Source organism: Rahnella sp. P4_A8 (genome assembly GCF_056402435.1).
In genome coordinates this window covers 1-57,671 of record NZ_JBFUHK010000024.1, presented here as the reverse complement: position 1 = coordinate 57,671, position 57,671 = coordinate 1, and the positions used below count along the sequence as shown (strand labels likewise).

General features: G+C 53.6%; 45 protein-coding genes and 1 pseudogene (1 of these 46 running past the window's edge). 20 read left to right on the top strand and 26 right to left on the bottom strand.

Translation table 11 applies throughout. From position 1 onward, the window contains the following. The 3 genes from AC1DUO_RS13930 to AC1DUO_RS13920 form a co-directional block, all read left to right on the top strand. On the top strand, positions 1-2,831 hold the 3' portion of the coding sequence (locus tag AC1DUO_RS13930) for an RHS repeat-associated core domain-containing protein (protein ID WP_477987664.1). Its footprint begins 175 nt before the window's first position; only the last 2,831 of its 3,006 coding nucleotides appear in the window; the start codon falls outside the window, past its left edge; its stop codon occupies positions 2,829-2,831. Between the two features lie 183 nt (positions 2,832-3,014). Further along, a complete protein-coding gene (gene aqpZ / locus AC1DUO_RS13925) occupies positions 3,015-3,710 on the top strand; it encodes an aquaporin Z (RefSeq protein ID WP_015689848.1) in 696 nt (231 codons plus the stop codon). 92 nt (positions 3,711-3,802) lie between these two features. Continuing rightward, entirely contained in the window at positions 3,803-4,816 is a 1,014-nt protein-coding gene (locus AC1DUO_RS13920; RefSeq protein ID WP_119261559.1) for an alpha/beta fold hydrolase, read from the top strand. An 84-nt stretch (positions 4,817-4,900) separates the two neighbouring features. Here the strand turns inward: AC1DUO_RS13920 and AC1DUO_RS13915 are convergent, their stop codons facing one another. Continuing rightward, positions 4,901-5,407, bottom strand: a complete 507-nt coding sequence (locus tag AC1DUO_RS13915; protein WP_013575234.1) for a phenolic acid decarboxylase — start codon at positions 5,405-5,407, stop codon at positions 4,901-4,903. Positions 5,408-5,553: 146 nt separating this feature from the next. Between AC1DUO_RS13915 and AC1DUO_RS13910 the strand changes: the two genes are divergently transcribed. Then, positions 5,554-6,450 carry a LysR family transcriptional regulator gene (locus AC1DUO_RS13910; protein ID WP_112197703.1) on the top strand — a complete coding sequence of 299 codons (897 nt, stop codon included), beginning with the start codon at positions 5,554-5,556 and terminating at the stop codon, positions 6,448-6,450. A gap of 35 nt (positions 6,451-6,485) precedes the next feature. Here the strand turns inward: AC1DUO_RS13910 and AC1DUO_RS13905 are convergent, their stop codons facing one another. Beyond that, on the bottom strand, positions 6,486-8,120 hold the full coding sequence (locus AC1DUO_RS13905) for a phosphoethanolamine transferase (protein WP_477987662.1): 1,635 nt from the start codon (positions 8,118-8,120) through the stop codon (positions 6,486-6,488). Positions 8,121-8,481: 361 nt separating this feature from the next. Here AC1DUO_RS13905 and lpxA point away from each other — a divergent pair, with 361 nt between their 5' ends. Next, complete coding sequence (lpxA, locus tag AC1DUO_RS13900; protein WP_041673215.1) at positions 8,482-9,270, top strand: acyl-ACP--UDP-N-acetylglucosamine O-acyltransferase; 789 nt, start codon at positions 8,482-8,484, stop codon at positions 9,268-9,270. Positions 9,271-9,313: 43 nt separating this feature from the next. On the opposite strand, the gene AC1DUO_RS13895 is transcribed toward lpxA, so the two are convergent. The 4 genes from AC1DUO_RS13895 to AC1DUO_RS13880 form a co-directional block, all read right to left on the bottom strand. Continuing rightward, positions 9,314-10,336 carry a DUF2891 domain-containing protein gene (locus tag AC1DUO_RS13895; protein WP_015689850.1) on the bottom strand — a complete coding sequence of 341 codons (1,023 nt, stop codon included), beginning with the start codon at positions 10,334-10,336 and terminating at the stop codon, positions 9,314-9,316. A gap of 12 nt (positions 10,337-10,348) precedes the next feature. Then, complete coding sequence (locus AC1DUO_RS13890) at positions 10,349-11,296, bottom strand: DUF979 domain-containing protein (RefSeq protein WP_373689693.1); 948 nt, start codon at positions 11,294-11,296, stop codon at positions 10,349-10,351. Further along, positions 11,296-11,985, bottom strand: a complete 690-nt coding sequence (locus tag AC1DUO_RS13885; protein WP_015689851.1) for a DUF969 domain-containing protein — start codon at positions 11,983-11,985, stop codon at positions 11,296-11,298. The genes AC1DUO_RS13890 and AC1DUO_RS13885 overlap by 1 nt, the downstream gene beginning before the upstream one ends. A 334-nt stretch (positions 11,986-12,319) precedes the next feature. Continuing rightward, the gene (locus AC1DUO_RS13880; RefSeq protein ID WP_013575241.1) at positions 12,320-12,979 is read right to left on the bottom strand and encodes an epoxyqueuosine reductase QueH; all 660 of its coding nucleotides are present in this window, start codon (positions 12,977-12,979) and stop codon (positions 12,320-12,322) included. 184 nt (positions 12,980-13,163) lie between these two features. Between AC1DUO_RS13880 and AC1DUO_RS13875 the strand changes: the two genes are divergently transcribed. The 6 genes from AC1DUO_RS13875 to dsrB all read left to right on the top strand — a co-directional run bounded on the left by AC1DUO_RS13875 (position 13,164) and on the right by dsrB (position 18,132). Then, entirely contained in the window at positions 13,164-14,174 is a 1,011-nt protein-coding gene (locus AC1DUO_RS13875) for an AI-2E family transporter (RefSeq protein WP_013575242.1), read from the top strand. 206 nt (positions 14,175-14,380) lie between these two features. After that, entirely contained in the window at positions 14,381-15,439 is a 1,059-nt protein-coding gene (locus AC1DUO_RS13870; protein WP_015689853.1) for an NAD(P)-dependent alcohol dehydrogenase, read from the top strand. Between the two features lie 200 nt (positions 15,440-15,639). Next, positions 15,640-15,978, top strand: a complete 339-nt coding sequence (locus tag AC1DUO_RS13865) for a hypothetical protein (protein WP_013575244.1) — start codon at positions 15,640-15,642, stop codon at positions 15,976-15,978. A gap of 99 nt (positions 15,979-16,077) precedes the next feature. After that, on the top strand, positions 16,078-17,001 hold the full coding sequence (locus AC1DUO_RS13860; RefSeq protein ID WP_013575245.1) for a potassium channel family protein: 924 nt from the start codon (positions 16,078-16,080) through the stop codon (positions 16,999-17,001). Positions 17,002-17,299: 298 nt separating this feature from the next. Then, on the top strand, positions 17,300-17,509 hold the full coding sequence (gene cspE, locus AC1DUO_RS13855; protein ID WP_013575246.1) for a transcription antiterminator/RNA stability regulator CspE: 210 nt from the start codon (positions 17,300-17,302) through the stop codon (positions 17,507-17,509). A 425-nt stretch (positions 17,510-17,934) separates the two neighbouring features. Then, the gene (dsrB, locus tag AC1DUO_RS13850; protein WP_013575248.1) at positions 17,935-18,132 is read left to right on the top strand and encodes a protein DsrB; all 198 of its coding nucleotides are present in this window, start codon (positions 17,935-17,937) and stop codon (positions 18,130-18,132) included. A 103-nt stretch (positions 18,133-18,235) separates the two neighbouring features. Here dsrB and AC1DUO_RS13845 read toward each other — a convergent pair whose 3' ends face one another. The 5 genes from AC1DUO_RS13845 to AC1DUO_RS13825 form a co-directional block, all read right to left on the bottom strand. Beyond that, the gene (locus tag AC1DUO_RS13845) at positions 18,236-19,936 is read right to left on the bottom strand and encodes a methyl-accepting chemotaxis protein (protein ID WP_112151872.1); all 1,701 of its coding nucleotides are present in this window, start codon (positions 19,934-19,936) and stop codon (positions 18,236-18,238) included. 249 nt (positions 19,937-20,185) lie between these two features. After that, entirely contained in the window at positions 20,186-20,800 is a 615-nt protein-coding gene (gene rcsA / locus AC1DUO_RS13840) for a transcriptional regulator RcsA (RefSeq protein WP_015689856.1), read from the bottom strand. A 389-nt stretch (positions 20,801-21,189) separates the two neighbouring features. Then, a complete protein-coding gene (locus tag AC1DUO_RS13835) occupies positions 21,190-22,380 on the bottom strand; it encodes a glycoside hydrolase family 88 protein (RefSeq protein WP_013575251.1) in 1,191 nt (396 codons plus the stop codon). Further along, positions 22,377-23,666, bottom strand: a complete 1,290-nt coding sequence (locus AC1DUO_RS13830) for an oligosaccharide MFS transporter (protein ID WP_013575252.1) — start codon at positions 23,664-23,666, stop codon at positions 22,377-22,379. The genes AC1DUO_RS13835 and AC1DUO_RS13830 overlap by 4 nt, the downstream gene beginning before the upstream one ends. Before the next feature lie 27 nt (positions 23,667-23,693). After that, positions 23,694-25,532 (bottom strand): DUF2264 domain-containing protein, encoded by a 1,839-nt coding sequence (locus tag AC1DUO_RS13825; protein ID WP_477987653.1) that lies wholly within the window; start codon positions 25,530-25,532, stop codon positions 23,694-23,696. A 259-nt stretch (positions 25,533-25,791) separates the two neighbouring features. Here AC1DUO_RS13825 and AC1DUO_RS13820 point away from each other — a divergent pair, with 259 nt between their 5' ends. After that, complete coding sequence (locus AC1DUO_RS13820; RefSeq protein ID WP_112151875.1) at positions 25,792-26,643, top strand: AraC family transcriptional regulator; 852 nt, start codon at positions 25,792-25,794, stop codon at positions 26,641-26,643. Here AC1DUO_RS13820 and AC1DUO_RS13815 read toward each other — a convergent pair. After that, the gene (locus AC1DUO_RS13815) at positions 26,640-28,022 is read right to left on the bottom strand and encodes a CoA transferase (RefSeq protein WP_121019625.1); all 1,383 of its coding nucleotides are present in this window, start codon (positions 28,020-28,022) and stop codon (positions 26,640-26,642) included. The genes AC1DUO_RS13820 and AC1DUO_RS13815 overlap by 4 nt on opposite strands. 418 nt (positions 28,023-28,440) lie before the next feature. Here AC1DUO_RS13815 and AC1DUO_RS13810 point away from each other — a divergent pair, with 418 nt between their 5' ends. Next, positions 28,441-30,099 carry a glucan biosynthesis protein D gene (locus AC1DUO_RS13810; RefSeq protein WP_013575256.1) on the top strand — a complete coding sequence of 553 codons (1,659 nt, stop codon included), beginning with the start codon at positions 28,441-28,443 and terminating at the stop codon, positions 30,097-30,099. A 283-nt stretch (positions 30,100-30,382) separates the two neighbouring features. Here the strand turns inward: AC1DUO_RS13810 and AC1DUO_RS13805 are convergent, their stop codons facing one another. Further along, complete coding sequence (locus tag AC1DUO_RS13805; protein WP_013575257.1) at positions 30,383-30,565, bottom strand: hypothetical protein; 183 nt, start codon at positions 30,563-30,565, stop codon at positions 30,383-30,385. 390 nt (positions 30,566-30,955) lie between these two features. On the opposite strand from AC1DUO_RS13805, the pseudogene AC1DUO_RS13800 reads away from it, so the two are divergent. Then, a pseudogene (locus tag AC1DUO_RS13800) lies at positions 30,956-32,052 on the top strand (glycerol dehydrogenase). A gap of 226 nt (positions 32,053-32,278) precedes the next feature. Here AC1DUO_RS13800 and AC1DUO_RS13795 read toward each other — a convergent pair. Together AC1DUO_RS13795 and AC1DUO_RS13790 are read right to left on the bottom strand one after the other, a co-directional pair. Further along, positions 32,279-33,565 carry a DUF445 domain-containing protein gene (locus tag AC1DUO_RS13795; protein WP_477987650.1) on the bottom strand — a complete coding sequence of 429 codons (1,287 nt, stop codon included), beginning with the start codon at positions 33,563-33,565 and terminating at the stop codon, positions 32,279-32,281. Beyond that, positions 33,565-34,107 (bottom strand): LysR substrate-binding domain-containing protein, encoded by a 543-nt coding sequence (locus tag AC1DUO_RS13790; RefSeq protein ID WP_250981308.1) that lies wholly within the window; start codon positions 34,105-34,107, stop codon positions 33,565-33,567. Before AC1DUO_RS13790 ends, AC1DUO_RS13795 begins: the two co-directional genes overlap by 1 nt. 2 nt (positions 34,108-34,109) lie before the next feature. Between AC1DUO_RS13790 and AC1DUO_RS13785 the strand changes: the two genes are divergently transcribed. From AC1DUO_RS13785 to AC1DUO_RS13770, 4 genes are all read left to right on the top strand, one after another. Further along, entirely contained in the window at positions 34,110-34,400 is a 291-nt protein-coding gene (locus AC1DUO_RS13785) for a glucarate transporter (protein WP_314523164.1), read from the top strand. Between the two features lie 79 nt (positions 34,401-34,479). Further along, the gene (locus tag AC1DUO_RS13780) at positions 34,480-36,141 is read left to right on the top strand and encodes a multidrug ABC transporter permease/ATP-binding protein (protein ID WP_477987647.1); all 1,662 of its coding nucleotides are present in this window, start codon (positions 34,480-34,482) and stop codon (positions 36,139-36,141) included. Between the two features lie 24 nt (positions 36,142-36,165). Next, a complete protein-coding gene (locus AC1DUO_RS13775) occupies positions 36,166-36,981 on the top strand; it encodes a hypothetical protein (RefSeq protein ID WP_477987645.1) in 816 nt (271 codons plus the stop codon). 232 nt (positions 36,982-37,213) lie between these two features. Continuing rightward, the gene (locus AC1DUO_RS13770; RefSeq protein ID WP_013575264.1) at positions 37,214-39,640 is read left to right on the top strand and encodes a DUF3772 domain-containing protein; all 2,427 of its coding nucleotides are present in this window, start codon (positions 37,214-37,216) and stop codon (positions 39,638-39,640) included. A gap of 212 nt (positions 39,641-39,852) precedes the next feature. Here AC1DUO_RS13770 and AC1DUO_RS13765 read toward each other — a convergent pair whose 3' ends face one another. From AC1DUO_RS13765 to AC1DUO_RS13735, 7 genes are all read right to left on the bottom strand, one after another. Continuing rightward, positions 39,853-42,984: an efflux RND transporter permease subunit gene (locus tag AC1DUO_RS13765; RefSeq protein WP_112151880.1), complete on the bottom strand. Its 3,132-nt coding sequence runs from the start codon at positions 42,982-42,984 to the stop codon at positions 39,853-39,855. Further along, the gene (locus tag AC1DUO_RS13760) at positions 42,981-44,225 is read right to left on the bottom strand and encodes an efflux RND transporter periplasmic adaptor subunit (protein WP_013575266.1); all 1,245 of its coding nucleotides are present in this window, start codon (positions 44,223-44,225) and stop codon (positions 42,981-42,983) included. The genes AC1DUO_RS13765 and AC1DUO_RS13760 overlap by 4 nt, the downstream gene beginning before the upstream one ends. Beyond that, entirely contained in the window at positions 44,225-45,478 is a 1,254-nt protein-coding gene (locus AC1DUO_RS13755; RefSeq protein WP_200226070.1) for a TolC family protein, read from the bottom strand. The genes AC1DUO_RS13760 and AC1DUO_RS13755 overlap by 1 nt, the downstream gene beginning before the upstream one ends. Before the next feature lie 14 nt (positions 45,479-45,492). Further along, complete coding sequence (locus AC1DUO_RS13750; protein WP_112151882.1) at positions 45,493-45,828, bottom strand: copper-binding protein; 336 nt, start codon at positions 45,826-45,828, stop codon at positions 45,493-45,495. A 102-nt stretch (positions 45,829-45,930) separates the two neighbouring features. Continuing rightward, positions 45,931-46,350: a hypothetical protein gene (locus AC1DUO_RS13745; protein WP_015689866.1), complete on the bottom strand. Its 420-nt coding sequence runs from the start codon at positions 46,348-46,350 to the stop codon at positions 45,931-45,933. A gap of 177 nt (positions 46,351-46,527) precedes the next feature. Then, on the bottom strand, positions 46,528-47,535 hold the full coding sequence (gene corA / locus AC1DUO_RS13740; protein ID WP_013575270.1) for a magnesium/cobalt transporter CorA: 1,008 nt from the start codon (positions 47,533-47,535) through the stop codon (positions 46,528-46,530). A gap of 118 nt (positions 47,536-47,653) precedes the next feature. Then, positions 47,654-48,487, bottom strand: a complete 834-nt coding sequence (locus AC1DUO_RS13735; RefSeq protein ID WP_013575271.1) for an oxidoreductase — start codon at positions 48,485-48,487, stop codon at positions 47,654-47,656. A gap of 163 nt (positions 48,488-48,650) precedes the next feature. Between AC1DUO_RS13735 and AC1DUO_RS13730 the strand changes: the two genes are divergently transcribed. Then, a complete protein-coding gene (locus tag AC1DUO_RS13730; protein WP_477987640.1) occupies positions 48,651-49,592 on the top strand; it encodes an AraC family transcriptional regulator in 942 nt (313 codons plus the stop codon). A gap of 7 nt (positions 49,593-49,599) precedes the next feature. On the opposite strand, the gene AC1DUO_RS13725 is transcribed toward AC1DUO_RS13730, so the two are convergent. The 3 genes from AC1DUO_RS13725 to AC1DUO_RS13715 are packed head-to-tail and all read right to left on the bottom strand — an operon-like array spanning position 49,600 to position 54,021. Continuing rightward, on the bottom strand, positions 49,600-51,282 hold the full coding sequence (locus AC1DUO_RS13725) for an efflux transporter outer membrane subunit (RefSeq protein WP_477987637.1): 1,683 nt from the start codon (positions 51,280-51,282) through the stop codon (positions 49,600-49,602). After that, positions 51,266-52,834, bottom strand: coding sequence for a DHA2 family efflux MFS transporter permease subunit (locus AC1DUO_RS13720; protein ID WP_013575274.1), 1,569 nt, complete (start codon positions 52,832-52,834; stop codon positions 51,266-51,268). Before AC1DUO_RS13720 ends, AC1DUO_RS13725 begins: the two co-directional genes overlap by 17 nt. Further along, positions 52,831-54,021: an HlyD family secretion protein gene (locus AC1DUO_RS13715; RefSeq protein ID WP_015689869.1), complete on the bottom strand. Its 1,191-nt coding sequence runs from the start codon at positions 54,019-54,021 to the stop codon at positions 52,831-52,833. Before AC1DUO_RS13715 ends, AC1DUO_RS13720 begins: the two co-directional genes overlap by 4 nt. Positions 54,022-54,300: 279 nt before the next feature. Between AC1DUO_RS13715 and AC1DUO_RS13710 the strand changes: the two genes are divergently transcribed. Next, positions 54,301-55,212, top strand: coding sequence for a cation diffusion facilitator family transporter (locus AC1DUO_RS13710; RefSeq protein WP_015689870.1), 912 nt, complete (start codon positions 54,301-54,303; stop codon positions 55,210-55,212). Between the two features lie 170 nt (positions 55,213-55,382). Here the strand turns inward: AC1DUO_RS13710 and phoA are convergent, their stop codons facing one another. Continuing rightward, positions 55,383-56,813, bottom strand: a complete 1,431-nt coding sequence (gene phoA, locus AC1DUO_RS13705; protein ID WP_449632695.1) for an alkaline phosphatase — start codon at positions 56,811-56,813, stop codon at positions 55,383-55,385. Positions 56,814-57,671: the final 858 nt, after the last annotated feature.

Genomic DNA, 57,671 nt, shown 5'->3' with positions numbered 1-57,671 from the left:
TGTTTATTGCCTGGCAGGCTGAGTCTGCTGCTGCGCCGAATCTTACCACCTTCATTTCGCTAAATGGCCAGCCTTTGCGACGCGACAGTGCTGACAGTGGCCAGAATGCCATGATGTTTGATGCTGAAGGTCGCCCGGTTTGGTCCCGTGATGCAGCAGGTAACACCCTGCAGTGGGCATATGATGAATCGGGTCGGACGCAGTCGGTTAAACAGCAACGCGGTGGTTCCACGGCGATCACCACCTCCGCCGTAATGGTGTATGGCGACAGTGATCCGCAAACGCCGGATCCGCAGAGCAGAAACCTGCGCGGTGTGTGTGTCAGGCGGTACGATGCAGGCGGTCTGCTCACCCTCAGCAGCATCGCACTCAGCGGCGCGACCCTTTCATCTTCTCAGACTTTACTCAGGGAGGCTGACGTTTTGCCGGACTGGCCGGACGATAATGCCGGACGGCTGGCTCTGCTGGAAGAAACGGTCTATACCACCACGCTGCAAGCGGATGCGCTGGGAGTGTCTGTCAAACAGACCGACGCCTGCGGACATGCCGTCAGTGTCACCTGTGATGTCAGTGGTGCAATACTGACACAGACTTTGCAACTGAAAGGACAGTCCCCCGTACCGCTGCTGACAGGGATGACAATAAGCGCTGCAGGACAGGTGTTGACCAGCCATACCGGTAACGGGGTGACGACCACCTGCAGTTATGATGCGGCGACCTTGCGCCTGAGTGAAATCACCACCATACGGGACAGTGATGCCTCTCGCTTACAGTCGCTGAAGTACATTTACGACCCGGCAGGAAACATTACTCAAGTGAATGATTCCACCGTCAGTACAGCCTGGTTCAGTAACCAGAGCACAGACGGAGTCCGGGAATTTGCCTATGACGCCTTGTATCAGCTTGTCAGTGCAACCGGGCGTGAAAACGCTTCGCACGGTGCGCAGGACAGTCATCTGCCTGCGGTTGATGACCAGCATGTGTCTTACACGCGCAACTACACGTATGACGACAGCGGAAACCTGAACACCCTGAAACACGCCGGGGCGGTGAACAGCACGATGAATATGGTCACCGGTCTGACATCAAACCGCAGCATCCGCCAGGACAGTAGCAATACCCTGACGCCAGCGACAATAAACTGGGATAACTGGTTTATGCCAGGCGGGCAACTGAAAACATTGCAAACGGAGGGGGGGAAGCCCGCCAGCGGTTACACCAACGCTATCGACCCGCTGATGTGGGACGCGAATAATCAGTTGCAGACGGTGACGCTGTTAAGCCGCAGCAGCACGGATATCGAACAGAATGACCGCGAGATATACCAGTACCGCGACGGGATAAGGGTACGTAAACAGACCCGCACTCTGACGAATGCGGGCAGCGGGTTATGGACAGTCAGTGAGGTGCGCTACCTGCCGGGGTTGGAGTTGCGCAACATCTGGCAGGAGACGCTGATTAACGGTGTCAGCAGTCAGCCAGCATACCGTGAGCAACTCGAGGTGGTGATCACTCAGGCAGGGCGCAGCCAGATACAAGCGCTGCATTGGGTGAAGGGGCTGCCGACGAGGCTCGGAAACAACCGGGTTCGCTACAGCGTGGATGACAACATCGGTTCCTTACAGCTGGAATTAGATGAAACCGGCCAGATCATCAGCCGGGAGGAATATTATCCGTTCGGTGGCACGGCGGTATGGGCGACCCGCAATGAGACTGAAGCGGCTTATAAAACGGTGCGTTATTCCGGTAAAGAGCGTGACAGCACGGGGTTGTATTACTACGGACACCGTTATTATGCGCCGTGGCTATGCCGCTGGACGGCATCGGATCCGGCCAGGGAAATCGACGGACTCAACCTTTTCAGAATGGTGCAAAACAATCCCATTACTCAATGCGATACCGGTGGTCTGATAACCACCGGCGCAGAGGCACGGCAACGTGTTATGCGTGAGTTTGTCACCGAGGCGCATATGGCACCGATAGAATCAGCCGCCCGGGAGAACAATGCGATATTGAGTTTCAGGGAATCCGGTACCTATACCATAGATGCCCTGAATAACGGTGCGGCGGCTAAGGGGCATAATATCCTCGAGAAAACGATAAAAGATAAGTCTGTAAATGCAGTTTACGGAGAGGATTCGGCCCAGATGCTGGAAAATGCAAAAAATGCAGGGCTGATAGGTCTGGTCGGGCATTGGGGAGGCGCAGCAGGTACGGTCTCGGGGATTTGGGTTCATAATCTTGAAAAAGCAAGAGATGAGGTATTTACGTTGGACTTATCCCGCCAGGAAGATCTGACTCGGTTCAGGGATAATATTAAAGCAAAACGTATTGTTCCTTATACCGGGGATTATGACATGCACGATATTGTATTAAAAAACAGCGGCGTGGCTCCGGCAGTAGGAAGCGAGGATGAAATTGGCATTCGTCATGCAATCAATAAAAATATTGCAGCAGTAGATCCTTCCCGTCCTGCCGAAGCAACTCATATGAATGCTGTCCGGCACGGCGCACAAAATAATTTTGTGCCTTATATGTGGCAGGAAGAGCGACAACACGTTGAAAAAAGTCAGGGTTACTTAGGCGTTGTTGCCAGACCCGGTCCTTTCCCGGTTGCCATCGTTGACGGGGGTGACTGGACTGTCGCAGATACAGAAGCAGAGTGGCGTGACTATTTTCGTTCACGAAAAACGTCGCAACCGCAACACTGGAGCGCTTTCCCGGAAAATATCCCCGGTCTTAATACGGGCCTGAGAAATACAAGGCCTGGATTTGTATTAACGCCACAACATCAGCGTGCGATGAGCCGGTCGGCAGGTCATGTGGGTTAACCTGTGACGCCAAATACACATCGCAGATTAATGTACTTTTGATTCGCATTATGAATATTTCAGTGCTTAACTATTTCTAGTTTTAATTAAAAGTAGTCGGTGTATTATCCTGTTTTTCTTTTTATGGCGGCCATTTAAAGTGGTTGAAAGTTAAATTTTAAGTTGATAATGCAAGGGGCTGTTATGTTCAGGAGATTATCTGCCGAGTTTATCGGCACTTTCGTTCTGGTCTTCGGAGGCTGTGGCAGCGCGGTTATCGCTGCGGGCTTTCCTGGTCTGGGTATCGGGTTTGCCGGTGTCGCACTGGCATTTGGTCTGACCGTATTAACGATGGCCTTTGCGGTCGGCCATATTTCTGGCGGTCATTTTAATCCGGCGGTGACATTAGGTTTATTCGCGGGTGGTCGTATTCCGGCTACGGATGTCGTGCCTTATATCATTTCACAGGTTCTTGGCGGGATCGCCGCAGCGGCTGTGTTGTATGTCATTGCCAGCGGCCATGCGGGCTTTGATGCAACAGGCAGTGGTTTTGCCTCTAACGGCTATGGTGAGCACTCACCGGGCGGCTACAGCCTGGCCGCAGCGATGGTGTGTGAAGGTGTGCTGACCGCCGTGTTCCTGATTGTTATTCACGGCGCAACCGACAAACGTGCGCCTGCGGGGTTTGCTCCGGTTGCGATTGGTCTGGCACTCACCCTTATCCATCTCATCAGTATTCCGGTGACCAACACCTCGGTTAACCCGGCGCGCAGCACGGCGGTGGCGTTATTCCAGGGCACCTGGGCGGTTCAGCAACTGTGGATGTTCTGGCTGATGCCGCTGGCCGGTGGCGTGGTGGGCGGTTTGATTTATCGTTACATTCTGCAATCGAAAGACTGAATCAGCCTGCGTTAAGTGTTTTCCTGACGGCGTAAAGTTTGTAGCATAAGGCTTTACGCCGTCTGTTCCGTGAACACCACCAGGACAACCCAATGCTTCCCCGTTTTAAACTGCTCTTTAGTGCTGCTGTTTTATCGTTCTCCTTCTCCGGCGCGTCAATGGCTGCCGATGCGCCTTCTTACGGTCCGCAATTGCAGGGATTTGATTATCCGTTCCCGCTGAAACAATTCTCTTTTAATTCCCAGGGTGCCCCGTTGCAAATGGGGTATCTGGATGTGCCGCCCACCGGGCACAAAAATGGTCAGACCGTGGTGCTGATGCATGGCAAGAATTTCTGTGCCGCGACCTGGGGTGACACTATTTCGGCGCTGGTCAGTAAAGGCTACCGGGTTATCGCGCCCGATCAGGTCGGGTTCTGTTCGTCGACCAAACCTTCGCATTACCAGTACAGTTTCCAGCAACTGGCGACCAACACGCATGATTTGCTTAAAAGTCTGAAGATTACCAAAGCGGTGATTGTCGGGCATTCGACCGGCGGTATGCTGGCGACGCGCTACAGCCTGATGTATGCGCCGGAAGTGTCGAAACTGGTGCTGGTGAACCCGATTGGTCTGGAAGACTGGAAAGCTAAGGGCGTGCCGTATCGTACGGTCGATCAGTGGTATGACCGTGAGCTGAAAACCTCGGCGGAAAGCATTAAACAGTACGAACTCAAAACCTATTACGTGAATAAGTGGAAACCGGAATACGACCGCTGGGTCGATATGCTGGCAGGGCTGAACAACGGGCCGGGGCATAAACTGGTGGCCTGGAACTCGGCACTGATATACGACATGATTTTCACGCAGCCGGTCTTTTACGAATTCAAAAACCTGCGTGTACCGACCACGCTGATGATCGGCACGGCTGACACCACAGCCATCGGCAGCGATATTGCGCCGCCTGCGGTAAAAGCAAAAATCGGTCATTACAACGTGCTGGGTAAACAGGTTGCGAAGCTTATTCCGCACGCGAAACTGATTGAGTTTAAAGGTCTGGGCCACGCACCGCAGATGGAAGAACCGGAAAGATTCAATGCGACGCTGCTGAAAACGCTGGCGCGCTGATGTTCCTGTCCCCCTGAAACGGTATTCATGAAAAAACCGCAGTCATGACTGAACTGCGGTTTTTTTATGTCTGCGGGTTAACGATTAACGCAGATTGTCCGGGAAGTTAGCCGGTAACTCGCTGGCAGCGCAGTCGATCACGGTGTCATTGTCGGCGCCGCAGTCACGGACGAAGGTAATGGTGGCGAATTCGTCGATGACTTCAGTCGGATAAGCGGGTCCGGCATCGCGGTAAGCATTCATCAAAGGAATATGTTCGTTCTGGAAGCACACGGTTTTTTCCGGGTTGTTCATGATCCAGCGTGGGAAGAAAATGGTGCCGTGGAACACGTTGTCGCCCAGATTCACAATCAGGCTGACATCTGTACCGGTCGGTTCTGTCCAGGAAATTTTGTACACATCAGAAGCCACACGCACGATATAGGCTTTCTGGTCTTTCACCCAGCGGTTACCGACCAGCCCGCTATGGATGCGGTAATCCAGCGTTTCGGCATTTTTCACATAGATTTCATAATTCCAGCCGTTGTCGTAAGTGTAAACAACGTGTTTGCCGATGAAATTGCTCAGGTCATGTTTATCAAAGTTGCTCATGGTAATTCTCCTTAATGCAGTAACAGGTGAAATGTTTTGTTTCGATGAGGAGAATATTACGCGCTAAAAAATTGATAAAAAAACGCTGATTTCAGATGGAAATAATCTAAAATTTAGATGTGTTTTTATCTGAAGGAAGGAACAGTATGGCACTTCCACGCACCACACTTGAGCAGTGGGTGGTATTACAAACGGTGATTGAACAAGGAAGTTACGCGCAGGCCGCAGAGGTACTGAACCGCAGTCAGTCTTCCGTCAGTTATGCCCTGAGTGGGTTACAGGAACGTCTCGGTCTGCCGTTGCTGGAGATTCATGGCCGTAAAGCGACGCTGACGGAACAGGGGCGGGCGTTGCTGATGCAGGCCACGCCGCTGATTTCCGCCTTTTTGCAACTTGAGCACCGTGCCGCCGGGCTGAAAGACGGGACGCGCACCGAACTGAGCCTGGTTGTCGACAGTGTCTTTCCCAAATACCGTCTGTTTCGCGCACTCAAAAATTTTCAGCAGCAGTTTCCCGATACCCGTGTTCATCTGACAGAAATTCTGCGCGGCGAAAGCCTTAAGCAATTAAATGAACGATCAGCGGATTTATACATCACCACACTGGCACCGGAAAATGCGATACAGGGGCGCTTCCTGCTCGACGTGGATTTTGTGCCGGTGGCCAAAAGCGATCATCCGCTGATGAGCCTCACCGTTCCGCTGACTGCGCAGGATCTGGCGCGTTTTCCGCTGATTAGCGTGGCCGACCGGCACGCGCCGCGTGCAGAAAATGTGTCATCCGGCCCTGTTGCCAGCTGGACATTCACCACCGTCGGGGCCGCGATGGAAGCCATTGCGGTGGGCGTGGGGTACGGCTGGCTGCCGCTGGAAAGTGTGGAAAAAGCGCTGGAGAGCGGTTTGCTCCGCCGACTGGAATTATCAGCCAGAACGGTGCGGCAAACGGCTTTGTATATGGTGATGGATAATGAATCTGAGCGGTTTGATAAAACGGTCAGCACGCTGGCAAAAAGCATTCTGACGGAGTGCGGTTTGCTGCCATAACGTTCTGGCAGCAAACCGTTTCAACAGGGGCGTGATTACCTTTGTGATGTACGACAGGCTGCCAGAATATCCAGTTGCGGATCACGTTCCGAGGTTTGCACGTCCATCGCGCTCAGCACGGTGTGGAACAGGTTATCCTGTGAAACGTCTTTGTTCACGGCATACGATTTCAGGCATTGCAGATCAATTCCCTGCGCTTTCACATAACCGCTGGATAACCAGAACAGCATCGGCACGTGTGTCTGTTGCGCCGGTGCCACGCTGTAAGGCGTGCCGTGCAAATACAGGCCATTTTCACCCAGCGATTCGCCATGGTCAGAAAGATAAATCACGGCCACGTTGTACGTATCCTGATACTGCTTCGCCTTCTCAATCACCTGCGACACCGTGTAATCCGTGTAAAGCAGGGTATTATCGTAGGTATTCACCAGTTGTTCCTGAGAACAGTTTTCAATATCGCTGCGCGGGCAGTCAGGCATAAACTTACGGAATTCCTGCGGATAGCGTTTGTAGTAGGTCGGGCCGTGGCTGCCGATCAGATGTAAGCCAATCAGCGTATTTTTGCCGTCAGGTTTGATGTCGTCATCGATATTCTGCATCAGCGCCATGTCGTAGCAGGTATCGCCATCACAGTATTTACCGTCTTTTTTTGTATCGATGGTGATATTCGGCACACGGTCGCATACGCCTTTACAGCCTTCATCATTGTCTTTCCAGAACACCGAAACACCGGCTTTATGCAGGATATCCAGCAAGCCTTCACTGTTACGGGCGCGGTTGGCGTCGTAGCGGGTGCGCTTCATATTCGAGAACATGCACGGCACAGAAATCGCCGTTGCCGTGCCGCATGACGTCATTTTATTAAAGAACACCACGTCAGGAATAGCCTGTGTGTACTGATTAGTCGGTTTGGCGTAACCCTCAGATGACTGATTTTGCGCCCGCGCGGTTTCCCCAATCACCAGGAACACCAGATTTGGTTTCTGCCCCGGTTGCTGCACCAGTTTTGCATCGTTGCCAATAGTCTGGAACGGCATTTTCGGCGTGAAGTAACGGTGATTGATGTACTGGAACGCGCTGTAGAGGTAGTTTGTCGGCACAATTTCCAGATTCAGGGTGCGGTTGTTACGGCCCACAGAGGCGTAATCTTTGTAAAAAATCCCGGCAATGGAGGCAACCACCAGCAATGAAATCACCATCGACACCAGACGGACACCGAGACGGCGTAACGGCGTTTTTTCATAGCTGACCGGTGTCAGGAAAAGCAAAATAGCGGGCAAAACGCCGGTGAAGACAAACCACAGTATCACTTTCAGATTCAGGTAAGACGACGCTTCAGCCGATTGCGTCTCGAGAATATTTTCGATCATGCCGCGATCAAATACGACCTGGAAGGTCATCATCGCAAAACTGGCGAGGGCACTGACCGGCAGCACGATAATAAAGAACGGCTTAAGCAATGGACGAAAGCTGAAAGGGGTGAACACAAAGTTCAGTGCGGCAAACAGCGCAACCGGAATGCTCAGGGCAAAAGCCAGGTTGTACGCGGGCAGTGCATGTAAGATGTGATAAAAATGCAGCAAAATCGGCAGATTAACGATAAAGGTAAAATACAGGGTCAGCAGTAAAGTCAGCGTAAAGTAGCTAATCTTCGGAAATATAGAGCGCAATGAAAACTCCCAACAGGGTGGTGGTAGCAGCGTTGATGTGAAGGAAACATAACGTATAGAAATGAATATCCAATAGAATATTCATCCAAGCTTAAGAAAGCCTTAATCTACCTGTCATAAAATTTTCATTATGCAGCGTTTCCGAAAAGGTTCAGAAAATAAAAAAAATATAAGAGACCGCCTTTTCGATCCTGAAGCCTTATGCTGTGCCGTGTAGCGATGCGGATGTTCAACGAAACACTCCCCTTGTTTAAACCTCTCTGAGTGCGTTTCCCTCCGCTCATTTTGATCTTTCCCTGATTATGCCTGTCCGGTTTAATTCACTACTGACTGCCTGCTGGCTGTCAGAAGGATGTTCGTGTTGATTTCATCTTCGGCCACAATTGCGGCCAGCAGTATCATAGAGCCAGGTGTCATTATCGGTCCGCGAGTGGTTATCGGGCCTTTCTGCTTTATTTCCGCCGGCGTGCAAATCGGCGAAGGAACACACATTTCTTCTCATGTCGTTATCAACGGCAATACCAAAATTGGCACGGATAACCAGATTGGCATGGGCTCATCCATTGGCGAGATCAGCCAGGATTTGAAATACGCCGGAGAACCCACCGGGCTGGAAATCGGCAATGGAAACCGCATTGGCCGCCACGTGACACTGCATCGCGGCACCGTGCAGGGCGGTGGTATGACCCGGATCGGGCACCTGAATGTGTTTGAAGGGGGCGTGCATGTCGGCCATGACTGTCAGATAGGAAATGCCACGTTTATCGGCGAACACAGTGCTCTGGCGGGGCATGTTTCATTAGGCAGTGATGCCCGGATTGATGCCCTGAGCGCGGTGCATCAGTTTTGTATTATTGGCACGGGCGTCCATCTCCTTGCTAATACCTGTGTGGTGCAGGACGTGCCGCCTTTTGTGATCGCGGGGGGAAATCGCGCGGTGCCGAAAGGGATAAACGAGCAGGCAACGGAATTTTGCCGGGCCGGAAAAGCGCAGCAAAATGTCATCCGCTATCTGTACGATTTGCTTTATCACCAGCCGGAATCGGTGGAACGGGTGAAGGGGGAAATTGAGCAGCTCAGCGCGGAATATCCGTTACTGTGCCACTTCAATGCATTTTTCCTCGATTCAGCGCGCGGGATTATTCGCTAACGATTTCACGGTAACCCTGCGGCTGAACAGAGGAAGAGGACTGTCAGGCTTCGAGTGCCAACAGGGCAAAGGTCGCCAGCCAGTGTTCGCCCATGTAGGTGCTGTCGAGATGGTTCAGCGCGCTGTGCAGATGGGCTTCTGCCGTCTGGCGCAGCAAGGCCGCACGCGGATCGCCCGCTGGCAGCGCAGAGGCCAGCGAACGCTGACACCAGGCGCGGCTGAGATTCAGTCCGTCCAGATGGCCAATTTTACCGTCACTGCGGTCAGTGACCGTGGCGGGGGTGAAAAGCGTGGCAGGCTGACTGTGAGCCAGATCCGGCAGGAAACGGCCAAACCAGGTCACAAATGCTTCGCCCGGCAGAACGCGCCGCATCAGTTCAGCCTCCATCAGGGAGGGTGACAGGAATTCATCACCGCCCGGTTCCCACGCCTGACAATGCACATCTTCCAGATGCCAGCGCAGCGCCGTTTCTTCGATCAGTTCTGCCAGTTTGTGATGCTTAACGCAGCGCGCATAATCAAGCGTTAATGCCAGTGCAAACGCGGTGTTGAAATGGCTGCCGACCCGCAGGGGATAGGTGGCTTTGGGCAAAAACTCACTAAAACTCTTTTCGAAGAACCGGCTCATCGGCGCCAGCGTTTTTGCCCATTCAGCAGCCTGCGGCAATGCCATCTCATGCAATTGCTGGCTCAGCGCCAGAAACCACGCCCAGCCATACGGTCTTTCAAATCCGGCATGTTGCGGTTGTTGCAGATAGGCCATTTCACCGGCGACGTTTTCTGGCGTGAAATGCTGGCCGATCACCGCAATGATTTTTTCAGCTTCCGGTAATTGCGGAAAACGATCCAGCAGGCGCAGCAATAACCAGTATCCGTGCACGCAGGAATGCCAGTCATAGCTGCCGTAAAAGACCGGATGTAACTGGCGTGGCGTTTGCGCATCTGCCGCGCTGCTCATGGCATGCATGAGTTTGTTCGGGAATTCACGGGTTAAATGATTCAGCGCCAGTGAGGCAAAACGGGACGCCATCTCTGGCGTCAGGGCGGTACTTTGTTGCGTCGTCATCGTCTTTCCTTATCAGAAACGGAACACAAAGAAATACATAAACGCGGTATTCACCAGCAACAGCAATACACCGGTTTTCCACTGCGCTTTAATCACGCCATTCTTGTCCTGCAATTCGAGCAACGCCGCAGGCACGATATTGAAATTGGCCGCCATCGGCGTCATTAAGGTGCCGCAGAAACCGGACAACATGCCGATCGCGCCCATAATCGCCGGATTTCCACCCAACTGGTTGACGATGAGTGGCAGCCCGATCCCCGCGGTCATCACCGGGAAGGCGGCAAAACCGTTGCCCATGATCATGGTGAAAAGTGCCATGCCGAAGGTATAGGCAATCACAATCGCCAGCGGTGAGCCGAGCGGAATGATGTTTTTGACCAGTTCCGATACCACACCACCGACCCCCGCCAGCGCAAACAGCGCGCCGAGTGCGGCCAGCATCTGCGGCAGAATAGCCGCCCAGCCGACGGTATCCATCGTCTGTCCGCCCGCTTTCACGGCTTTGACCGGCGAATCACGCAGCATAACCAGCGCCACAATAAAGGCCACCAGCGTACCGAGTACCAGCGAAATCAGCGTCACGTTTTTGGCTTCCACCAGCGGCGTGTATTTCAGCGTCAGGGTGCCGATCAGGGTCACAATCGGGATCAGCAGGGCGGGAATAAACAGTTTGTTGCCAAAACGTTTGGCGCCCGCTTCGCGTTTTTCGACCTGTCCGGGCTGCTCACTGTCTGATTTGCCTTTACCCAGTTTCCCGCTACCGGCAATGACCGCCAGTAAAATCGCCATACAGCCGGTCACGAAGTGCGGCAATTCAGCGCCAAACAGGAAAGTGACACCGTAAATGCCCCAGAACAGCGCGTTGACATAACGGCGGGAATGGCTTTTATCGCGCACGTTGAAGAACGCATAGGCGCAGAACATCAGGCCCGCAAGAATATAAACAGTCTGCAGGTTAATCATTTCGCTGTACTCCCGTGATGAACGTCGAAGCGTTTAGCCAGCGAGCGGTCAAGCAGCCATAACCGTATAAAGTGGATAATCAGCGCAGCAATGGCGGTAGGGATCGCCCAGACAGACAGGTGCAGCGGTTCAACGTTAATGCCGTACTGTTCCAGAAAACCTTTGATCAGCAGGATAGATTGCACGGCAATGAAAATGTCTTCACCGAAGAACACCGCCACGTTATCGGCGGCTGCCGCGTGAGCACGGATTTTCTGTCGCACATCATTAGGCAAATCGCCGTATTTGGTGGTGGCCGCAGCTTCAGCCATCGGCGCTATCAGCGGGCGAACCATCTGTGCATGACCGCCCAGCGAGTTAAGCCCCAGTGCGGCGGTCATCTGACGCAGGAAGAAGTACAGCATCAGCACACGGCCGGTAGTGGCGGCATGCACTTTGGAAATCAGATGACGGGCCTGTTCTTTCAGGCCGCTGCGTTCGAGGATCGCGATCACCGGCAGTGTCAGCCAGATCAATCCCATATAGCGGTTATCGGTGAACGCTTTGCCGAAGGCGCTGATGATATCGATAGTATGCATGCCGCCCGCCAGACCGGTAGAAATACCGGCCACGGTCACCACTAATAAAGGATTAAACCGCAGTGCAAAACCCAGCACGACGATCGGAATACCAATTAAAACCCACATATTTTGTCCCTCAATAATGTTGTGTTTGTTTTATATTTTTAATGGATCTGAACAGCGCTATACGCGGGTAATAACTGCGTGTTATTACTTAGAATTAATGCGTATATAAAAGCGTGAGGCGGAAAGTAACAAGCGTTAACGGTGAACGCAAGATGCAAAGGCCGGAGAGGTCATAGGAAATTATTCTATGAATCTGATGTTTAGCATTCTGACGAAATAAATAACTGGTATGGAAATAGTGACTGGCGTATCTGACAGGGCGCGGGCGAAATAACAGAATAAATAACCCGGCCTGATGGACGGGTATAACAAAAAGAGAGGGGCTGGGGCGGGGTTATTCGCCGTCTTCGTCGCCGTAATATTTCACACCGAGTTTGATTAAGTCCCGCCCCTGCGATTTACGGTGTAAGTTGCTGTCGCGCAGGGAATAAACACAGCCGCAATATTCCTGCTGATAAAAGCGTTCGCGCTTGCTGATTTCAATCATGCGCGCAGAGCCGCCTTTTTTACGCCAGTTATAATCCCAGTAAACCATGCCCGGATAAGGCGCCGCAGCGCGTTCGCCACTGCCGGTAATTTGCTTCATGTCTTTCCAGCGGGAAATCCCCAGACAACTGGTGATGGCGCTGAAACCATGTTCAAAGGCGTATAACGCCGTACGTTCAAAACGCATGTCAAAACACATGGTGCAGCGCACGCCGCGCTCAGGTTCATTTTCCATGCCCTTCGCCCGCGCAAACCAATTATCGGTGTCGTAATCTGCATCAATAAAAGGAATGCCATGCTGTCCGGCAAATCGCATGTTTTCTTCTTTGCGCAGAAGATATTCTTTCTGCGGGTGAATATTCGGGTTGTAGAAGAAAATTGTATAGTCGATCCCCGATGCCTGAATGGCTTCCATCACTTCGCCCGAGCAGGGTGCGCAGCAGGAATGCAGTAATAATTTATCGTGCCCTGCAGGCAGGCTCAGTTTATCGCGGATTAATTCAGACATACTTTTCTCCAGACTCTCAGATTTTCTTTACGACTTTTTCAGGGGGGATAATAAAAGAACCTCCCCGCCAGTCAAAATTTTCTTAACTGTTTAACTTACCGGAGGATTGTGCGCTGGCGTTCAGTGCTATGATGTGAGCACGTCAGGGCAAAGCCCGGTGAACAGAGATTTAAGGATACAGGCAATGCAGATTATGAGATCGAATCAAATTCGCTGGCTCAGTGTGTTGATTGTGATGGGCGGGCTGTTACTGATTCTTCCTCTTCATTTACTGGCATGTTTTATTGCCGGTTTTTTAGTGTTTGAACTCATCAATGCGCTTACCCCGTACTTTCAAAAAATCATCAGTGGCGAACGTGCCCGCTGGGTGGTGGTGGCCATTATCGCGACCCTGGTGATCAGTTGTCTGACGCTGGCGATTGCGGGCATTGCGGATTTTCTGATGGAGGATATGCGTAATCCGGTGGCGTTTAACGCCATGGTCTCGCATCTGCTGACAGACGCACAAAGCCGTTTATCGCCGGTATTACTGCATTATTTACCGGCGAATATTGAAGAGTTGCAGCGCAGTTTCCTGCAATGGCTGCGTGAACATATCGTGATGATTCAGGCCGTTGGCAAGAATGCTGCCCACGTTTTCCTGACCATGATTATCGGTATGATCCTCGGTGCGATTATCTCGCTTCAGCAGCCGCGCAAGGGCGAGCTGAACGCCCCGCTGAAAAAGGAGCTGTTGCAGCGGATGCATTTGCTGGGCGAAGCCTTCCGTAACGTGGTCTTTGCGCAGTTCCAGATTTCCCTGATCAATACCGTGCTGTCAGGTATTTTCCTGTTTGGCATTTTACCGCTGTTCGGCATTCATCTGCCGCTGGCAAAAACGCTGGTTGTCGTGACCTTCGTCTGCGGGTTGCTGCCGGTTATCGGTAATCTGATTTCGAATACGCTGATTTTCATCGTCGGCCTGTCGCTGTCGCTGTGGGTCGGCGCGCTGGTGCTGGCGTATCTGATCATCATCCACAAAGTGGAATACTTCCTGAATGCCCGCATTGTTGGCAGCCGCATCAAGGCGAAATCCTGGGAGGTTTTACTGGCGATGCTGATCTTCGAGGCGGCGTTTGGCATACCCGGTGTGGTCGCTGCACCTATCTATTACGCTTATCTGAAAAGCGAACTGAAAGAAGCGGGTCTGATTTAATCCTTTCTGAAAACGTGGCGCTTTGCGGGCAAAGTGCCACTGTTTAGTCTCTGCACAATCCCGCCTGAAAATCCTGAAAAAAACAGATTCAGGCAAGTAATGGCGAGGATCGTTATATCAGTGAGTCATCTTAAAGCGTCATAATTTTGCGGTGCCTGCTTTTTCTGCGGGCATGAAGTATTCCGTAATCCAATCAGGAGATAAAAATGACGCTTAACGTTCGTGGTTTCGCTGCACTTTCAGCGGATGCGCCTCTTGCGCCTCATAATTTTGTTCGCCGTGACCCGCGTGATACCGACGTTGTGATCGACATTCTGTACTGCGGTGTTTGCCACTCTGACATCCACCAGGCGCGTAATGAATGGCATCAAAGCATTTATCCGATGGTTCCGGGGCATGAAATTATCGGACGCGTGAAACAGGTTGGCGCGAAAGTCTCTGGCTTCAAAGTGGGCGATACCGTCGGTGTCGGTTGTATGGTCGATTCTTGTCAGCATTGTGAATCCTGCGCGGAAAGCCTGGAACAGTACTGTGAAGAAGGCGCTACCATGACCTATAACAGTCATGATCGTCATGACAATATGATGACCTACGGCGGTTATTCCGAACAAATCGTGGTTTCAGAAAAATTCGTTCTGCGTGTTTCTGAAAAACTGGACATCAAATCTGCTGCACCGCTGCTGTGTGCCGGTATCACCACGTATTCTCCGCTGAAACACTGGAAAATCGGTAAAGGTCACAAAGTGGCTGTGGTGGGCCTGGGCGGTCTGGGTCACATGGGCCTGAAATTTGCCAAAGCACTGGGCGCAGACGTGACGCTGTTCACCCGTTCCAAAGGCAAAGAGCAGGAAGCTTACCGTCTGGGCGCGGACCACGTGGTGCTGTCTACTGATGAAAAACAAATGGCCGCCGTAAAAAGCCACTTCGATTTCATCCTGGACACCGTGCCTAATCCACATGATCTGAACCCGTATCTGGACACGCTCAAACGTGACGGTACCCATATTCTGGTCGGCTTGATTGAGCCAGTCGAGCCTGCGCTGCACAGCGGCAAACTGGTTATGGGCCGCAAAACCGTCGCCGGTTCTCTGATCGGTGGTATCGCTGAAACCCAGGAAATGCTGGATTTCTGTGCTGAGCATGACATTTCCTGTGATGTGGAAATGATTGACATGCAGGACATCAACGGCGCGTACGAACGCATGCTGAAAAGCGACGTGAAATACCGCTTTGTTGTTGATATGGCGTCATTGAAAAACGCCTGAAAGGCCGTATTGCGTTGCGTTGATTAAATAAGCAGCTAAATAGCGACCTGATGTGCCTGTCCGGCTTACGACTCTCTCTGTTGAAGAACACGGCAGGGCGGGCGCATTGTGGCGAAATTTACTCTTTACACGTTTCTGTGACTTCTCGGCTTGAAAGCGCGGTGGTATCCTGCTGCCTTTCGCCGGGCGAAGGAAAACCAGTGGCTAAGAGTTTTGACGAACTCATCAGAGACATGGATCTGATGATTGAACATGTGGACAGGCTGAAAAACTTGCCACCACGGGTTGCTCAACCAGCGGCCTCTGACAAACCTGCGTACGATTCTTTCGGTGAGATTTTCGCGCTGAAAGCCGTCATGCGGGCTTTTATCTCTTCAGTCGACACTATTGTTAAAGTGCAGATTGCCAAGAAAGTTGAACAGGATATCGGCCATCTGGAGAATACCGTGCGGTCGATTGGCGGCGGCAGTGCAGACGCAGACGACGTCGCGCAAATCACGGCATATGTTCGTCACGCGGTGTCTGAATTAATGGATTAATTCTCCGTGCCGTCAGTCAACGCCGGTCGCACAGTGTATTTCACCAATACCTTGTGCGACCGGCGTTTTTTTTGGACTTTTTGTCCGCAGGCGCGGGCGATGAAAAGCGTCTATTCTTGCCATAATTCCTTTTTGCTGGTGCCGGTTATGTCTCAGGATTACCGCTTTTTTGCGTCAGCCCGACGCCGCTGTTATGCCCTTTTATTTGAACACCGCACCCGCAGCGGCCGCCGGATGGAAATATTCTGGATCCTGGCGTCACTGCTCAGCGTTCTGCTGCTGTTTATCGAATCCAGTGCATATGACTTGTTTCCGGCGACACCCAATATCATCCCGTTGTTCGGCCTGGTCGAAATGGGGTTTACCGCGCTTTTTACGGTGGAATACGTCTTACGGGTGGTCTGTTCGCCGCGCAAAACCCGTTATCCGGTGAGTTTTTTCGGCATTATCGATCTCTGCACCATTCTGCCCATGTACATCCTGTGGATGCTGCCTTCCTTCGCGGGGGCGGGGAATCTGGAGATCCTCATCCGCCTGCTGAGAATTTTACGTGTGCTGCGGGTACTGAAATTGTTGCGCTACATGAGCGACGCCGGGGTTTTATGGCGCAGCCTGATGCGTGCGAAACGTAAGCTCTGCATCTTCTTTGGCTTTGTCGCCATTATTCTTTGTCTTTTCGGCGGGCTGATGTTTGCTGCCGAAGGCGGCAACGGCGGATTTACGTCGCTGGGCGCGTCTGTTTACTGGGCCGTGGTGACGCTGACGACGGTCGGATACGGGGACATTACACCGCATACTGCACTGGGAAGAATGCTTGCGTCGGTGCTGATCCTGCTGGGGTATTCGATCATCGCCGTGCCGACCGGGATTTTAACGGCTTATATGTCGCAGGAATTGGAAAAAGGGCGTGCTGCCCGTTCTTGTCAGACTTGTCTGCATTCTGGCCATGAAATAGATGCAAAATTTTGCGCACATTGCGGAGCGGTCTTAGCGGCCGATAAACCACAACCTGTTGAAAAATAGCCTGATAACTGTACATCTATTGAACTGTTCGGTACAAAATTAGACTAATTTCGCGCTTTACCGCAGCATTGCATTAAAAAGAGTTGCTATTAAAGGGCAGTCATGAGTAAATACATACCGGCCTGTGGTACAGACCTATTTATGCACGACATCCTGAGTAAAGTTGTTCCAATTTAAAGCGTTATCCATGATAACCCTGCTCTGACGAATTTCCTTCTTAGTGCCTCCATAAGTAACGACTGAAATCCGGCTATAACATGCCCATGGTGGCGAAATTTATTTTTAAAAGGTAATTCTTATGTCAATGATGAAAGGTCAGGTTAAGTGGTTTAACGAGTCTAAAGGCTTTGGCTTCATCACTCCTGCTGACGGCAGCAAAGATGTGTTCGTACACTTCTCCGCTATCCAGGATCAAGGTTTCAAGACCCTGGCTGAAGGCCAGAACGTACAGTTCACTATCGAGAACGGTGCTAAAGGTCCGTCTGCGGCTAACGTTACCGCTATCTAATCTTACTTTACCGCTGTTTCAGCGATAAAAGTACAGATGACAAAAACCCGCATGCGCGGGTTTTTTTACGTCTGTTGTTTGTCAGTTAACCGCTTATCAGTTAACCGTATCGTTGATACGCCGTTTGTCATTTCTGCGAGCGTCTGCTGTTTTATCCGGCGGTCTCTGGCAAAAAGATAAAAAAAAGCCCGCATAACGGCGGGCAAAATATTTCTTATGACATTCATTATGTACTTCCTCGGGGGTAAGCACACCGCCAGTATAGAGAAAATGAAAGTCAGGATTCTTGCTTCAATTCGTTAAGAAAATGAAAAGGAGTCCCGCAGGGGTATTTTACCGTTTCGCATTATCTTTCCTTTCATGCCATGCCTTTGTGCGGTGGTCTGTACTACAATAATCATAATTGAAAACCATGGGATAACCTGATGAAAGTTAATGATCTTGTGACAGTGAAAACCGACGGCGGGCCGCGCCGCGAAGGTAAAGTATTAGCCGTAGAGGAGTTTTACGAAGGCGTCATGTATCTGGTTTCGCTGGAGGAATATCCGGCGGGCATCTGGTTCTTCAATGAAGGCGACACCAAAGACGGCACGTTTGTCGAACCACGTGAAGGTTCTGAATAACGTTTACGCTACATCCGCTACGAATAAAAAAATACCGGGGCAGAAGGTTTGCCACCGGTATTTTTTTATTTATTGCCCGTCAGGAATAACGCTGACGCGACTATCAGAACGTTTCCCAGTTCGGCTCATCGTTCACCCCTTTTGACGAACGGGAAGCCGGGCCGGGCAGGGCGCGGGATGATGCCGGGGACTGTGGCTGCGCACTGCGTGTGTTGCCATCCAGACGGAACACCGCGACAGCCTGTGTCAGGCGCGCGGCCTGTTCTTCCAGTGACGCGGCCGCCGCTGAGGCTTCCTGCACCAGTGAGGCGTTTTGCTGCGTGACACCATCCATTTCCGACACCGCCTGGCTGACCTGACTGATCCCACGACTTTGTTCATCCGATGCGGAAGCGATTTCGCCCATAATATCCGTCACATGGCTGACCGCGGTGACAATTTCTGACATCGTGTCACCCGCATCGCCCACCAGAATGCTGCCTTCGCCGACGTAATCGACGGATTCTTCAATCAGCGCTTCGATTTCTTTCGCTGCCTGTGCACTTCGTTGTGCCAGGCTGCGCACTTCGCTGGCCACCACCGCAAATCCGCGCCCCTGTTCACCGGCGCGTGCCGCTTCCACGGCGGCATTGAGCGCCAGAATGTTTGTCTGGAAAGCGATGCTGTTGATCACATTGGTGATTTCAGCAATTTTGGTCGAACTGCGGGAAATTTTATCCATGGTACTGACAACCTCAGCCACAATATTCCCGCCTTTTTGCGCTTTATTGGAGGCGTCGGCGGCCAGTTTGCTGGCGTGGTGGGCGTTTTCGGAGTTCTGTTTCACCGTAGCCGTCAGCTGTTCCATGCTGGCAGCCGTTTCTTCCAGTGCCGCCGCCTGTTGTTCGGTTCGCGATGATAAATCGGTATTGCCTGAAGCAATTTCTGTCGACCCCTGATAAATAGACACCGCGCCTTCACGTACGGTCAGCACCGTTGACGCCAGCGAGCGTTGCATTTGATCTACGTTGTTACTCAGTACGCCGATTTCATTCCGGCCATGTGCCCGGGTGGGCTGCGTCAGATCTCCCTCGGCAATTTTCTGAATGCGCATCACCATCCGGTTCAGCGGATGAATAATCACTTTGCGCATGACCAGATAAGTGATGAAGGTCAGGACCAGCGCCAGCAGGAACCCGCCGCCCATCAGGGTATAACCGAGCACGGCATTGCGCTGCGCTTTATCATTGATGGTGTTAGCGGTTTGGGTGCGATAGGCAATCGCCGCCAGCAGCGGGACGTTATTGGCGAGATCCAGGCCACGTACTGTTTCTGCTTCCTGAGAAATCACTTCTTCGAAATGTGCCTGTTTGGCCGATTCCAGCATCGGCGCCATGCCCTGAGTCAGATAGGCGTCGTAGGCTTTTTTCAGCGGTTCATCGAGCGCCCGATCTTTATCGGTTTTATTTGGCCGGTTGATATACATATCAAACGAGGTTTGTGACTGTTTAATGCGGCTGGCAGCGTCCTTCAGGTTTTGGCTAAACACATCCTGATCGCCAATACGCGCGGCTGCAGCGGCCTGAATCAACAGCAAACGTGCGGTACGCAGATGGTTTGAACTGTTGGAAAGCGCCAGACGGATTTGCAGCTCCTGGGTGGCGTTTGCCAGCGCGGCATTACTTTGCTTCAGAAAGAAACCGGAGGTGCCGATGGACACAGCAAAAAGGAAAAGGATCCCGGTAAGAATCAGGCTAATCAGGGTAACAAGGCGAATATTGCTGATAAAGGAGGTTCTGGTCGTTAACTGTGTAGGAGTATCCATTTTATTTTGTTCCGCTCAATTGATCCTGTATACCGCCTGTTCCGGGCGGTCAGTGACAGCGATAAAGGCATTGCCAGCGGGCAAGTCCGGCCTTGACGAAAAAAACGCCATAGGGTGTCATCGGCATTCCGGCGCAGGGATTCAGTTTATATTTGTGGCGGAGATCTCATTTTCAGAGATTAACGACGATTTCTACAGGCCACACCGTTGCGTAGCCTGTAGCAGGAGGCCGAAAAAGAAGGGCGGAGGTTAATTGACGTAGATGCCGTTGGTAAGCTGATCACATAAACGGACGACGTGATAAATAATATGTTTATTCGGTGATTTTATTTTCCTTTTAATATTTCCCTTATAGGAAGACACCGTTTTGGTTTTAATTTGTAATTTATCGGATATTTCAATGGTACCGTTGCCGGACATCCACATCTTGAGCATCGCTGATTCAGAACGGCTGAGCATCACGGGCCGGGTATCGAGCATTCCGCTGCTGGCAGGATCCTGCGACTGCGGCAATAACGGATGATTGATTAACTGCTTAAGGGTATCGGCCTTAATGGATTTCGACGTGATAATCACGTTCTTACGCACAAAAATATACTCTTCAAAATGAATACGCGTACGGGACATAAAAATAAAAAACAGCGTATCAGGGTATTCGGTGATCAGTTCTCCCAGACGCTCTTTATTACCTGAATGAGGCGATATGCAATCCTCGTTAATAAAAACAAGGGAAGGATTCAGTTTGCTGCAACCATTGAGAAGCTGCTCAAAATGGCTGACGTAACTGATGTCTTGTTCACTGGCGAGAAATTGTTGCAATCCGAGACGCGTATACCGGCATGGATCCAAGATTATCGTTTGCATAGTAAGTCCCCATAGGACATCCCTGTTCTGCATAATGATTGGATTCTTTGGTGTCAGCACAAAAGGCACAAACTGCATGCTGACTCTACTTTTTGCATGAAATCTGTCCGGTTGGAAGTGATTTTTTTACCCCGTAAGAGGTAGGAAGGGGTTTGGTAAATTTGGTTTATGTCACAATTTATTTTGTGACTGAACAAAAAAATGACTCGAATTAAGACTATTCTTAATGGATGTAAGGACATAGAAGAAAAGCTAATTGATTATGATGTTACAGTAACACTCTTGAAGACATAACAATATGCTGATAACCCTGCGTATGCTTAAAAACAATTCACGAATGAAAATGGCAGGAAAAGCGGACGCAGTGCGTAAACACTGCGTCACAGAGATTACCAGTAGGACTGCCAGCATTGCGTCACGCGTGTCAGCGCTTCGACATAAAAATAGTCCCCCCAGCTGCAACACTCATCTACGCCTTTACCGCTCGCCATGTGATAGACAGAATGCTTAAGCAAACCGTCACAATCCTCCTGATCACCGGTAAGATAATTCTCAGTCAGTGAGTCCATCATGCGCAGCGCCATTTCTTCATAGCACGCACGTTTATCATCGGTGGCTGGCAGCGCGGTGGCCAGACTCAGCAGGCCGCAGACCGCAATAGCCGCAGCCGAACTGTCGCGAACGGCATTGGTGCCAAGCAGTGCAAGATCCCAGTGGCAGACATCGTCTTCCGGTAAGCGGTTAAGGAAATAATGCGCAAGACGCCGTGACAGCTCAACCTGATCTGCATCGCCGGTATAACGATAGCTGAGCAGAAAACCGTAGATGCCCCAGGCCTGACCCCGTGACCAGCAGGAGTCATCAGCATATCCCTGATGCGTATTACCAAAACGCGGCTCGCCGGTCACGGTATCCATGTAATAGGTGTGATAGGTCGAGGCGTCCGGGCGGACAATATATTTCGCCGCCTGTTCTGCATGGGCGCGGGCAGCCTCGGCGAAGCGCGGTTCACCGGTTTGCTCACTCGCCCAGTACAATAAAGGCAGATTCATATTGCAGTCGATAATCATGCGGCCAGCCTGTTCCGGGTCATTTAAATCGCCCCACGCCTGAATGATTTTCGCCTGGGTATTAAAACGTTCCATCAGCGCTTCAGCTGCGAGGAGTGCAAAACCGCGCGCCTGCCGGTTGCCGGTCAGTTTATACGCGCTGACGCATGAGAGGCTGTAGAGAAAACCGAGGTCATGCGTCGCGGTATCAATGCGGTTGGCGATACGGTTACCAAACGACGTGACCTGTTTTTCTGCCGCCAGCCGGTAACGGTCATCGCCGGTCATTTCCCATGCCAGCCATAGCTGACCGGTCCAGAAACTGGTGGTCCACTCCACATTCTCTGTCAGCGGGTAATGGCCGTTTTCGCAGGTTTCCGCCGGGAACTTATTGCCGAACTTCTCCAGATTGCGGGAAATTTTGCTGAGCACCGTCTGGCGCGCGCGCTGCATTTTGTGTGCAAAGGCGATCTTATCCAGCTGATTCAGTTCCACGGGTAACAACGTCTCTTTCGCGATGGTGATAGTCATACCTTCTCCCTTTCCATTCCAATAGTTTCAACTTCAACCTGTTCAGCCGGTACGGGTGTGCCTGAGCGCAGGCTGTGGCAGGCGGATAACGTGAAGGCGGAAATCAGCGTAAAGCACAGTGCGATACCGCCCATAATCAGATAAGTGTGTTCAAAACCGATGCGGTCGTAGAAGTAACCAGCAGGGGGAGCGACCACAATCGAGCCAACATAAATCATGGCCTGATAGCCCAGCAGATACATGGTGGCGTTGACGCGTTTGCTGAAATGCTCGGCGATGTACTTAAACACTGACACCAGCAGCAGCGCGATTTCCAGCCCGTAGAACGGCTTGATAATGGAAATCAGCAGCGGATCGTTGGTCAGCCCGGAGGCAATCAGGCGTAATCCCACCAGTGCACCGACCAGCAGCAGGCTTTTCTTGGCGCCGAAATAATTCACCAGGAAAGGGATCACCATCATCATCAGGAATTCGAGGCCGGACTGCACGGTGCTCAGATAACCGTACCAGGCGTTGCCTTGCTCTTTAGTGTCGAAGAAGGTGACGAAATAACGTGAAAATTGCTGTTCGGCGACAAACATCATCCACGCCACACCGGCGACATAGAGCGAGAACATCCAGAACTTGCGGTTTTTGAGCAGTAAAATCACATCGCTGAACACGATCTTTTGTTGTGAAATCACGTCGTTATCTTTGAGTTCTTCATCACCGATTTTCAGCGACAACAGCACCGCCAGCATGACCAGCGAGGTGGCGCTGCTCAGCCCGAAGTTCCAGGCCGGGGAGAGATTAAACAGCACGCCGGAGAACGACGCGGCCAGCGCCCAGCCCAGCGAACCCCACATGCGGACCTGCCCGAACTCCATGTGATACAGGCGGCTGAAGCGGTCGGCGTAAGATTCGGATGCTGCGACACCGGCGTACCAGCCGAGGCTCAGATACAGCGCACCGACGATAATCCCGAGCATCAGATGGCTGTCCAGCAGGGGCTGATAAACGAAAATAAAGAACGGTGCCATCAGGGCAGAAACCAGCACGACAAAGTACAGCAGAGATTTGCTCATGCCGATTTTGTCCATGATATAGCCGTAAACCGGCTTCATGATCACCGCGAACACGCCGTTAACGGCAAACACGGTACCGATACTGACACTGTCGAGTCCGGCTTTTTGCCCCAGCCATAAGGCATATAGCCCGAAGCTTGAAGACCAGGTGAAGAAATACAGGAATATAAAGCTGCTCATTTTGTAGTAAGCCGTTTTACTGGCTGTTTTTATGGCTTTCATAGTGACTCCTGAAACGGATCCTGAGGATTAACCTAACGTGATGTGCCCGCTGTTACCCTGATATTGCCAGCGCAATTGTTGCCCCTGACGACTGACTTCCGGCCCGGCCAGCGCGCTGATATCACGGGTAGCAGACGCACATACGGCGCATATCAGCCAGTGAGAACCGGCAGGCAGTGACGATTTCAGCACCGGAATGGCGGCGGTTTCGGCGAACATAATGCTGCTGTTGGGCGGGGTGATAACGGCGGAGGCTTCGCGTGGTTCGCTTTCTTCAAGTGCGACAATCCGGCTGACGCCGTTGCGTGCCGTGACTGTCACACCATGTTTTTCTGCCGACAGCTGTGTTTGCGTTGAAGGTTCCTGCATTACCGCGAAACCGCCTTCGGCCGTCTCCAGCGGACGCTGATTCTCGATGTGATGAACGCGCAGATGCCAGTCACCGCAGGGGAGCAGCCAGGTACGCACGGCAACGTCGTGCCACGGCAGCCAGCGGGAGTAAATCATCTCGCCGGTGATCCGGGTCTCTGCACAGTCCCGGCGTCCGCGGAAATAACCGTCACTTTCCGAGAACATCAGCATTGAATCGCAACCGGCATGATTCAGCCCGTACCTGCCACGATCTAAAGTGAATCCGAACTGGCTGGAATAGGCGAATTTGGTGTATTTGGCTTCGGTATTCACAAAGTTATTCAGCTCAAGCTGCCCGGATGTCAGCATCACGACATGCTGGCCTTCGGTATCGCGGGTCAGGATCTGACTGGCATGAGGAATACAGTAAGCCGCGGGCAGTGCGGGAAGCGGGGCTTCTTCTGCCTGCCAGAAGGCATCGTCCGGCGGCAATGCCAGCACCAGGAACAGTTTGCATGCCCAGTAAGGTGAACCCGGCGCGTTATAGTCTTCAGCCATCACCAGATTTGGTGTGTGGTAACCAATGCTGAGCACGCCGTCGCGGTCGAAAATCGGCTCTTTTAGCCAGTGACGCAAATGACGCAAAATCAGCCCCTTGATAATACCCGGGCTGAACACCTCCAGTTTGCTGTACGCCGCCGCACTCCAGAACGCCGCTTCGGCAAAACGATAAGCCAGGCTACGTCCGAAAGGCACCGCCGCGCCGCCTGCTGAAAACATCGTAATGAAATCCTGTGCGAAACGTTGTGCGCGTTCACGTAACATGGCCGCACGCGGCGCATCCACATCGGCCATATTCTGTACATACAGCAGCCCGTAATAATGAAACGCCATCGAAATGTAGTAATCACGCGGCCTGCCGGGACCGTCGGAATACCAGCCATCGCCCAGATAATATTCTTCCATCAGCGCAAATCGGGCCGCCACGGCTTCCTGATCCCAGGGTAATCCGGAGACTTTAAAACCCATCTGCACCATGACCGGGAAGAAATTCCAGTTATTATTCGGGATGGTGGCATCACGTCCCTGATTCAGCCAGTCAGCCAGATTCTGTTGCTCCTGCGCGCTGAAATGCTGCAACAATTGCTTGTTCAGCAGCGTCAGCCCGACGCCAAACGCCGCCATTTCCACACAGCGCTGATCAAAATCACGGATTTTTCCCCAGTATTGCGGATGCTGCGGATCGGTGCCGAAACGAATGGCATTCAGATAAAAAGGCAAATCTTCACATTCACCGCCACCCGCCAGCAGCGGGAATATTCCCCACAACATGCGTGACAGCGCTTCCATTTTGGCAATCTCTTTGCCGTAATGGGTGGTGGAATTGCCCAGACTGATTCCGCTTTTGCCTTCTTCCGTATAAGGCGACACCGCCGCGAGCAATTCTTGCAAGAGATGCTGCACATCATCGCGGGTCTGTAACGGATTATTGATGTTCACTTTTTTCGGCGTCATAAAAACTCTCCCGGTGATGTGAGGGAAGCAGAAATAAGGGTTTATTAATTTGAAATATTATTTCAATTCTTTGTGCTGCGAGTGAAATATAGAGAACTGAAAATCGCTGATTGTTACGTGCTTCACAGAATGGCGTGATTTTTGAAATTGTGATTACCAAACCACGATTAAAACGGCTTAAATTATAAAAAACTGACTGAAAATTGTGTTTTGTTGTCCTTGCCGTTAATGGCGTAAAAATGAACTGAGGAAAACAGGAATGCCGGTATCTGATTATCTGGAACGCATTGCCCTTAATGAACGTCAGGTTTCTTTTAACCGGATGAACCGTGGGAGTGCTAATTATTTCCACTGGCATCAGTGTCTGGAGTTACTTTTCGTCAGTCAGGGTTACGGCATTGTCATTGTGGATAATCAGCAATACACGTTGCGCCCGGGACGGTTGTTTGTCTTTCCGCCTTTTAAACTGCACAAAGTGTTTGTCGAATCCGGTGAAAAGAACCTGTATTTGCGCACCACCATTCATCTGGACCACCAGTTGCTGGATGGCTGCCTGCAATCGTTCCCGCAACGCCGGGCACGGTTCGCAAGTTTGTGGGATGCCGACCGCGCGGCACACATTTATGATCTCAGCGAACATGCCAGCCATATAGAAGTCATTCTCGAGCAGTTCAATCAGTTGTCTGAAGCGCAGGCCGATCAGTGGGAAGAAATTACCCTACTGATTTTGCAACTGATGGCCTTTATGCCCGCAGAGGACGCAATGCCGAAAACCATCAGCCGGACAACGGCCTCTAAAGTGATGCAGTGGATTGAAGAAAATTACGTGCAGAAGTTTTCTCTGGCGCAGCTCTCAGCGGCCATCGGGTTGTCAGAAAGTTATATCTCGCGGGTTTTCGGGCAGGAAACCGGGGGCTCCATTCAGGATTACCTTGCCACCCGGCGGGTTAAAAGGGCATGTGAATTACTGCGTTCCACCGACCGTTCGGTCGAAGAAATCGGACTGCAATGCGGATTTACTGACGCGCCGTATTTTATTACCCGTTTTAAAAAGATGATCGGCAAAACGCCGTTGCAGTATCGCAAGGCGGCATTTTCTCTGACGACTTAACGCCAGCTGGCGGGGGCAGAGCCGAGCGGTGAAGCCGGGAAGCGCCAGTGTAATGTCGTATTTTCCAGACGAACAGGAGGAAGCAAACGCCGGGCATTGCCCCAGACCGTACGTTCCTGTTCGGGTAAAAAGTCGGCCGGATCCGCGGATTCAATCAGTGGTTCGCCGCTTTCTGCTAAGGTGCTATTTTCCATCAGTTCGCGGGCAGTACGTGCCAGTGAAAGGCGGCATTCGCTGCCCTGACCGGTTTCCATACGTTGCGCCAAACCCTGCAGCACTGCCGCAGCCATCAGATAGCCGGTAGTGTGATCCAGCGCCTGAACCGGCAGCGGAACAGGCTTGTGACGACCGGAACGCTGCATTCCCTGTTCAGCGATCCCGCAGCTCATTTGCACCAGACTGTCAAACCCGCGCCGTTCGCGCCATGGTCCGCTCCAGCCATAGGCATTCAGGCACACATCCACCAGCCCTGGCGCAATCGCGCGACGTTGTTCACTGCCGTAACCCAGTTTGTGCAGCGCGCCTGCGCGATAGCCATGCACAATCACATCCGCGTCCCGCAGTAATTCTTCGAAACGGTGCCGGTCCTGCGGGTTATGCAGGTTCAGCCGCGCACAGTGTTTACCCAGCGTGACATCCGCTTCCTGACTGGGTTCATCCCAGCCAAAGGGATCAATGCGTAATACATCCGCCCCCAGTCCTGCGAGAAAACGCGTCGCCACCGGCCCGGCGATAATCCGTGTCAGATCGAGTACTTTCACGCCCGCCAGCGGCTGTTGCGGGGATAATTCCCAATGCGGCGGTGCCACTTTAACGGACAACGCATGCTGAAAAAGAGGTTCCGCTATCAGCGATTTTCCCTGAACATGCTGCTGCCATTCTTCCGGGCTGAGCATCTGCGCGGCACATCCACCCGCCCGCACCACGGCGTGTTCCAGTGCTGCTTTTTTCCACATCACCACCCGCAGCGCCAGCGCCTCGCGGTTTTCCGCTTTGCCGAGCAGTGTTTCAACCACCTTACGGTGCGCGGGGGCATTGGTATGCAAACGGATCCAGCCGTCCGCCGTGGCGTAATCACCCGCCAGACTGTCCCAGGCTGGCGGTATTTCCCAGCCGTCAGGCCGGATACTGGTTTTACACCACAGCGAGGCCAGACGGCGATCCACGGTTACGGTATCGTGTTTGCCGTTTCTGAGGGCGACCAGTTGCGACACTGCGATTCCTGCCAGCGCAACAGAGGCGGCAATCAGCGGGGTCACCGGATAATAAGAGGGAAGATTTCCGGCACCGCTGACATGGAGCGTGCAGGGGAGTGAAATTTTGCCGGTTAACTGCGCGTATAGCGCACGGGCTTTCTCCTGAATCAGTTCATCGGACATGCTGAAACCTCATGCAGTAAAACAAAAAATCACAAAGCGATGAGATTTCAGCATAGCAGGGCGGGCACAAAGGCGTGCTAACCCGGCGCGGATAACACGCTGAATCATGAGTGATAGTAACCTTCCGGTAACAGAATGTTCCTAAAGTTACCGGGGGGTTACGCACCTCAACAGGGCAGGAATTACGGTTAAAACCGGCGTTTCTGAAAACCGGCTCATCCCCTGTCATACGGGGGATAAGCACTGTCATAAGCGCTAACTTTTTCAAGCGAAATATTAGCTGAATGCATTCAATTTCTTGTACTCGGCTTGTGAATTTTACGTTAGCCTTAGGGTCGAAAATTCTGAATACGCGGGGACTGCGTTTTTGTGACGAAGCCCCCGGATTTTTTTGCCCAGTACAGGAAACGATTCTGGCATGGAACGAAGAGCATTTATTAAAGCATCTATGGCATTCGCCGCCTGGTGTGGTGTGCCGGCTATGTCCACACTGTTCACCCGTTCCGCAGAAGCGGCAGAGGCGAATGTGGCAGACGGCGGCGAATTGCCGTTTGATTTCAACGCGCTGAAAAAAATGGCGAAAGATTTGGCTGACAAGCCCTACGGTGGCGCGCCGCAGCCGTTGCCGAAGACGCTGGCTGAACTCACGCCACAGGCCTACAACGCGATTCAGTATGATCATGCACATTCGCTGTGGAATGGTCTGCCTGACCGTCAGCTTGATGTGGAGCTGTTTCACGTCGGCATGGGCTTCAAACGCCGCGTGCGCATGTATTCTGTAGATCCGGTGAAACACATGGCGCGCGAAATCCATTTCCGCCCTGAATTGTTTAACTATCACGATGCCGGTGTGGATACCAAACAACTGGAAGGCTTCTCAAATCTTGGTTTCGCCGGTTTTAAAGTCAATAAAGCCCCTGAACTGACGCGCCGCGACGTGGTTTCCTTCCTCGGTGCCAGCTATTTTCGTGCAGTAGATGATACCTACCAATATGGCCTGTCAGCCCGTGGTGTGGCGGTCGATACCTTTACCGATCAGCCGGAAGAATTCCCTGATTTCACCGCATTCTGGTTTGATACGCCAAAACCTGGCGACACGACTTTTACGGTTTACGCCTTGCTGGACGGCATGAGCATTACCGGCGCGTATAAATTCGTGATCCACTGCGAACCGACCCGTGTGGTGATGGAAATTGAAAACCATCTGCATGCCCGCGAAGATATCAAACAACTGGGCATTTCTCCGATGACCAGCATGTTCAGTTGTGGCACCAGTGAACGTGGCCGTTGCGACACCATCCACCCGCAAATCCACGACTCTGATCGCCTGGAAATGTGGACCGGTACCGGTGAGTGGATTTGTCGCCCGTTGAACAACCCGCAGCGATTGCAGTTCAACGCCTTCAGCGACAACAGCCCGAAAGGTTTTGGTCTGTTGCAACTCGACCATGAATTCAATAATTATCAGGACGTGATTGGCTGGTACAACAAGCGTCCGAGCCTGTGGGTAGAACCGGTCGGGGACTGGGGGAAGGGCGCCGTCAATCTGATGGAAATCCCGACTACGGGTGAAACCCTGGATAACGTGGTGTGCTTCTGGCAACCGGAAACACCGGTGAAATCCGGTGCTGAATTTAGTTTCAGCTATAAGCTGTACTGGAGTTCCGTACCTCCTCACCGCAGCCCGCTGGCGAATGTGCTGGCGACACGTACCGGTATGGGCGGTTTCCCGGAAGGGTGGGCGCCGGGTGAGAACTATCCGCAAGTCTGGGCGCGTCGTTTTGCTATCGATTTCATTGGTGGCGAGCTGAAAGCCTTTGCTGATAAAGGGATCGAGCCGGTGATCAACGTCTCGGCGGGTAAAATCAAAAACATCGAAATTTTGTATGTGCAGCCGTTCGACGGTTACCGCATCCTGTTTGACTGGTATCCTGACAGCGATTCAGTCGCGCCGGTCGAGCTGCGTATGTTCCTGCGCAACGGCCAGACTGCGCTGTCTGAAACCTGGCTGTATCAGTATTTCCCGCCAGCGCCGGATAAACGCAAGTACATTGATGACCGTCAGATGACGAAGTAGTCCCCGTCATCCTTCAAACCGCAGGTGCGTTGGCTGCATTCGCTCACCCGAATCACTGACTTTAGTCAGCTCATCGGGATTCGTTCGTTTGCCGCCTTCCTGCAACTTGAATGATTTAGGGGAGTTGTCATTAATAAATACAAAAAGCCCCGACTATTCGGGGCTTTTGCTTTTTTTCTATTTTATTTTTGCAGATGAACCCAATACAGGCACGTGCAAAATACTTCCACGGGTAAAGCAAGGGTAACGCACGACACTTAACTGATGAAGGGCAAGATGGCAATCAAAACGCCTTCACCAACATTCCGTTCTGTGGCTGCTGCTGCGGATTTCGCAGCGCCATGTCGAAAGATTTCTCGATCTCTTTCAACTGTTGTAAAAATTCGTTCGGCGAAAAGTCGTGTGGTTTGCTGCTCATATAGGCAAGCGCCAGTTCTTTGGCGTTATAGCGCTGAAAGTTGTACATGCTGTTCCTTATTAATTTCAGAAATATTAATGGAATGGCTAACAGCGAGCTGGCTAATGACCACTGCTTACGACGTGCTGCCAATGCGATGAATTCTACGGGGTTTACTGATAAGGGAAAGTCGCTTTTATTGATGCATTCAATAGTTAAAAGCTAACAGACTGCGCTTTATCTATCAGCGATGAATCATGCGGATTTTAATAATCATTAAGAGGTATTAAATCGTTCAAATATGAATTACCTCATTATTTTAAACTTCCGCATTAATTGAAGAAATTCTTTGCGAGTCATGCTGTTAATGTGAATTAAAAGGGTTGGGCTTCCTGTCATGCTGCGTTACCCTCGGAGAGTTATTCACTTTCACATTATCAACGAAAAGAGGTTTTTATCATGAGTAAATTTATCTTCTCTTCGCCAAGAAAATACGTTCAGGGCAGCGGTGTACTGGATGAGTTAGGGGATTATCTGCCCGACCTGGGGGGAAAATCATTCCTGATTGCTGATGATGTTGTTTGGGGAATTATCGGTGACCGCGTACAGAAATCATTGAAAAAGCGGGCGTAGAATTCCACTACGAGCGCTTTAACGGTGAAGCCTCTGCCAGCGAAATCACCCGTCTGGCAGGTATCGCCCGTGATGCGGGAACACAGGTAGTGGTCGGGCTCGGCGGCGGTAAGACGCTCGACACGGTTAAAGCCATTGCAGATGAACTGAAACAAAACGTAGTGATTGTGCCGACCGTGGCCTCTACCGATGCGCCGTGCAGTGCGCTGTCGGTTATCTACACCGATGAAGGCGTTTTCGAATCCTACCGTTTCTACAATAAAAACCCGGATCTGGTGCTGGTGGATACCCATGTTTGCGCACAGGCACCGGTACGCCTGTTCGCCTCCGGTATCGCTGACGGCCTGGCGACCTTTGTTGAAGCGCAGGCGGTATTGCGTTCCCATTCCCAGTCTATGGTAGGCGGCGACCCGACTATCGCCGGGATGGCCATTGCCGAAGCCTGCGAAAAAACGCTGCTGACTTACGGCTACAGTGCTTACACCGCAGTTGAGCAGAAACTGGTGACGCCAGCGGTTGAAGCCGTGGTGGAAGCCAACACATTGCTGTCCGGTCTGGGCTTTGAAAATGCCGGTCTGGCGGGGGCGCATGCCATCCATAATGGTTTTACTGCGATCTCTGGTGATATTCACCACCTGACGCACGGTGAAAAAGTGGCATACGGTACATTGACGCAGATGGTGCTGGAACAACGTCCGGACGAAGAAATCGCGAAATACGTGCGCTTCTACCGCGCCATCAAAATGCCAACCACGCTGAAAGAAATGCATCTGGAAAACGAATCTTTCGCCAATCTGGTGAAAGTGGGTGCGCTGGCAGGCGGCGAGGGCGATACGCTGGGCAATCTGAACCACAACCTGTCTGCCGAAGATGTGGCGAATGCCATTCTGGCGGTGGATGCGTTCAGTAAAACTGTGAAGTAATTATCGGCTTGTGCCTTCGGAAAAAGTGAGGCATGCGGGTGGTAAGGCGAATGCACACGTTAACTCATTCATTTGTCTTTAATACCCCCAACCCTCCCCTTCGCAGGAGAGGGCGCCGGTCGGGCTATTCCCGGCCTGGCTTTTTGCTACTCCCCCTGCAGAGGGGGAGTCTGAGAAGAGGTTTTAAGGACCAGAACCGGGGTAAAATACAGGTTGTTCAGGCGCCTTAAATCCGCGCCATCACCCAGGGAATCGCCACCGGCAGTTGTGACAGCAGGTAAAGCACCAGGCCGATAAAGGCACCGACCAGCGTGCCGTTGATGCGGATAAACTGCAAATCCTTACCGATATTCAGTTCTATTTGCCGCGACATATCGCGCGCGTCCCAGCTTTTCACTGTGTCGCTGATGTGGCGGGTCAGGAATTCGGCGAATTCCGGTGCGACTTTCTCTGCAATACTTTCCATCTGCTGATTCAGCGAGAGGCGCAGCTTTTCGTCCTGCGCCAGCGCATTACCCAGCCATTGCCCGGATTCGGTGACTTTGGCGAACACCCGCGAATCCTCGCTTTCTAAATCTTCTTTCAGCCAGTTACGCATATCGCCCCACAGCTGCAAAACATACGTATTCAGCTTTTCGTCATCTTTCAGATACTGTTTGATCTCTTCAGCTTTCTGCGCGGTCGCCGGGTCATTTTGCAGCTTCCAGATAAAGCTTTGTACCGAGCGATCGAAGCCTTTGCGGAAAGCGTGGGTTTTATCGTTGCCCATATCGTCGAGCACGGAATTCACGGCATTGGAGACCATATCCGCGCCGTTGCGCCCCAGCCAGCCGGTGGGCAGTAATTTGGCGGTCAGCGGATGTTCGCGTTTCATCCAGCCGACAATCTGCGCGGAGATAAACTGCCGCGTGCTGTCTTTTGCCAGCAGGATTTCCAGCTGATCCATCGCCTGATCCAGCAGTTCCTGATGGCGGCCGTTTTTGGTCAGGCTTTCCAGCAAGGTGGCAATCGACGCCGACAGGTCGATTTTGTCGATCACCCGGTACAGCGCACGGCGGATAAGCTGGGCGATGCGCTGATCGTCAGTGACGTCCAGAAAACCGCGGATCATCTTCACGGCATATTTGGCAAACCGTTGTGCGTTGTCGGGCGCGTTCAGCCAGTCTGTCAGCATCCGCGCCGGGTCATGCTGGCGGATCAGTGTGATAAGTGTGGCGGGTGCAAGGAATTTCTCCTGCACGAACACCGCCAGATTATCGGCAATCTTGTCTTTGTTTTTAGGGATGATCGCCGTATGCGAGGCGACAAACGGCACCGGCACGCGGCGGAACAGTGCCACGACGGCAAACCAGTCAGCCATTGCCCCGACCATCGCGGCCTCGGAAATGGCTTTCAGACCGGACACCCAGAAGTTGGGCGGCAGGAAAAGGGTGATGACAAACAGGGCGGCGGCAACCAGCAGCAACCCCAGCGCGTTACGTTTACTTCGGCGAAGTTCTTGTTCTTTATCCATTACCTCAGTTTAGGAAGCGAGCGGCGGACTGTCAGCTTTTTTCTTGCGATTGCGCCACTTGCCGTGCAGTGCGCGATAACCAGTTGCCGGAATGCCGCCAGCCCGACACCGGCGCGCACCAGCCCGAGAATAGTGTGAGTCTGGCTGCAATGTTGCACGTAATGCGGCACGACGTTGGCCTGTGCAAACAGCCCGGCGATACAGTCGTAAAAGTATTTTCCTTCGCTGGCGGAATACATGATGAAAGGTTGTCCGGCAAAGTCCCGCAGACGGAGGCGGGGTTTGGCGGTCAGCGCGGATGAAGCAGGCAACGCAACGCATAAAGGCTCACGCAGTACGCAATGATAGGCCAGCGGAAATAACGTCACCGGCTGGCGCACAAAGCCGATATCCAGCGTGCGCGCCGCCAGTGCCTGAAGCTGGGCTGACGACACCATTTCCTTCATTACCAGCGTGATTTCCGGCAATTCCTGAGCCGCCAGCGCGATAATCTGCGGGATTTGCCAGTAACTTTGTTTCCACTGATGCGGCGGTGATTGCATTGATGACGCTGGCATTTTTTGGCAAAGGTTTATCGGCCATCGGCTGGGCAGTGATGTCAGATACCGCGCCGGAGAAAATGATCGGCCTGAGCGGCGGGGTGTTTAACTGTCTGGGTAACGTTGCGGGGATTATTACGCCCGTAGTGATCGGTTATATCGTCGCGGCAACCGGCTCCTTTAACCTCGCGCTGTGGTTTGTCGGCGCACACGGTTTGCTCGGCATGTTTGGCTATCTGGTGGTCGCCGGTAAGTTCGAGCGCATGGTGATCCGCCAGCATACGCGGGTAAAATGAGAATTGTTCTTGATATGACAATGCGTGTCATTAAACTGCGTGCAGCATCATTTTCCTGCATTCAGAATGAGAAAAATTCATGGAGTTGTTACGTGTTGTCTTTAAGCAATACCGCTGGCCGTTTTTAGGGGTGATGGCGCTGAGCCTGCTCAGCGCCGTTCTGGGCATCGGGCTGATCGCGTTTATCAATCTGAAACTGATTGAAACCACCCAAGGCTCGCTGATGGTTCTTCCGCAATTCCTCGGATTACTTCTGTTGCTGATGGCGGTCACGTTAGGCTCTCAGCTGGCGCTGACCGTGCTCGGTCATCACTTCATTTACCGTCTGCGCGGCCAGTTCATTAAACGTATTCTCGATACCGATATCGAACGCATCGAGCAAATCGGTAATGCGCAACTGCTTGCCAGCCTGGGCAGCGACATCCGTAACATCACACTGGCGTTTGTGCGCCTGCCGGAGCTGGTGCAGGGGATTATCCTGACCCTTGGCTGTGCGGGATATCTGGCCTGGCTGTCACCGGAAATGCTGCTGGTGACGGTCATCTGGCTGTTGATCACTATTTTCGGCGGTTTCAAACTGGTGTCGCATGTTTACCGTCATCTGGCGAAAGTGCGTGATGCGGAAGACAAACTGCAAACCGATTATCAGAAAGTGATCGAGGGGCGCAAAGAGCTGGCGCTGAACCGCGAGCGTGCGCGCCATCTGTTTGATGATGTGTACCGTAAAGATGCCGAAGAATATCGTCACCACATCATCCGCGCCGACACCTTCCACCTGAGCGCCGTGAACTGGTCGAATATCATGATGCTGGGCGCGATTGGCCTGGTGTTCTTCATGGCGAATACGCTCGGCTGGTCGGATACCGACGTTGCCGCTACTTATTCCCTGACGCTGTTGTTCCTGCGCACGCCCATGTTACAGGCTGTGGGTGCGCTGCCGACGCTGCTCAGCGCGCAGGTGGCTTTTGGCAAACTGAAAGCATTGAAACTGGCGGAATATAACGCAGCCTTTACCCCCGCCATTGTCGCGAAAAAGTGGCAAACCCTTGAACTGCGCGACCTGACCTTCAGTTACGCAGGCAAAGAAGAGGGCGCTGGTTTTGGCGTCGGTCCGCTGAACCTGACGATCACCCGTGGCGAGCTGGTATTTTTGATTGGCGGCAACGGCAGCGGAAAATCGACAATGGCGATGTTGCTGACCGGTCTGTATCAGCCGCGTTCCGGGCAAATCCTGCTCGACGGCGTGCCGGTCACCGCCGAAAACGCCGAACAATACCGGCAGATTTTCTCGGCGGTGTTCACCGACTTCCACCTGTTTGGTCAGCTCATGGGTCCGCAAGGCGAGATGCCGGACCCGCTGCTGGTGGAAGACTGGCTGCAACGCCTGAAAATGAAAGACAAACTCCAGTTCAACGGCAATGAAGTGACCAATCTGCAACTGTCTGCCGGACAGCGTAAACGGGTGGCGCTGTTGCTGGCCGCTGCTGAAGGGCGTGATTTCCTGCTGCTCGACGAATGGGCGGCCGATCAGGATCCCCAGTTCCGCCGTACCTTCTACCGCGAGCTGTTGCCACAATTGCGTGATATGGGTAAAACCGTGCTGGCAATCAGCCATGATGATCACTATTTTGAACACGCCGATCGTCTGCTGGAAATGCGACAGGGCAAATTGCACGAACTGCACGGGCAGGCGCGTATTGACGCCAGCCGCGATGCGGTCGCACAGATTGGAAGTCACTAAATTGTTTACTGAAGGCAAAGGAAAATGAACTGGAATGAAGTGATGGTGTGGGGCATCAGCGGTGCGGTCATTGGCTCGCTGATCGGGGCATTACACAAAAAAGGCAAAATTGGCCGGGTACCTGCGGTGATCTTATTTCTGGTGTTGATCATCGGCGGTAACCTGCTGTGGGGGGGCGTCATCAAACCGCGTCTTGCCGGTAACAGTGAAGAGCAGAAAATCGATCAGGCGCTGGCCGAATTGCCGCTGTACAACACCATCAGAATKCAGGAACCGGCACTGTATGCGCAGATCCGCAGCAATATCCTGAATATGAAGAAAGAGGGTAAACCGCAGCAGGAAGCCATTGATACCGTCAAACCGATGGTGTCACTGTTACTCTCGCAACGCATCAGCCACGCACCCGACGCCAATGTGAACCAGGCGATGCAGGTAAATCTGGAAGAAATGCAGACGCTGCAGGCACGCAAAGACGGCAGTTGCTTTAAATTCCTTTATCCGCAGGTCAGCGGCGGCGTGAATACCGCGCAGGTGCTGCCGCCGGAACTGTTCCGCAAAGATCTCGACACCATGAATGATTTACTGCTGGCGACCGGCAGCGGGCAAACGGTTATGCCCGCCCCTGTGAGCACGGAAAAAGTGGTGCAGATGATGGTGCCGGTGCGTGAAGCCCTGGCCAGTATGTATGGAGAACAGTTGCAGATGTTTAATGACCTGACCAAACCGGATGTCGATCGCGAAAAAGTGTGCGAAATTTCCATCAGCCTGTACTCCGGCATTCTGGCGCTTCAGCCTGCGGAGTCTGCGGCTATACTTCGCCAGATGCTCGGTCAGCACTAACCGTCATCCCTCAGGCTGCCTCTGCGTTAGCTTCGTTCGCAAACCCCGGTCATATACTTATGTATGCTGCCGGGGATTTGCTCAGTCGCTGCCCTGATGCACCCCGAATGATTTAGGGTTATGCACCGCAGCCTGAGAAGCAGAAAATCCCTACTCCTTTTGGCACGAGAAAGCGTATCCTTAGCCGGATTTTTCAAACAATAATTTCCCGAACTCCCGGAATCATCCTTCTATGCAAAAAATGTTAAGAGTGCCGTTGTTGCTGGCATTGTTGTCATGTCTGCTGATAACGCCGGTGCTGAGTCAGGCCGACGAAAGTACAGGCCAGCCTGCCACGGCGGAACAACCGGTTAAAGTGAACGTCACGACCGCGTTACCGGCATTACAAAAGCGTCTGGATCAGCTGAAACAGCAGGTCTCTTCGGCGAAAACCGACAAGAAATTTACCGGCCTGACTGATGCTGCGCAGAAACTGGCCGAAGATGCCGACAAGCTGACGGGTGCGCTGACGCCGGATCTGGCGCAGGTGCAGGCACAGCTCGACGTGTTGGGTCCGGCGCCTGCACCGGGCACGATCACGGAAACGCCGCAAGTGATCAGCCAGCGTAATAAGCTCAACAACAGCAAAACGCTGCTGACCACGCAAATCGAGCAGACCAAAGCCATCTCCCTTGGCGCGCAAAACCTGTCTTCGCAAATCGCCGGATTACGTCGTGATGCACTGAAAACCCAGATTGCGCTCAATACCGGCAGCATTCTCGGAGGGAATTTCTGGGCACCGCTTATTACGCCAAACGATGATGATGCGGCGCGTTTTGATGACTTCGGTTCGCAGGTTAAAGACGCGTGGATGCAGGCGTGGAGCGAGGAATGGCGCATCGGCACCGCAATTTATCTGTTACTGGCGCTGGTGATTGGCCTGGCCGGTCGCCGCGTGCTGGACAGACCGATGAACTGGATCCTGCCGCGCTGGTTGCCGCAGGGGCGTTTCCGTCGCAGTTTTCTGGCCTGTTTCACTACGCTGAGCACCACCCTGACGCTTGGCATCAGCGTTCAGTTGCTCGGGTATATTTTCACCCGTCTGCCGGATACCTCGCCGTGGGTGACGGAATTTGCCGGACAACTGGTTGAACTGACCTATTTCTCTGCCGTGATCGCCGGTCTGGGGATTGCATTACTTTCCAATAACCATCCGTCGTGGCGTCTGCCGGGCATTGCCGATCCGCTGGCAAAAACACTGGCATCATTCCCGGTTCTGCTGGCGGGCTTTATTTTCCTGTTCGGTATCATCGAACAGCTGAATAACCTGGTCGGTGCCAGCGTCTCAGCAACGTTATTTGGCAACGGACTGGCGGCGTTACTCGTGGCGCTCAACTGCCTGATCGCGCCAGTGCGTATCAACCGTATGCGTCGCAAGATGAAGGCCGAAGGGGAACAGACCGAAGCACGTTCCACGCTGGCCGGGCTTATCCATCTGGTGATAAGCCTGACGGCGTTTGTCATCCTGATGGCGCTGCTGATTGGTTATATTCCGCTGGCGCGTTTTGTGACCTTCGAACTGCTGTGGATCGGGCTGGTAGTCAGTTGCCTGTATCTGCTGATCCACTTTGTCGTGGACCTGTGTGAGAGTCTGTTTGCGCCGACCACGCACAGCGGCAAAATCCTCAAAAGTACGCTGAGCGTCAATGACCGTCACCTGTCACTGGCTGCCACGTTATTCTCGGCAATCGGTAAAACCGGACTGCTGCTGATGGCCGCTGTCGCGCTGCTTAACGGTACTTTCGGCACGACGACGCCGCTGGAGCTGCTGGCAAAAATCGTCGATATCTGGGGCGGTAAAGGTCTCGAAAGCATGAACATCATTCCGGCGCACGCGGTCAACGCGGTGCTGTGTCTGGTGGTCGGCTGGTATATTTTGCGTTCCGCACGCAGGTGGCTGGATAACGATTTCCTGCCAAAAACCATGATGGATCGCGGTATGCGTGCCTCGCTGGTGACGCTGTTCACCAACGTCGGCTACGTGCTGATCATCCTGCTGACGCTGTCTTCGCTGGGCATCGAATGGAACAAACTGGCGTGGATCGTCAGTGCCTTGTCGGTCGGTATCGGTTTTGGTTTGCAGGAGATTGTGAAGAACTTCATCTCCGGTCTGATCCTGCTGACCGAACGGCCGGTGAAAGTGGGGGATTTGATCAGTATCAGCGGTGTGGAAGGCGATATCCGCCGTATCAATGTCCGTGCAACTGAAATTCAGCTAAGCGATAAATCCACCGTGATTGTGCCGAACTCACAATTGATTTCACAGAACGTGCGTAACGCCACCATGGGTAACGCGCAGGGCGTGGCGACTATCACGTTGACCTTCCCGCTGGATATCGACCCGGAACAGGTTAAGACATTGCTGCTGGAAGCCTACAACTTGCACGAATCCATTCTGGAAAACCCACCGGCCTCGGTCAGCTTTAAAGAACTGGGACCGACCGGGATTGTGCTGAGTGTGACAGGTTTTGTGAACAGCCCGCGCATGGTCAGCGGTACGCGCAGTGATTTGCTTTACGAAATCCTGAAGATGCTGCGGGCCGCGGGGATCAGTCTGAGTCAGACGCAGACGATGATTCTGGAGAAACCGGCAGAGAGGATCGTTCCGGTTGAGGAGTAAAATCCAAAGCATGATCCGGTCGACTCCCTCCCCTGCGAAGGGGAGGGTTGGGGTGGGGTATTAAAGAAAAATCAATAAGTTGAAGTATACCTTGACAAGATGTTAGCCCTTAAAACCCCCTCCCGACCTCCCCCTTCGCAGGGGGAGGAGCCAGGACAAAACCCTAAGAATGATCCGTTCGGCTCCCCGCTGCGAAGAGGAGGGGCTTTCCCTTAAACTTTTTTATTCCTTCTCCGATGCATCAGCAAATACACCGCCGGGATCACCAGCATCGACAACAACGGGGCACTCACCATGCCGCCGATCATCGGCGCTGCAATACGCTGCATCACTTCTGAACCGGTTCCTCCGCCCCACATGATCGGCAGTAAACCCGCCATGATGGTGGCAACAGTCATGGCTTTTGGCCGGACGCGCAACACCGCACCGTGGTGAATGGCGTCGCACAGTTCTGCCTCACTCATATCCCCGCCGGCTTTTTGCTGTCGTTGCACTGCCTGATTCAGATACAGCACCATGATCACCCCGAACTCGGCGGCAACCCCGGCCAGGGCGATAAACCCGACGGCGGCGGCGACCGACAGATTGAAACTCAGCAGGTACAACAGCCAGACGCCACCGGTCAGGGCAAACGGCAGTGTCGCCATGATCAGCAGGGCGTCGCGCACGCTGCTGAACGTCACGTATAACAGGACGAAGATGATCAAAAGTGTCACCGGTAGCACGATTTTCAGTTTTGCCGTGGCGCGTTCAAGATACTCGAATTGCCCCGACCAACTGACCGTCACCCCTTCCGGCAATGTTACCTGCTGGCTGACCGCCTGTTGCATGTCTTCGACGGCAGATTTCAAATCTCGTCCGCGCAAATCCACATAGATCCAGTCTGAAAGACGGGCATTCTCACTTTTCAGCATCGGCGGGCCATCGGTGACGTTGACGGATGCCAGCGCCGACAGCGGCACCTGTGCGCCGGAGGCGGTCAGCACCGGTAAATCCCGCAGCGCCTGCACGTTGTCGCGCAGCTCACGCGGATAACGCAGGTTGATGGGATAACGCTCGCGGCCTTCCAGCGTTTCGCCGATATTTTCCCCGCCGACCAGCGTTGAGACCAGCGACTGTAATTCAGCCACCGTGACACCGTAACGCGCTGCTTCACGCCGGTTAATATCAATATCGACGTAACGACCACCTTCCAGCCTTTCGGCCAGTGCCGAGGTCACGCCCGGCACCTGTTTCACGATATGCTCGATCTGCTGGGCGATCTGCTCGATTTGTGCAACGTTATTGCCGTTCACCTTGATGCCCACCGGGCTTTTGATGCCGGTGGCCAGCATGTCGAGACGGTTGCGGATAGGCGGCACCCAGACGTTGGCGATGCCGGGCAATTTCACCGCGTTGTCGAGTTCTGTCACCAGTTTGTCCGGCGTCATGCCCGGTCGCCACTGGTCCCTCGGTTTAAAGCGGATGGTCGTTTCGATCATGGTCAGCGGCGCCGGGTCAGTGGCGCTGTCGGCGCGTCCGGCCTTGCCAAATACACTGGCGACTTCGGGCACAGTTTTGATTAACCGATCCGTCTGCTGCAACAACCGTGCGGCTTCGCGGGCTGAAATCCCCGGCAGCGTCGACGGCATATACAGCAGGTCGCCTTCATCGAGCGGCGGCATAAATTCACTGCCCAGTTTTGCCAGCGGATACAGAGATACCAGCAGGAACAGGCCGCTGAATAACAGCGTGGTTTTCGGACGTTTCAGCACGGCAGAAAGCACCGGCTGGTAGGCGGCAATCAACCAGCGGTTGATCGGGCTGGCGTTTTCATCAGGAATTTTGCCACGAATAAAATAGCCCATCAGCACCGGCACCAGGGTGATGCCCAGCCCGGCAGACACCGCCATCGCGTAGGTTTTGGTGAATGCCAGCGGGGAGAACATCCGGCCTTCCTGTGCTTCCAGCGAAAACACCGGAATAAACGACAGGGTGATGATCAGCAAACTGCAAAACAGCGCCGGACCCACTTCCGTGGCGGCACGCTCAGACACCTTCCAGTAATCCGCCGACGCAGGCTGCTGGCCGGGATGATCGTGCCGCCATTGCTCCAGCACCTTATGCATATTCTCGATCATCACAATCGCCGCATCGACCATGGCGCCGATGGCAATCGCAATACCGCCGAGCGACATAATATTGGCACTGACCCCCTGATAATGCATGACGATAAACGCGCCGAGAATGCCGAGCGGCAGGGTGATGATCGCCACCAGCGCCGAGCGGAAATGGAACAGAAACAGCGCGCAGACCACCGCGACTACCGCGAATTCCTCCAGCAGTTTATGCGACAGCGTTTCGACGGCGTTTTCAATCAGCGGCTGACGATCGTAGACCGGCACGATTTCAACCCCCGCAGGCAGCGTGCGGGCGAGGGCATGTAGCCGCTCTTTCACCGCCTTCAGGGTTTCCAGTGCATTTTTACCCGAGCGCATAACAATCACGCCGCCCGCCACTTCGCCTTCACCGTTAAGTTCCGCCACGCCGCGCCGCAGTTCAGGGCCGGTGCGGACGGTGGCGACATCCGCCAGCAGCACCGGAATACCGCTGTTGACTGTCACGACCACATTGTTGAAATCATCCATACTTTTCAGATAGCCGGAGGTGCGCACCATGTATTCGGCCTCGCCCATTTCCAGCAGCGAGCCACTGCTTTCCTGATTAGCGTTTTGCAGCGCGGTCACCAGTTGCTGATGTGTCACGCCCCGGGCGCGCATCCGTTGCGGATCGGCCACTACCTGATACTGACGCACCATGCCGCCGATGCTGGCGACCTCAGAGACATTCGGTACGGTTTTCAGGTCATAACGCAGCGTCCAGTCCTGCAGGGCGCGAAGTTGTTCGAGGCTGTGTTTGCCGGTTTTGTCGATCAGCGCGTATTCATAGATCCAGCCGACGCCGGTGGCATCCGGTCCCAGCGAGGCTTTGGCTCCGGCGGGCAGTGAGGATTGAACCTGACTCAGGTATTCCAGCACGCGGGAGCGCGCCCAGTAAGGATCGGTACCATCATCGAACAACACATAAACATAGGCATCACCGAACATCGAAAAGCCGCGCACGGTTTTCGCGCCGGGCACTGACAGCAGAGTGGTGGTCAGCGGATAGGTCACCTGATCTTCGATGATTTGCGGTGCCTTGCCCGGATAACTTACGCGCACGATCACCTGCACATCGGAGAGATCCGGCAGGGCGTCGAGCGGCGCTTTCTGCAATGACCAGATGCCCCAGCCCGCCATCATCAGCGCGGCGAGTAACACCAGCAGCCGGTTCTTCAGCGACCAGCGGATCACAGCGGCAATCATAAATCACCTCCGTGCTGGTGCGCGTCCGGCGCCGGGGCGTCGGTGGCAGGCAGTGCGCTGCGCAGGCTGGCTTCGGAGTCGATCAGGAACTGCCCGGAGGTGACAACAGACTGACCTTCTTCCAGGCCTGAAAGTACCTGCGTCCAGCCATCACGCGTCACGCCGATGGTGACCTTCTGCGGGGTGAAATGTCCGTTGCCGTCGTCGAGCAGCACGGTATTGCGGCTGCCGGTCTGGATCAGCGCTTCCTGCGCAATGGCCAGAACCGCCGTCTGCGCACTGACATCTGGCGATAAATTCAGGTACATGCCGGGACGCAGTTTTTCCTGCGGATTATCAATCACCACGCGGGCTTTCAGCGTACGGCTGACGGCATCCACATCCGGCAGCAATTCGCTGACCGTACCGTGAAATACCTCGCCCGGCTGACTGTCGGCACTGGCCGTAATTTTGCCGCCGATCTGGATCTGACTGGCGGCAGAAGGCGGATAATCCATCACAATCCAAACCTGTTTCAGACTGGTCAGTTCGAACAGCGGCTGTGTAGCGCTGACCTGCGCCCCTTCACGCACGGAAAGCAGGCTGATATAACCGTCTTCCGGCGCGACCACGTCGATGCGGGTTTGCGGCTGACCGGTTTTATCGACGCGGCGCAGAATGTCTTCCGGCATAAACTGCAAAGCCAGCCGCTGACGGGCGGCAGCGGTCAGGCTGCGGTCGCCAAGCTGACGCACGGCCAGATATTCCTGCTGCGCGGCGGTCCAGTCGGGGATCCACAGTGTGGCCAGTTTCTGACCTTTTTTCACAGGCTGCTGGCTGGCAGCGACGTAAAGTTTTTCGACTAAACCATTCGCACGCGCGGCGACCGTGCGCAGGCTGCGTTCATCGGCGCTGACCGTGCCATACACATTAAGCGGTGCGGAAATCATCCGTCGCTGTACCTTTTCACTGCGCATACCGAGATTTTGCTGCTGACGGGCGCTGACCGTCACACCGCCGTCATCCGTGGCTTCATCGGCGTAACGCGGCATCAGATCCATATCCATAAAGGGCGATTTGCCCGGTTTATCGAAACGCTGGCCGGGCGTCATCGGGTCATACCAGTACAGCACTTTGCGTTCGGCCGGAGCAGCAGAAGCCTGCGTTTGCGCCGCAGGGCTGTGACGGCCAGCCACGTAACCGGCGGCGAGTGCGGCCATGATGGCGACGGCCAGCAGGCTGTAAGTTTTAGCGGAAGTCATTAATGAATCTCCTGGGGGGCCAGATAACGCAGGGCGACCCAATAGCGGGCCACTTCCAGCCCGGCATTGCGTTCGGAAATCTGGCTGTCGATCAGGTTGCGGCGGGCGTCGAGAACGTCATTCAGGCTGCTTTTTCCGGCGCGATACTGTGCCTGAATCACGCTGATGCGTTGCTGTTGCAGGGGAATAACGTCGTTTTTTTGCCGCTGCCATAACGTGGCGGCGGCCTGATATTGCGCCAGCAAACTGGTCAGCTGCGCCTGATGGTCGCGCATCAGTTGCGCCAGCCGGTCATTGCTTTCCATTGCCATCGACTGATCGGCGGCGTGATCTTTATCCTGACGCGAAGCGGTAAACAGCGGCAGATCGACGGTAAACATCACCCCTGCCAGATCTTCATAACTGTCGGCACGATGGGCGTAATAGACTTCCACGCCGACATCCGGCAGCGCCGCAATGGCTGACTGCGAGGATTTCGCCTGCGCCACATCGGCTTCACGCCGAGCCTGAATAATTTCAGGATGTTGTTCGACGCTTGTCGCCTGTAACGCCTGTGGAGGAAGTTCGGTGAAAGGTGGAATGGCACCGTTAATTTCAGGCTGATCGATGCCGGTCAGCTGGCTTAAGCGGGTGCGCGCCAGTTGAACATCCCGTTCGGCTTCGGTCAGTTTGTCTTGCATGCTGATGAGCGTCAGGTGCGCGTCCAGCACCGAGGCGGGCAGCGAACTGCCGCTGCTGACACCGCCCCGCTGAACCCCAATCTGGCGCTGACTTTCGTCCACCAGTTTTTGTAATTGCGAGACGGTTTGCCCGCCGATGGCCAGTTCCATCCAGGCCAGCGCCGCATCGCGTTGCAAACGTGCCCGGATACTCTGGCGGGTAGCCGCCACTTCCCGGGATTCTGCACGCAGCGTGTCGGCTTTGCGCTGGCGCTTATCGCTGCTGATGTAATCCTGCATGATGCCGATACGTTCCATCGTCATCCCTTCACGGGTAAACCGGTCGGTGTTGCCGCCGCTGACCGGCAGGTTTTCGATACCGAATTTCAGCTTCGGATCCGGCAGTTGCATGGCCGAATCGGCACGGTTATCCAGCGCATTGATCTGGTGACGACTGGCAGAAAGCTCGGCGGAATAATCCTGCGCAGCGACCAGCGCCTGCGGCAGGGTAACGGGTGTGGCAAACGCGCTGACCGGCACAAAAGCCAGCAGCCATTGCCACGTCATCCGGTGATGGCGCGGTAAAGTCAACATGGTGAATCTCCCGGTCAGCGTTTCAGCGGTGTCAGTGTCTGTAACTGATAAGCGGACTCAGTTTTGACAAAGCTAAAGGTGACCGGCGTACCGGCGGGCAGGGAGTTGGCGGCGATCTCCGGCGGCAGACGGAAATTCATGGTCATGGCCGGCCATTTCAGCGCAGGAATGGCGTGATGGGAAATCCCCACGCGATCAGACTGCCACTGAGTGATCACGCCTTCGGATTCATAGGCCTGCATATTATGCTGCATCGCCATAGCATCGTGATTCATTGGCATAGCATCGGCAAAAGAATAAGCTGAAATAAAGAAAAGACTTGCGGTAAATACATTTAAAATTGCACGCATGGGAAATACTCCAATACTGTCATTAGATAAAAACTGGCCATTAATCTGGCAAAACAATTTCATTTAATATTGAGTGCGGAAAAACACTCAGGACAGCAGGGGCTATTCTCTGTATCGGCAGAACTGAACTTCAGCGGGAGGAGGAGTGACGGTTGGCGCAATCCAGTCCGCGGTGGTGACCGCTGTGCTGGCATCGACGGTGAGCATGGCTAATGCCGGAGCGACGGGCAATGCCACCAGTGGCACGGAACCACTGTCAGACTGGGTTCTTTCAGGGGCACAGTGCTTCTCACACAACAGCGACTGACTCTGCATGTGCTCTGGAGAATCAGGCATTTGCATGGTGATGTTATGTGCCATGGCGGTGTTTTCCACCGGCGGGCGCATATCGCACTGATGGCTGGCGAGCGCCAGTTGGGCATTCAGGACAAGCCAGCATAACGCGAACAGCAACACACTGACCCGCTTGCCGGGCAAGCGCAGCGAATGCATGAACTGTGAAATCGCGAAACGAACTGACATGATGAATATTATTTCCGTAAGGAAGATGCGACCGAGTATATAAGGAAATAAGGCGAAGAGGAAAGGACAAACAGAATAAGTCAGGATTAAAATTGTCAGGATAATTAAAGAACGCGAATAACAGCGGTTTCTGTTATTCGCATGTTAATTAACGTGTGTTTTCAGGTGATAATTAACTTACAGCCAGCCTGATTTTTTAAGCTTCCAGTATAACCACACACAACCGGCGACAGTGACGCCCAGCGTTACCGGATATCCCCACCAGTCATCCAGCTCCGGCATGTTTTTGAAGTTCATGCCGTACAGACTGAAAATCACTGTCGGGATCGCCAGAATCGCGCCCCAGCCCGCCAGTCGCTGTACCACTTCGTTCTGATGCACCGACACCAGCGCCAGATTCACATGCATGGCGTTCGACAGCATTTCGCGCACATCGTCCGTCGTGCGGATCACCTGATTAGCGTGGTCCTGCACATCACGCACATAAGCCCGCAGGCTCTTAGGCATCAGTTCTTCGTAGTGATGGCTGAGCTGATTACAGATATCTTCCATTGGTACCGCGGCGTTGCGCAGCGAGAGCAGATCCCGCCGCAGACTATAAACCTGCTGCACCGCCTGCTGATTAAAGGTGTTGCGGAACATCAGTTTTTCGATGGCATCAAACTGTTCGGTGTACTGATGCAGGATTTCCAGATAGTTATCCACGATGGAATCGAGTACGCAATACAGTGCATAAGCTGGCCCTTTACTCAACATTTCCGGGCGTTCTTCGGCGTGTTTACGGATTTCTTTATAGCTGGATGACGCACCGTGACGCACGGTGATCAGAAAGTTTTTGCCGAGAAACAGGTGTGTTTCGCCGTACTCGATGGTTTCATTCACTTTCTGCGCAGTGTGCGTAACGATAAACAGCGATTCGCCGTACTGCTCAATTTTCGGTCGCTGATGGGCGGTCAGTGCATCTTCAATCGCCAGGTCATGCAGACCGAATTCTTCCTGAATGCTGCGCATATAGGCATCTTCCGGCTGCCACAGTCCGAGCCAGACAAAGGTATCGGGCTCTTTCAGGACTTCGCTGATGTCTTCGACCGTCACATCCTGCAATCGTTTACCGTCGCGGTAAGCCACGCTGTTAATCACTGAATCACAGCTGGGTTTTTTATCTTCGTTGGAAATGGAATTCATTGTTTTACCCGATTGTTATTCAGACGAAAATCCTGCCCGCAGGCAGGATGATTTCAGTGTCTGAACAGAATAGCGCAGTCTCCGGGAAATGCGCTGACGGGATCTTTAAAAGAATGTTTCAGCCATCGGCAGACCGGCTGACCGTTTCCCAGATATCGATATCCTCACGCATTTGTTGCATCTTTTCCCTGACAAATTTAACGGCGTCACTGCCGAGTAACAGCGAGGCAGGCGGCTCAGGCGCATCGAGCAACTGCAACATCGCTTGTGCGGCTTTTAGCGGGTCGCCCGGCTGATGACCGCTGCGTTTTTCCCGCGTTTCCCGCACGGGGTCGAAACTGGCATCGTAATCACTGATGGCACGCGGTGAGCGCACCATCGAACGTCCCGCCCAGTCGGTACGAAAAGACCCAGGCTGAATGGCCGTGACGGCAATATTGAACGGTTTGAGTTCTTTGGTCAGTGTTTCAGAGATCCCCTGCAAGGCGAATTTACTGCCGCAGTAATAGCTGATGCCCGGCATTGTAATAAAGCCTCCCATCGACGTGATGTTAAGAATATGTCCACCGCGACGCTGACGAAAATACGGCAGGAAGGCTTTGATGACCGCAACCGCGCCAAAAACATTGACGTCAAACTGATGCAGCGCCTCGCTTAACGGCGACTCTTCCATAATACCTTCATGCCCGTAACCGGCATTGTTGACCAGCACGTCAACGGCGCCGATTTCCTGTTCCACGGCGGCCGCGAGCGGGGCGATGGCCTCGAAATCAGTGACATCCAGCATGCGACCAAAACTTCGGCCGGGGACCAGCGCGTCAAATTCTGCGCAGGCTTGTGCATTACGCAGCGTGCCGACCACGCGATGTCCTGCTTTCAGGGCTTCTTCTGCCAGCGCACGGCCAAATCCGCTGCTGACGCCGGTGATGAATAGTAATTTTGACTGACTCATACAAACTCCTCAGTAAAAAGCGGACTTGCAGAATAGGGGGGACAGCAGCAAATCCGTAGCCCCGATCCTCTCTGATGTTTGCCTGTTCCTCTGAGGCGTCTGGACGCGACTGATTCCCGGTGCGACACTTCATTCACTTTCCGCTGCATATTTTCAGGTTCATATGACGTTTCCATCTTTGACAGTGACTGAGCAAATGATCGCGCTTTTGGACCAGCTTACGCCCCATGAAGGCTACAACCTGACGACGCTGGCAGATGTGCGTTTTTTACGTTCAAACCGTCCGCTGCTGCGCACGCCGGTTTTGTATGAGCCGGGGATCGTGATTGTGGTGCAGGGGAGAAAACGCGGATTCTTAGGTAATGATGTCTATTTGTATGATGCACAGCATTATCTGACTGTATCGGTGCCGGTGCCTTTCACCATGGAAACTGACGCCACCGCCAGTGAACCGATGCTGGCAATTTACCTGCGACTCGATTTCAGCCTGGTGGCTGAACTGATGTTGCAGCTCGATGCTTATGACGCCCCGCAGCCGGAATCGCCGAAAAGTATGGTGTCGAGCCTGATGGATGACACGATGCGGGCTTGCGTATTACGTTTTTTGCAGGTGATGGCATCTCCGCTGGATGCAAAAATTCTGGGCAGGGCGATGATGCGTGAGTTGTATTACCGCGTGCTGACCGGTGCTCAGGGCGGCACGCTGCGCAGCGCACTGACCCTGCAAGGGCAATTTGGCAAAGTGGTAAAAGCCCTGCGAAAACTGCACGCAGAATACAACTCGCATCTGGATGTGAATGCGCTGGCAAAAGAAGCGGGAATGAGCCTGCCGACGTTTCACAGTCACTTTAAAACCGTCACTGATACGTCGCCGATGCAGTATCTCAAGTCCACCCGTTTGCATCAGGCCAGATTACTGATGTTGCGCAATAACCTGACCGCCTCGGCGGCCAGCGCACAGGTAGGCTATGAAAGTGTGTCGCAGTTCAGCCGCGAATTTAAACGCTTATTCGGGCTGACGCCGGTGAGAGAAGTGGCACGGATGAGGCAGAATTTTTCATTGCCTGCCCCGTCCACGCCGTCGGATTTTATCTCTTCACATTAATAAGGCGTTACGGTGTCACGCCAGACGTGGTTTGTACCTTCACATCCGGCGTGGCTGCCGGACCAAAGACGGTGTAGGTCGGCAAATCGACGTTCTGATACGGCTCCCAGCCGCCGCCTAACGCTTTATACAGCGAGACCAGATCGGTGCTGGTTTTCACTTTCGCTTCAGCGGATTGCTGATGCGCCTGTGCCAGTTGGCGCTGGGCATCAAGCACGTTGATAAAGGTAGAAAGCCCCTGACGGTAGCTGTCGCTCGCCAGATCAAAGGCGGTCTGTAGCGCTTCGGTAGTCTGGTCTAAACCGCTGACCTGATCCTGATCGGTGCGGTAATTCACCAGCGCATTATCGACATCCTGCAACGCAGTCAGCACGGTCTGGCGATAATTCAGCGCCGCATTCGCCTGTTGCGCACGGGAAAGAAGCACGCTGGAGACCAGACGTCCGCCCTGAAAAATCGGCAGGGAAATCTGCGGGCCAAAGGAGTAGAAATGGCTGCTCCAGTTGTCGAGATAACTGACGTCTGTGTTACGCATGCCGAACTGGCCGGTGAGCGAAATACTCGGGAACATCTGCGCGACGGATACACCAATATTGGCGGTTGCCGCGTGGAGATCAGCCTCGGCTTTGCGTACGTCCGGACGACGGCGCGCCAGCTGTGAAGGCACACCGACCGGCACGGCAGCGGGCAGGGCAGGCATCGGTTTAGGGGCAGAAAGTTCAGCATCCAGCGAGCCAGGCGTCTGACCGAGCAACACGGCCAGTCCGTTCATTGCCTGACGTTCCTGCGCCTGATATTGCGGCAACTGGGCGCGCAGGGAACCCAACTGTGCGCGGGCATTTTCGACATCAAGCTGCGGTGACAGTCCGTTTTGCTGACGGTTTTGTGTCAGATCTAAGGTTTGCTGCGCGACATCGATTTGCGTCTGTATCGCTGCCGTCACGCTTTGCGCGCCACGCAGTTGCAGATAGGCACGGGCGACCTCAGCTTCCAGCGAAACTAATGCATCGTTGCGTTGTTCTATGGACGATTGCGTCTGGGCATTGGCGGCTTCGACCTGACGTCGTGTGCCGCCGAACAAATCCAGCTCCCAGCTGGCATCGAAATTGCCCTGATACAAATTCACCGGCCGCGTAGCCGTGCTGATCGCGCCGGAGGCTTCCGGTCCGAGATCGTCAAGCTGTTGCGAGGCGCCGCTGGAATCGAGAATACCTTTCAGACCGAGCTGCTGACGGGTCATTTTCGCGCTGCCCTGCACCGATGGCAGCCAGGCGCCTTCGGCCTGTTTCACCTGCTCGCGGGCACCGGCGATACGCAGTACTGCCTGTTGCAGGGAAATATTCCCGGCAATCGCACGGGTGATCAGGCTGTCGAGTTGCGGGTCATTAAAGGCTTTCCACCACAGCGGATTTGGCTCCGAGGGCAGGGCAATCGATGCGCCGTCTTTGTCTTTCGGCTGGGTCATATCGTTATAGGCCGAGGGTGTCACCGGATTCGGCTTCTGATAATCCGGGCCAACGGAGCACGCTGCTAATACCAGCGTTAATGTCGAGAGAGTCAGAAAACGGGTGCCTGAATGTAAAACCCCCTTCCGGCCCCGGCCTTCGCAGAGGGTGGAGCAGGACGGCATCACGGATGGCTGATTTCTCAGAGTAGAGCTTTTCTTGTTCAACTTAATGTGCTCCGGCATTACCTTCGCTCTTAACTGGCGAAAGCAGGAAACAAAACGGGATCAAAATAACGGCGACGATGGCGCAATAACCGAATACGTCGATGTAGGCCAGAATGCGCGATTGCGAAATCATCTCCTGATACATGCGCACGGTCGCCAGTTGCATCGGGTCGCCGACCACGTGGGCAAAATCACGGATCGCCTCAGCGCTTTTGCTCACCGCCTGATTAAACTGTTCATTGAGCGGCGACATGTTGTGCGCCATATGCGCACTGTGTGCCTGCGTTCGCTCGGTGACACCGGCTGTCGCCAGCGAAATACCAATCGACCCCGCGACGTTACGGAACATGGTAAACAGCGCGGCAGCGTCGGCGTTCATTTTTTGCGGGATGGTAATAAATGCGATAGTGGTCAGCGGCACAAACAGGAAACCGAGCCCTATCGACTGCGCGCTGCGGTACAGCACCAGCGTTTCAAAATCGACATCAGGTGTCAGCGTTGCCGAATAGATAAACGAGGCCGCCAGCAGGAAGAAACCGAAGGCAATGATGTAACGCGTTTGTACAACGGGCATCAGCTTCAGCACCAGCGGGATCGACAGCACGATCAGCACCGCGCCCGGCGACATCACCAGCCCCGAGAGTGTGGCGGTGTAACCCAGTTGCTGCTGCGCCAGTTGCGGAATGACCACCGAACTGCCATACAGAATCATCGCCATACCGGCCATCAGTAAACCGGCGACAGCAAAGTTTTTATCCTTCAGACAGCGCAGATCGACCACCGGTTTTTTGGCGTACAGCAACCAGTAAACCGCGCCGACAATCCCGGTGGCCGCCAGCACAGCAAAGGTGACAATAAAGCCGGACTGGAACCAGTCATCGTCTTCGCCGCGGTCCATCATCACCTGTAAGCAGCCCAGACCCAGCGCAATCAGCCCGATACCGATGTAATCAATACTGAGTTTGCCTTTGGCCTTGCGCTCCCACGGCGGATCTTCCAGCAGCTGATAAATCGCCAGCAGGGCAATAATCCCGACCGGAATATTGATCAGGAATACCCAGCGCCAGCTGAAGTTATCCGTGATGTAACCGCCAAGTGTCGGGCCGACGACCGGCGCGACAATAATGGCAATCGATGAAAGGCCAAACGCTTTGCCGCGATCTTCCGGTTTAAAGTAATCCAGCAATACCGATTGCTGGATCGGCTGCAAACCGCCGCCGAAAAAGCCCTGCAGGATGCGGAATAAGATCATCTGCCACAGTTCGGTGGCGATGCCGCACAGGAAGGAGCAAACGGTGAACATGCCGATACAGATCAGGAAGTAAGTTTTGCGGCCCATCACGCGGCTGAGAAACGCCGAAATCGGCAGCACGATACCGTTCGCCACCAGATAGGACGTCAGCACCCAGGTCGATTCGTCATAACTGGAAGATAATGAACCGGCGACGTGCGGCAGCGCCACGTTAACGATAGTGGTGTCCAGGATTTCCATGAACACCGCAATGGTCACGACGGCGGCAACTGCCCACGGATTGGCCTTGGGTTTCCAGTAGCTGCGATCTTCATTCATTCGACGGTCACCGTCGGTTCGACAGACAGGCCAAGTGGCAGAGGGTGATTCTCATCAAGACCGCTGTCGATGACGATTTTCACCGGCACGCGCTGAACGATTTTCACGTAGTTGCCGGTGGCGTTTTCAGCCGGGAAGGCCGAGAAGCGCGAACCGGTGCCTTGTTGAATACTGTCAACGTGGCCGTGAAGTTTGATGTCCGGGAAGGCATCGACGGTAATTTCTACCTTGTTGCCGGGGCGCATGCGTTCGAGCTGCGATTCTTTGTAGTTTGCGGCGATCCAGATATCTTTTGAAACCACTGAGAACAGCGAGGTTCCGGCCTGAACCAGCGTACCGAGCTGCACATTACGCTTGGTGACGTAGCCGTCGAACGGTGCGCGCACCTGCGCATAGGAGAGGTTGAGCGTCGCCGTTTCCAACTGAGCTTTCGCCTGTTCAACCTGTTGCTGACGAGCTTCGACGTTGGTTTCAGCCTGACGGATATTCAGCTGTACCTGCGCGGCAACCTGCACCTGCGCTTTGGCATTTTCCAGATCAGCGGCTGCAGAACGTACCTGCGCGTTGGACGTATCAATATTTTGTTGCGTGGTGGCACGCGGGTCTACGCCGCGCTGACGACGGAAATCGGCAGTGGCATTCAGCAAATTGGCTTCCGCCCGCGTCTGCTGGGCTTTCGCCTGAGCAAGCTGCGCCGGATATTGTACTTTCGCCAGATCGTATTGCGCCTGCGCCTGATGCAACTGCGCGACCGCCAGACCGAGCTGAGCCTGTGCCTGATCGCGCTGCGCGGCCGCGTCACGCGGATCGATTTCCACCAGTAAGTCGCCTTTCTTCACGAACTGGTTATCTTTCACCGCAAGATGAGTGACATAACCGGCAATTTTCGGCGCGATGGTGACGGCATCACCTTCGGTAAAGGCGTCATCGGTGCTGACCTGATCTTTGGTCATCAGCCACCAGACCAGTGCCACGACCACCATCACCACTACCACAATCCCGAGGATGATCAGGGGTTTCTTGCCGGGGCCTTTACGCTTTTCATCGTTATCCTGTTTACTGTCGTCGGGATTTTTCTGGTCTTTGGGATCCTGAGTGTGACCTCCTCCTGATTTTACCTGGCTGGAATCGAGTTCAGTATTTGCGTCGCCGGACGCGGAGGGCTGTGTCTTGTTATCGTTTGTCATAATGCTCTTCTGAATAGTGCTCTTCTGATTATCGGCCGCCACGCGCCGGAACAAAGAAATCTTGTTTTAAGCTAGAACGTATTGATGTAAATGCAAGTAAATCCATGTCAATTAACCTTAGGGAAAGCACAAAGATCCAAACCATAGGGAACGTCTTAAAAGTTGGAAATGGGTTATAATGCCGGGCTGGTATTTGTATTTTTCAAATAAAGTTGATTCTCTGCTTCAGGACATTTTTGTGAAACATTCCCAACAACAATCATTCTTGTGGGTCAACCCATGACCCGTCCCGCGCCTTCCTATAAAGGCCTGACACGTATTGCCTCGCTGGTGTCGCTGTGCGTCGCGCTGATCCTGGTTTGCGTCAAAGTCTGGGCATGGACCGCCACCGGTTCGATTGCGCTGCTGACCTCTGCCGCCGACGGTCTGGTCGATGTACTGGCCTCGATGGTGACGCTGATCGGCGTGCGTTATGCCGGACGGCCGGCAGACAAAGGCCATCGTTACGGCCACGGCAAAGCCGAAGCTGTGGCCGCGTTTGTACAGGCGCTGTTACTGGGCGGCGCGGGGCTGGTGCTCGGCGGTGAATCCATCGGGCGCATCATTAATCCGGAACCCCTGGCGCAGCTCGGTCTTGGTATCTGGGTGATCATCGGCAGTTCGCTGGCCGCCACCGGGCTGGTGCTGATGCAAACCTATGTGGTGAAACGTACCGGATCAACGGCCATCGCGGCTGACCGCGCGCACTACATTACGGACGTCGCGGTGAATATTGCCGTACTGCTGGCGCTGATTTTCGAGCGTTACTTCGGCTGGACGCGTTCCGACTCCATCGGCGCGCTGTTGATTTCCTTCTATATGATCTGGAATGCGCGCGGTATGGCGGCAGATGCACTGACCCAGTTGCTTGATCGCGAACTGAGTGCAGATGACCGCAAGCGCGTGAAAGCGGCAGTATTAAGTGTTGAAGGCGTGCGCGGTGTACATGACATTCGCACCCGCAACGGCGGCGACCGCGTATTTGTCGAGTTTCACGTCGAGGTTGATGGCAATCTGACGGTGGATGTCGGGCACGATATCGGTGATGCGGCTGAAATGGCGGTGAGCAAGTTGTTTAAGTCTGCGGATGTGACGGCTCATCTGGAGCCGGACGGGATTGATGACGACAGACTGGATAATTTATTGCACTAAGGTCAAGGTTGTGGGTTTGCTCCCTCCTCTGCGAAGGGGAGGGTTGGGGTGGGGTATTAAATAAAAATCAAAGAGTTAAATTTTTTTAGTGTCAGTATTTACCCTTAAAACTCCCTCCCGTCCTCCCCCTTCGCCGGGGGAGGAGCAAAGCGAAACCCTCATTTTCAAAACTATTGCGCTTTAATCGCCATGGCATCCCGCATGGTATAGAACAAATCCGTCTGATCCGTCAGACCCACCACATTCGCCGCATGCGGGCCAAACGCGGCAATACGCAGTTGCGTCCCGGTGTGTCCCTGTGAATCATCTTCTGAGTTGCCGTAGCTGATGGTCATCGGTGCACCGTCCCTGGTGGTCAGCGTCTGGGTCAGACCGGGGGCTTTGGCATCGGATTCGATAATCTGGCTGGAATGGGCGTGGTCGGCGGTGACGATAACCAGCGTGTTGCCGTCCTGACGGGCGAACTCCAGCGCTTTTTGCACGGCCTCATCCAGATCCACCGTTTCACCGAATTGTCCGCACGGATTAGCGGCGTGATCCTGTTTATCAATCGATGCGCCTTCAACCTGCAGGAAGAAACCGTTCTGATTATCTTTCAGCAAGTCGATGGCTTTTTCAGTCATGGCGGCAAGCGTCGGGATGTCAGCGGTGCGCTGCGGATTGGCTTCACAGGTGACAGCCGGTTTATCAATGTTGCCGTGATAAGTGGCTTTCGGACCCTGCCAGCGCACCGGCATGTTGCCTTCGGAGAACAGGCCAAGAACCGGTTTCTTCTGGTCTGCCTGCGTGATGGCACTGAGCTGTTCTGCGTTTTCCACCCAAACATAACCTTGTGTCAGCGCCTGTTCTTTGAGGGATTTATCCTTAAATTCACCGGCTTTCGCCAGCTGGCTGAACGATTTTCTGCCGCCGCCCAGCGTGACATCAGCGCGAGCCTGCAACAACTGTTCTGTGATCGAACCGCGTCCGCCGTTTTCCAGCGCGTTGCTGGCGCATTTCTCTGCGGTTTCTTGCGGGCCGTAGCACTTGCGTGAGGTCACATGCGCAATCTGTGCGGCCGGCGTTGCATCCTGCAATTCTGCGGTGGAGACGTTGCCGGTGGCCTTGCCTGCGGCTTTGGCGATCTCAAGAATGGTCTGGTGATCTTTGCCGTTTACATCCACACCAATCGCGCCGTTATAGCTTTTAACACCGGTCGCCCAGGCGGTGGCTGATGCGGCGGAATCGGTCACGTAACTTGGTTTTTGCGTTTTCTTATCCAGAGAATAATGCGTGTACTGGCCGGTCAGCGGCAGGGCATCAATGCCTTTGAAATAGCCGCCTGCGCCTTCTGCATAGTTACGTGCAGACGTGATTTCAGAATCACCCATGCCGTCGCCAATCAGCAAAATCACGTTTTTCACCGTTTTGTCTGACAACGAGGCTTTCAGCGCTGCAGTCTGATCACCGCTCAGACGGCGGGCACCGCCCGGTTCCGTCAGCACGCCTTTTGCCGCCCGGTCGGTCAGCGTGTCGGTGTCAGCGGCGAGGGTGGAGGCAGAAGCGGAAAGCAGCAGGGCGGCAGTGACTGCGCGGGCGACCAGAGATACGGATTGTTGCATTATCAAAACTCCTTTTTATAAACCATCGGAAATAAAAATATACATATCGATATTTTTTGTTACCGGAAGGTTAAGGGAGAGTTGTGACATTTTAATGACAGGCGCCGGACTGGCCGTGAGGCAGGGGTTTAACTTCAAATTCAAGATCAAGACCTTGGGTTGCCACCCAAACTGGCCTTAAGAGGCGCCTATCGCCGCGCCTCTTAAGAATCTCCGGCTCTTTTACTGCGCGCTCCGCTCGCTGGCTATGTTTCAGGTAGCACGGCGACAGGCTGGAAATCTTGCCGCTTTGCGGTTCCTTCACTCGGTCCTGGAGCCTTTGGTCTCCAGGCCGCTCCGTTCAGCAAGCTTTCTGAATCGCCCGCGACTTTTTAAAGAATGAAGTAAGTGAGGTTGTGAAGTAAAAGCCTGAGGCCGGTTCCAAAATATCGCCTGAGGAGAGGTGGAAAACCGCGCGTCTTTTTGCGCGGGTTGTAACCCGAACGAAGGGAACCGTGCAGCGGCGGGATTTTGCGGCTATCACTGCGGCTGATGAAACATAGCCAGCGAGCGGAAGCGCTTGTTGAAAAAGCGAAGGGAGATCCAAGAGGGAAAAAGCACGTTTCCCTCTTGGGCGGTTTCGGCGCTGCCCGATAAGTGATCACCACAATTGAGAAACCGAAACTTTCTCGGTCAGCTTTTCAGTGCAACTGAGAAGCCGCCTTTGCATCGGCACTATGCAAAAAAAAGCCCCGATGAACGGGGCTTTTTCACAACAACGTCAAAGACGTAATTAGTTGATCTGTACCGGCATACCGGAACGCATCTCGATAGCGCGCTGAACAACAGTCTGGTTGACCGCCGGATCCATCGATACAC

What these genes read in the sequence shown, in the direction of transcription:
- AC1DUO_RS13860 (WP_013575245.1), top strand. Translation starts at nt 16,078, where the DNA reads ATGAAAAGCGTCTATTCTTGCCATAATTCCTTTTTGCTGGTGCCGGTT.
- AC1DUO_RS13710 (WP_015689870.1), top strand. Translation starts at nt 54,301, where the DNA reads ATGACCCGTCCCGCGCCTTCCTATAAAGGCCTGACACGTATTGCCTCG.
- AC1DUO_RS13810 (WP_013575256.1), top strand. Translation starts at nt 28,441, where the DNA reads ATGGAACGAAGAGCATTTATTAAAGCATCTATGGCATTCGCCGCCTGG.
- AC1DUO_RS13815 (WP_121019625.1), bottom strand. Translation starts at nt 28,022, where the DNA reads ATGTCCGATGAACTGATTCAGGAGAAAGCCCGTGCGCTATACGCGCAG.
- AC1DUO_RS13790 (WP_250981308.1), bottom strand. Translation starts at nt 34,107, where the DNA reads ATGCAATCACCGCCGCATCAGTGGAAACAAAGTTACTGGCAAATCCCG.
- AC1DUO_RS13765 (WP_112151880.1), bottom strand. Translation starts at nt 42,984, where the DNA reads ATGATTGCCGCTGTGATCCGCTGGTCGCTGAAGAACCGGCTGCTGGTG.
- AC1DUO_RS13870 (WP_015689853.1), top strand. Translation starts at nt 14,381, where the DNA reads ATGACGCTTAACGTTCGTGGTTTCGCTGCACTTTCAGCGGATGCGCCT.
- AC1DUO_RS13745 (WP_015689866.1), bottom strand. Translation starts at nt 46,350, where the DNA reads ATGTCAGTTCGTTTCGCGATTTCACAGTTCATGCATTCGCTGCGCTTG.
- AC1DUO_RS13780 (WP_477987647.1), top strand. Translation starts at nt 34,480, where the DNA reads ATGGAGTTGTTACGTGTTGTCTTTAAGCAATACCGCTGGCCGTTTTTA.
- rcsA (WP_015689856.1), bottom strand. Translation starts at nt 20,800, where the DNA reads ATGCAAACGATAATCTTGGATCCATGCCGGTATACGCGTCTCGGATTG.
- AC1DUO_RS13915 (WP_013575234.1), bottom strand. Translation starts at nt 5,407, where the DNA reads ATGAGCAACTTTGATAAACATGACCTGAGCAATTTCATCGGCAAACAC.
- corA (WP_013575270.1), bottom strand. Translation starts at nt 47,535, where the DNA reads ATGAATTCCATTTCCAACGAAGATAAAAAACCCAGCTGTGATTCAGTG.
- AC1DUO_RS13875 (WP_013575242.1), top strand. Translation starts at nt 13,164, where the DNA reads ATGCAGATTATGAGATCGAATCAAATTCGCTGGCTCAGTGTGTTGATT.
- AC1DUO_RS13755 (WP_200226070.1), bottom strand. Translation starts at nt 45,478, where the DNA reads ATGTTGACTTTACCGCGCCATCACCGGATGACGTGGCAATGGCTGCTG.
- AC1DUO_RS13770 (WP_013575264.1), top strand. Translation starts at nt 37,214, where the DNA reads ATGCAAAAAATGTTAAGAGTGCCGTTGTTGCTGGCATTGTTGTCATGT.
- AC1DUO_RS13895 (WP_015689850.1), bottom strand. Translation starts at nt 10,336, where the DNA reads ATGACGACGCAACAAAGTACCGCCCTGACGCCAGAGATGGCGTCCCGT.
- AC1DUO_RS13725 (WP_477987637.1), bottom strand. Translation starts at nt 51,282, where the DNA reads ATGCCGGAGCACATTAAGTTGAACAAGAAAAGCTCTACTCTGAGAAAT.
- AC1DUO_RS13715 (WP_015689869.1), bottom strand. Translation starts at nt 54,021, where the DNA reads ATGACAAACGATAACAAGACACAGCCCTCCGCGTCCGGCGACGCAAAT.
- phoA (WP_449632695.1), bottom strand. Translation starts at nt 56,813, where the DNA reads ATGCAACAATCCGTATCTCTGGTCGCCCGCGCAGTCACTGCCGCCCTG.
- AC1DUO_RS13835 (WP_013575251.1), bottom strand. Translation starts at nt 22,380, where the DNA reads ATGACTATCACCATCGCGAAAGAGACGTTGTTACCCGTGGAACTGAAT.
- AC1DUO_RS13720 (WP_013575274.1), bottom strand. Translation starts at nt 52,834, where the DNA reads ATGAATGAAGATCGCAGCTACTGGAAACCCAAGGCCAATCCGTGGGCA.
- AC1DUO_RS13825 (WP_477987653.1), bottom strand. Translation starts at nt 25,532, where the DNA reads ATGACGCCGAAAAAAGTGAACATCAATAATCCGTTACAGACCCGCGAT.
- cspE (WP_013575246.1), top strand. Translation starts at nt 17,300, where the DNA reads ATGTCAATGATGAAAGGTCAGGTTAAGTGGTTTAACGAGTCTAAAGGC.
- AC1DUO_RS13750 (WP_112151882.1), bottom strand. Translation starts at nt 45,828, where the DNA reads ATGCGTGCAATTTTAAATGTATTTACCGCAAGTCTTTTCTTTATTTCA.
- dsrB (WP_013575248.1), top strand. Translation starts at nt 17,935, where the DNA reads ATGAAAGTTAATGATCTTGTGACAGTGAAAACCGACGGCGGGCCGCGC.
- AC1DUO_RS13920 (WP_119261559.1), top strand. Translation starts at nt 3,803, where the DNA reads ATGCTTCCCCGTTTTAAACTGCTCTTTAGTGCTGCTGTTTTATCGTTC.
- AC1DUO_RS13805 (WP_013575257.1), bottom strand. Translation starts at nt 30,565, where the DNA reads ATGTACAACTTTCAGCGCTATAACGCCAAAGAACTGGCGCTTGCCTAT.
- AC1DUO_RS13795 (WP_477987650.1), bottom strand. Translation starts at nt 33,565, where the DNA reads ATGGATAAAGAACAAGAACTTCGCCGAAGTAAACGTAACGCGCTGGGG.
- AC1DUO_RS13760 (WP_013575266.1), bottom strand. Translation starts at nt 44,225, where the DNA reads ATGACTTCCGCTAAAACTTACAGCCTGCTGGCCGTCGCCATCATGGCC.
- AC1DUO_RS13735 (WP_013575271.1), bottom strand. Translation starts at nt 48,487, where the DNA reads ATGAGTCAGTCAAAATTACTATTCATCACCGGCGTCAGCAGCGGATTT.
- AC1DUO_RS13885 (WP_015689851.1), bottom strand. Translation starts at nt 11,985, where the DNA reads ATGTGGGTTTTAATTGGTATTCCGATCGTCGTGCTGGGTTTTGCACTG.
- AC1DUO_RS13910 (WP_112197703.1), top strand. Translation starts at nt 5,554, where the DNA reads ATGGCACTTCCACGCACCACACTTGAGCAGTGGGTGGTATTACAAACG.
- AC1DUO_RS13820 (WP_112151875.1), top strand. Translation starts at nt 25,792, where the DNA reads ATGCCGGTATCTGATTATCTGGAACGCATTGCCCTTAATGAACGTCAG.
- AC1DUO_RS13845 (WP_112151872.1), bottom strand. Translation starts at nt 19,936, where the DNA reads ATGGATACTCCTACACAGTTAACGACCAGAACCTCCTTTATCAGCAAT.
- AC1DUO_RS13830 (WP_013575252.1), bottom strand. Translation starts at nt 23,666, where the DNA reads ATGAAAGCCATAAAAACAGCCAGTAAAACGGCTTACTACAAAATGAGC.
- AC1DUO_RS13730 (WP_477987640.1), top strand. Translation starts at nt 48,651, where the DNA reads ATGACGTTTCCATCTTTGACAGTGACTGAGCAAATGATCGCGCTTTTG.
- AC1DUO_RS13880 (WP_013575241.1), bottom strand. Translation starts at nt 12,979, where the DNA reads ATGTCTGAATTAATCCGCGATAAACTGAGCCTGCCTGCAGGGCACGAT.
- AC1DUO_RS13785 (WP_314523164.1), top strand. Translation starts at nt 34,110, where the DNA reads ATGACGCTGGCATTTTTTGGCAAAGGTTTATCGGCCATCGGCTGGGCA.
- aqpZ (WP_015689848.1), top strand. Translation starts at nt 3,015, where the DNA reads ATGTTCAGGAGATTATCTGCCGAGTTTATCGGCACTTTCGTTCTGGTC.